Annotated in this window: 72 protein-coding genes (1 of these 72 only partly in view); 58 read left to right on the top strand and 14 right to left on the bottom strand. The window is 55.3% G+C overall.

Annotation, left to right across the window (positions count from 1 at the left end):
- Positions 1-153, top strand: partial view of an Ig-like domain-containing protein gene (locus Q7C33_RS28115; RefSeq protein WP_407684544.1) — the 3' portion only. Its footprint begins 1,278 nt before the window's first position; 153 of the gene's 1,431 nt are visible here — the last part of the coding sequence; the start codon falls outside the window, past its left edge; it ends in the stop codon at positions 151-153.
- 112 nt (positions 154-265) lie between these two features.
- Here Q7C33_RS28115 and Q7C33_RS28110 read toward each other — a convergent pair whose 3' ends face one another.
- Positions 266-517 (bottom strand): hypothetical protein, encoded by a 252-nt coding sequence (locus Q7C33_RS28110; RefSeq protein ID WP_077507192.1) that lies wholly within the window; start codon positions 515-517, stop codon positions 266-268.
- 98 nt (positions 518-615) lie between these two features.
- Positions 616-945 carry a TrfB-related DNA-binding protein gene (locus Q7C33_RS28105; RefSeq protein WP_077507191.1) on the bottom strand — a complete coding sequence of 110 codons (330 nt, stop codon included), beginning with the start codon at positions 943-945 and terminating at the stop codon, positions 616-618.
- Positions 946-1,170: 225 nt separating this feature from the next.
- Here Q7C33_RS28105 and Q7C33_RS28100 point away from each other — a divergent pair, with 225 nt between their 5' ends.
- The 3 genes from Q7C33_RS28100 to Q7C33_RS28090 all read left to right on the top strand — a co-directional run bounded on the left by Q7C33_RS28100 (position 1,171) and on the right by Q7C33_RS28090 (position 4,280).
- Positions 1,171-2,523 carry an OprD family porin gene (locus Q7C33_RS28100; protein ID WP_077507190.1) on the top strand — a complete coding sequence of 451 codons (1,353 nt, stop codon included), beginning with the start codon at positions 1,171-1,173 and terminating at the stop codon, positions 2,521-2,523.
- Positions 2,524-2,884: 361 nt separating this feature from the next.
- On the top strand, positions 2,885-3,106 hold the full coding sequence (locus Q7C33_RS28095; protein WP_077507189.1) for a ribbon-helix-helix domain-containing protein: 222 nt from the start codon (positions 2,885-2,887) through the stop codon (positions 3,104-3,106).
- Between the two features lie 412 nt (positions 3,107-3,518).
- Complete coding sequence (locus Q7C33_RS28090) at positions 3,519-4,280, top strand: hypothetical protein (protein ID WP_310521950.1); 762 nt, start codon at positions 3,519-3,521, stop codon at positions 4,278-4,280.
- A 673-nt stretch (positions 4,281-4,953) separates the two neighbouring features.
- Here the strand turns inward: Q7C33_RS28090 and Q7C33_RS28085 are convergent.
- The 4 genes from Q7C33_RS28085 to Q7C33_RS28070 all read right to left on the bottom strand — a co-directional run bounded on the left by Q7C33_RS28085 (position 4,954) and on the right by Q7C33_RS28070 (position 7,342).
- The gene (locus Q7C33_RS28085) at positions 4,954-5,931 is read right to left on the bottom strand and encodes a tyrosine-type recombinase/integrase (protein ID WP_407684541.1); all 978 of its coding nucleotides are present in this window, start codon (positions 5,929-5,931) and stop codon (positions 4,954-4,956) included.
- Positions 5,928-6,479, bottom strand: a complete 552-nt coding sequence (locus tag Q7C33_RS28080; RefSeq protein ID WP_407684540.1) for an N-acetyltransferase — start codon at positions 6,477-6,479, stop codon at positions 5,928-5,930. The genes Q7C33_RS28085 and Q7C33_RS28080 overlap by 4 nt, the downstream gene beginning before the upstream one ends.
- 270 nt (positions 6,480-6,749) lie before the next feature.
- Positions 6,750-7,046: an addiction module antidote protein gene (locus Q7C33_RS28075; RefSeq protein ID WP_407684539.1), complete on the bottom strand. Its 297-nt coding sequence runs from the start codon at positions 7,044-7,046 to the stop codon at positions 6,750-6,752.
- Positions 7,043-7,342, bottom strand: coding sequence for a type II toxin-antitoxin system RelE/ParE family toxin (locus Q7C33_RS28070; RefSeq protein ID WP_069078795.1), 300 nt, complete (start codon positions 7,340-7,342; stop codon positions 7,043-7,045). The genes Q7C33_RS28075 and Q7C33_RS28070 overlap by 4 nt, the downstream gene beginning before the upstream one ends.
- A 302-nt stretch (positions 7,343-7,644) precedes the next feature.
- Between Q7C33_RS28070 and Q7C33_RS28065 the strand changes: the two genes are divergently transcribed.
- The 5 genes from Q7C33_RS28065 (at position 7,645) to Q7C33_RS28045 (ending at position 10,348) form a co-directional block, all read left to right on the top strand.
- Complete coding sequence (locus Q7C33_RS28065; RefSeq protein ID WP_407684538.1) at positions 7,645-8,337, top strand: nucleotide-binding protein; 693 nt, start codon at positions 7,645-7,647, stop codon at positions 8,335-8,337.
- Entirely contained in the window at positions 8,337-8,672 is a 336-nt protein-coding gene (locus Q7C33_RS28060) for a stability/partitioning determinant (protein ID WP_407684537.1), read from the top strand. The genes Q7C33_RS28065 and Q7C33_RS28060 overlap by 1 nt, the downstream gene beginning before the upstream one ends.
- 144 nt (positions 8,673-8,816) lie before the next feature.
- Complete coding sequence (locus tag Q7C33_RS28055; protein WP_407684536.1) at positions 8,817-9,110, top strand: hypothetical protein; 294 nt, start codon at positions 8,817-8,819, stop codon at positions 9,108-9,110.
- A 17-nt stretch (positions 9,111-9,127) separates the two neighbouring features.
- Positions 9,128-9,373, top strand: a complete 246-nt coding sequence (locus Q7C33_RS28050; protein ID WP_407684535.1) for a hypothetical protein — start codon at positions 9,128-9,130, stop codon at positions 9,371-9,373.
- A 564-nt stretch (positions 9,374-9,937) separates the two neighbouring features.
- Complete coding sequence (locus Q7C33_RS28045; RefSeq protein WP_407684534.1) at positions 9,938-10,348, top strand: hypothetical protein; 411 nt, start codon at positions 9,938-9,940, stop codon at positions 10,346-10,348.
- Between the two features lie 163 nt (positions 10,349-10,511).
- Here Q7C33_RS28045 and Q7C33_RS28040 read toward each other — a convergent pair whose 3' ends face one another.
- Positions 10,512-10,721, bottom strand: a complete 210-nt coding sequence (locus Q7C33_RS28040; RefSeq protein WP_407684533.1) for a DUF1360 domain-containing protein — start codon at positions 10,719-10,721, stop codon at positions 10,512-10,514.
- Between Q7C33_RS28040 and Q7C33_RS28035 the strand changes: the two genes are divergently transcribed.
- From Q7C33_RS28035 to Q7C33_RS27940, 20 genes are all read left to right on the top strand, one after another.
- Positions 10,638-10,841 (top strand): hypothetical protein, encoded by a 204-nt coding sequence (locus Q7C33_RS28035; RefSeq protein ID WP_407684545.1) that lies wholly within the window; start codon positions 10,638-10,640, stop codon positions 10,839-10,841. The two genes, Q7C33_RS28040 and Q7C33_RS28035, sit on opposite strands and share 84 nt — an antisense overlap.
- Before the next feature lie 49 nt (positions 10,842-10,890).
- On the top strand, positions 10,891-12,540 hold the full coding sequence (locus Q7C33_RS28030) for a KlcB family protein (protein ID WP_407684532.1): 1,650 nt from the start codon (positions 10,891-10,893) through the stop codon (positions 12,538-12,540).
- Between the two features lie 193 nt (positions 12,541-12,733).
- Positions 12,734-12,901: a hypothetical protein gene (locus Q7C33_RS28025; protein ID WP_407684531.1), complete on the top strand. Its 168-nt coding sequence runs from the start codon at positions 12,734-12,736 to the stop codon at positions 12,899-12,901.
- A 135-nt stretch (positions 12,902-13,036) separates the two neighbouring features.
- On the top strand, positions 13,037-13,561 hold the full coding sequence (locus Q7C33_RS28020; protein ID WP_407684530.1) for a hypothetical protein: 525 nt from the start codon (positions 13,037-13,039) through the stop codon (positions 13,559-13,561).
- Positions 13,562-13,570: 9 nt separating this feature from the next.
- Positions 13,571-13,777, top strand: a complete 207-nt coding sequence (locus Q7C33_RS28015; protein WP_407684529.1) for a hypothetical protein — start codon at positions 13,571-13,573, stop codon at positions 13,775-13,777.
- Positions 13,778-13,788: 11 nt separating this feature from the next.
- Complete coding sequence (locus Q7C33_RS28010; RefSeq protein ID WP_407684528.1) at positions 13,789-14,469, top strand: hypothetical protein; 681 nt, start codon at positions 13,789-13,791, stop codon at positions 14,467-14,469.
- On the top strand, positions 14,466-14,798 hold the full coding sequence (locus tag Q7C33_RS28005; RefSeq protein ID WP_407684527.1) for a PapB/FocB family fimbrial expression transcriptional regulator: 333 nt from the start codon (positions 14,466-14,468) through the stop codon (positions 14,796-14,798). The genes Q7C33_RS28010 and Q7C33_RS28005 overlap by 4 nt, the downstream gene beginning before the upstream one ends.
- Positions 14,799-14,868: 70 nt before the next feature.
- Positions 14,869-15,048, top strand: a complete 180-nt coding sequence (locus Q7C33_RS28000; RefSeq protein ID WP_407684526.1) for a hypothetical protein — start codon at positions 14,869-14,871, stop codon at positions 15,046-15,048.
- A 28-nt stretch (positions 15,049-15,076) separates the two neighbouring features.
- Positions 15,077-15,316, top strand: a complete 240-nt coding sequence (locus Q7C33_RS27995; protein WP_407684525.1) for a hypothetical protein — start codon at positions 15,077-15,079, stop codon at positions 15,314-15,316.
- A gap of 137 nt (positions 15,317-15,453) precedes the next feature.
- On the top strand, positions 15,454-15,702 hold the full coding sequence (locus Q7C33_RS27990) for a hypothetical protein (protein ID WP_407684524.1): 249 nt from the start codon (positions 15,454-15,456) through the stop codon (positions 15,700-15,702).
- A 120-nt stretch (positions 15,703-15,822) separates the two neighbouring features.
- Positions 15,823-16,209, top strand: coding sequence for a hypothetical protein (locus Q7C33_RS27985; RefSeq protein ID WP_407684523.1), 387 nt, complete (start codon positions 15,823-15,825; stop codon positions 16,207-16,209).
- Between the two features lie 20 nt (positions 16,210-16,229).
- Complete coding sequence (locus Q7C33_RS27980) at positions 16,230-16,556, top strand: hypothetical protein (protein ID WP_407684522.1); 327 nt, start codon at positions 16,230-16,232, stop codon at positions 16,554-16,556.
- Positions 16,557-16,648: 92 nt separating this feature from the next.
- Positions 16,649-16,978 carry a hypothetical protein gene (locus Q7C33_RS27975; RefSeq protein ID WP_407684521.1) on the top strand — a complete coding sequence of 110 codons (330 nt, stop codon included), beginning with the start codon at positions 16,649-16,651 and terminating at the stop codon, positions 16,976-16,978.
- An 83-nt stretch (positions 16,979-17,061) separates the two neighbouring features.
- Entirely contained in the window at positions 17,062-17,223 is a 162-nt protein-coding gene (locus Q7C33_RS27970) for a DUF7706 family protein (protein ID WP_407684520.1), read from the top strand.
- A gap of 22 nt (positions 17,224-17,245) precedes the next feature.
- Positions 17,246-17,467, top strand: a complete 222-nt coding sequence (locus Q7C33_RS27965) for a hypothetical protein (RefSeq protein ID WP_407684519.1) — start codon at positions 17,246-17,248, stop codon at positions 17,465-17,467.
- A 45-nt stretch (positions 17,468-17,512) separates the two neighbouring features.
- Positions 17,513-17,752 (top strand): hypothetical protein, encoded by a 240-nt coding sequence (locus Q7C33_RS27960; RefSeq protein ID WP_407684518.1) that lies wholly within the window; start codon positions 17,513-17,515, stop codon positions 17,750-17,752.
- Between the two features lie 175 nt (positions 17,753-17,927).
- Positions 17,928-18,215: a hypothetical protein gene (locus Q7C33_RS27955; protein ID WP_259244968.1), complete on the top strand. Its 288-nt coding sequence runs from the start codon at positions 17,928-17,930 to the stop codon at positions 18,213-18,215.
- On the top strand, positions 18,212-18,457 hold the full coding sequence (locus tag Q7C33_RS27950) for a hypothetical protein (RefSeq protein WP_407684517.1): 246 nt from the start codon (positions 18,212-18,214) through the stop codon (positions 18,455-18,457). Before Q7C33_RS27955 ends, Q7C33_RS27950 begins: the two co-directional genes overlap by 4 nt.
- Positions 18,454-18,699, top strand: coding sequence for a hypothetical protein (locus tag Q7C33_RS27945; protein ID WP_407684516.1), 246 nt, complete (start codon positions 18,454-18,456; stop codon positions 18,697-18,699). Before Q7C33_RS27950 ends, Q7C33_RS27945 begins: the two co-directional genes overlap by 4 nt.
- Positions 18,696-18,947 carry a hypothetical protein gene (locus Q7C33_RS27940; protein WP_259244970.1) on the top strand — a complete coding sequence of 84 codons (252 nt, stop codon included), beginning with the start codon at positions 18,696-18,698 and terminating at the stop codon, positions 18,945-18,947. Before Q7C33_RS27945 ends, Q7C33_RS27940 begins: the two co-directional genes overlap by 4 nt.
- A gap of 9 nt (positions 18,948-18,956) precedes the next feature.
- On the opposite strand, the gene Q7C33_RS27935 is transcribed toward Q7C33_RS27940, so the two are convergent.
- Together Q7C33_RS27935 and Q7C33_RS27930 are read right to left on the bottom strand one after the other, a co-directional pair.
- On the bottom strand, positions 18,957-19,151 hold the full coding sequence (locus Q7C33_RS27935; RefSeq protein ID WP_145133461.1) for a hypothetical protein: 195 nt from the start codon (positions 19,149-19,151) through the stop codon (positions 18,957-18,959).
- 16 nt (positions 19,152-19,167) lie between these two features.
- Complete coding sequence (locus tag Q7C33_RS27930; protein ID WP_407684515.1) at positions 19,168-19,371, bottom strand: hypothetical protein; 204 nt, start codon at positions 19,369-19,371, stop codon at positions 19,168-19,170.
- Between the two features lie 391 nt (positions 19,372-19,762).
- On the opposite strand from Q7C33_RS27930, the gene Q7C33_RS27925 reads away from it, so the two are divergent.
- Positions 19,763-19,888, top strand: a complete 126-nt coding sequence (locus Q7C33_RS27925; RefSeq protein WP_256578331.1) for a hypothetical protein — start codon at positions 19,763-19,765, stop codon at positions 19,886-19,888.
- Between the two features lie 703 nt (positions 19,889-20,591).
- On the opposite strand, the gene umuC is transcribed toward Q7C33_RS27925, so the two are convergent.
- A complete protein-coding gene (gene umuC / locus Q7C33_RS27920) occupies positions 20,592-21,866 on the bottom strand; it encodes a translesion error-prone DNA polymerase V subunit UmuC (RefSeq protein WP_407684514.1) in 1,275 nt (424 codons plus the stop codon).
- The gene (locus tag Q7C33_RS27915; protein ID WP_077507162.1) at positions 21,859-22,284 is read right to left on the bottom strand and encodes a LexA family protein; all 426 of its coding nucleotides are present in this window, start codon (positions 22,282-22,284) and stop codon (positions 21,859-21,861) included. The genes umuC and Q7C33_RS27915 overlap by 8 nt, the downstream gene beginning before the upstream one ends.
- Positions 22,285-22,414: 130 nt before the next feature.
- Between Q7C33_RS27915 and Q7C33_RS27910 the strand changes: the two genes are divergently transcribed.
- A complete protein-coding gene (locus tag Q7C33_RS27910; protein WP_259244975.1) occupies positions 22,415-23,056 on the top strand; it encodes an SOS response-associated peptidase in 642 nt (213 codons plus the stop codon).
- A 225-nt stretch (positions 23,057-23,281) separates the two neighbouring features.
- On the top strand, positions 23,282-23,617 hold the full coding sequence (locus Q7C33_RS27905) for an adhesin biosynthesis transcription regulatory family protein (protein WP_259245000.1): 336 nt from the start codon (positions 23,282-23,284) through the stop codon (positions 23,615-23,617).
- 424 nt (positions 23,618-24,041) lie between these two features.
- Here the strand turns inward: Q7C33_RS27905 and Q7C33_RS27900 are convergent, their stop codons facing one another.
- Positions 24,042-24,497, bottom strand: coding sequence for a DUF6392 family protein (locus tag Q7C33_RS27900; RefSeq protein ID WP_256578330.1), 456 nt, complete (start codon positions 24,495-24,497; stop codon positions 24,042-24,044).
- Positions 24,498-24,660: 163 nt separating this feature from the next.
- A complete protein-coding gene (locus Q7C33_RS27895; RefSeq protein ID WP_259244976.1) occupies positions 24,661-25,008 on the bottom strand; it encodes a helix-turn-helix domain-containing protein in 348 nt (115 codons plus the stop codon).
- A 260-nt stretch (positions 25,009-25,268) separates the two neighbouring features.
- On the opposite strand from Q7C33_RS27895, the gene Q7C33_RS27890 reads away from it, so the two are divergent.
- The 21 genes from Q7C33_RS27890 (at position 25,269) to Q7C33_RS27790 (ending at position 43,237) form a co-directional block, all read left to right on the top strand.
- On the top strand, positions 25,269-25,802 hold the full coding sequence (locus Q7C33_RS27890) for a transcription termination/antitermination NusG family protein (protein ID WP_077507157.1): 534 nt from the start codon (positions 25,269-25,271) through the stop codon (positions 25,800-25,802).
- A gap of 85 nt (positions 25,803-25,887) precedes the next feature.
- On the top strand, positions 25,888-26,100 hold the full coding sequence (locus tag Q7C33_RS27885; protein ID WP_077507156.1) for a hypothetical protein: 213 nt from the start codon (positions 25,888-25,890) through the stop codon (positions 26,098-26,100).
- A 15-nt stretch (positions 26,101-26,115) separates the two neighbouring features.
- Positions 26,116-26,787: a lytic transglycosylase domain-containing protein gene (locus Q7C33_RS27880; protein WP_407684542.1), complete on the top strand. Its 672-nt coding sequence runs from the start codon at positions 26,116-26,118 to the stop codon at positions 26,785-26,787.
- Positions 26,780-27,133, top strand: a complete 354-nt coding sequence (locus Q7C33_RS27875; RefSeq protein ID WP_259244979.1) for a type IV secretion system protein VirB2 — start codon at positions 26,780-26,782, stop codon at positions 27,131-27,133. The genes Q7C33_RS27880 and Q7C33_RS27875 overlap by 8 nt, the downstream gene beginning before the upstream one ends.
- Before the next feature lie 24 nt (positions 27,134-27,157).
- Positions 27,158-27,595, top strand: a complete 438-nt coding sequence (locus tag Q7C33_RS27870; RefSeq protein WP_407684513.1) for a VirB3 family type IV secretion system protein — start codon at positions 27,158-27,160, stop codon at positions 27,593-27,595.
- Positions 27,573-29,933, top strand: a complete 2,361-nt coding sequence (locus tag Q7C33_RS27865; RefSeq protein WP_407684512.1) for a VirB4 family type IV secretion system protein — start codon at positions 27,573-27,575, stop codon at positions 29,931-29,933. The genes Q7C33_RS27870 and Q7C33_RS27865 overlap by 23 nt, the downstream gene beginning before the upstream one ends.
- Positions 29,930-30,589 (top strand): P-type DNA transfer protein VirB5, encoded by a 660-nt coding sequence (gene virB5, locus Q7C33_RS27860; protein ID WP_259244982.1) that lies wholly within the window; start codon positions 29,930-29,932, stop codon positions 30,587-30,589. The genes Q7C33_RS27865 and virB5 overlap by 4 nt, the downstream gene beginning before the upstream one ends.
- Before the next feature lie 21 nt (positions 30,590-30,610).
- Entirely contained in the window at positions 30,611-31,552 is a 942-nt protein-coding gene (locus tag Q7C33_RS27855; protein WP_407684511.1) for a type IV secretion system protein, read from the top strand.
- A 197-nt stretch (positions 31,553-31,749) separates the two neighbouring features.
- Positions 31,750-32,526: a virB8 family protein gene (locus Q7C33_RS27850; protein ID WP_407684510.1), complete on the top strand. Its 777-nt coding sequence runs from the start codon at positions 31,750-31,752 to the stop codon at positions 32,524-32,526.
- A complete protein-coding gene (locus tag Q7C33_RS27845) occupies positions 32,523-33,344 on the top strand; it encodes a TrbG/VirB9 family P-type conjugative transfer protein (protein ID WP_407684509.1) in 822 nt (273 codons plus the stop codon). Before Q7C33_RS27850 ends, Q7C33_RS27845 begins: the two co-directional genes overlap by 4 nt.
- Positions 33,331-34,620, top strand: a complete 1,290-nt coding sequence (locus tag Q7C33_RS27840; protein ID WP_407684508.1) for a TrbI/VirB10 family protein — start codon at positions 33,331-33,333, stop codon at positions 34,618-34,620. Before Q7C33_RS27845 ends, Q7C33_RS27840 begins: the two co-directional genes overlap by 14 nt.
- Before the next feature lie 18 nt (positions 34,621-34,638).
- Entirely contained in the window at positions 34,639-35,700 is a 1,062-nt protein-coding gene (virB11, locus tag Q7C33_RS27835; protein WP_259245002.1) for a P-type DNA transfer ATPase VirB11, read from the top strand.
- An 8-nt stretch (positions 35,701-35,708) separates the two neighbouring features.
- Positions 35,709-36,059, top strand: a complete 351-nt coding sequence (locus tag Q7C33_RS27830; RefSeq protein WP_077507147.1) for a hypothetical protein — start codon at positions 35,709-35,711, stop codon at positions 36,057-36,059.
- 136 nt (positions 36,060-36,195) lie between these two features.
- Entirely contained in the window at positions 36,196-36,432 is a 237-nt protein-coding gene (locus tag Q7C33_RS27825) for a hypothetical protein (protein ID WP_407684507.1), read from the top strand.
- Positions 36,429-36,755, top strand: a complete 327-nt coding sequence (locus Q7C33_RS27820) for a hypothetical protein (protein WP_407684506.1) — start codon at positions 36,429-36,431, stop codon at positions 36,753-36,755. The genes Q7C33_RS27825 and Q7C33_RS27820 overlap by 4 nt, the downstream gene beginning before the upstream one ends.
- An 88-nt stretch (positions 36,756-36,843) precedes the next feature.
- The gene (locus Q7C33_RS27815; RefSeq protein ID WP_407684505.1) at positions 36,844-38,379 is read left to right on the top strand and encodes a type IV secretory system conjugative DNA transfer family protein; all 1,536 of its coding nucleotides are present in this window, start codon (positions 36,844-36,846) and stop codon (positions 38,377-38,379) included.
- A gap of 48 nt (positions 38,380-38,427) precedes the next feature.
- A complete protein-coding gene (locus tag Q7C33_RS27810) occupies positions 38,428-38,799 on the top strand; it encodes a killer protein (protein ID WP_407684504.1) in 372 nt (123 codons plus the stop codon).
- Positions 38,800-38,823: 24 nt separating this feature from the next.
- Positions 38,824-40,998, top strand: coding sequence for a type IA DNA topoisomerase (locus Q7C33_RS27805; protein WP_407684503.1), 2,175 nt, complete (start codon positions 38,824-38,826; stop codon positions 40,996-40,998).
- A gap of 44 nt (positions 40,999-41,042) precedes the next feature.
- Positions 41,043-41,558, top strand: coding sequence for a single-stranded DNA-binding protein (locus Q7C33_RS27800; RefSeq protein WP_407684502.1), 516 nt, complete (start codon positions 41,043-41,045; stop codon positions 41,556-41,558).
- A gap of 243 nt (positions 41,559-41,801) precedes the next feature.
- Complete coding sequence (locus Q7C33_RS27795) at positions 41,802-42,599, top strand: conjugal transfer protein, TraL family (RefSeq protein ID WP_259244993.1); 798 nt, start codon at positions 41,802-41,804, stop codon at positions 42,597-42,599.
- Between the two features lie 5 nt (positions 42,600-42,604).
- Positions 42,605-43,237, top strand: a complete 633-nt coding sequence (locus tag Q7C33_RS27790; RefSeq protein WP_259244994.1) for a hypothetical protein — start codon at positions 42,605-42,607, stop codon at positions 43,235-43,237.
- Positions 43,238-43,286: 49 nt separating this feature from the next.
- Here Q7C33_RS27790 and Q7C33_RS27785 read toward each other — a convergent pair whose 3' ends face one another.
- Positions 43,287-43,640, bottom strand: a complete 354-nt coding sequence (locus Q7C33_RS27785) for a TraK family protein (RefSeq protein WP_407684501.1) — start codon at positions 43,638-43,640, stop codon at positions 43,287-43,289.
- Between the two features lie 288 nt (positions 43,641-43,928).
- On the opposite strand from Q7C33_RS27785, the gene Q7C33_RS27780 reads away from it, so the two are divergent.
- The 5 genes from Q7C33_RS27780 to Q7C33_RS27760 all read left to right on the top strand — a co-directional run.
- Positions 43,929-44,276, top strand: coding sequence for a plasmid mobilization protein (locus tag Q7C33_RS27780; protein ID WP_077507139.1), 348 nt, complete (start codon positions 43,929-43,931; stop codon positions 44,274-44,276).
- Entirely contained in the window at positions 44,266-47,514 is a 3,249-nt protein-coding gene (locus tag Q7C33_RS27775) for an LPD7 domain-containing protein (protein WP_407684500.1), read from the top strand. Before Q7C33_RS27780 ends, Q7C33_RS27775 begins: the two co-directional genes overlap by 11 nt.
- 141 nt (positions 47,515-47,655) lie before the next feature.
- Positions 47,656-49,395 carry an LPD7 domain-containing protein gene (locus Q7C33_RS27770; RefSeq protein ID WP_407684499.1) on the top strand — a complete coding sequence of 580 codons (1,740 nt, stop codon included), beginning with the start codon at positions 47,656-47,658 and terminating at the stop codon, positions 49,393-49,395.
- Between the two features lie 51 nt (positions 49,396-49,446).
- On the top strand, positions 49,447-49,938 hold the full coding sequence (locus Q7C33_RS27765) for a hypothetical protein (protein WP_407684498.1): 492 nt from the start codon (positions 49,447-49,449) through the stop codon (positions 49,936-49,938).
- A 129-nt stretch (positions 49,939-50,067) separates the two neighbouring features.
- Positions 50,068-52,485: inverse autotransporter beta domain-containing protein (locus Q7C33_RS27760; protein WP_407684497.1), on the top strand; the 2,418-nt coding region annotated here is incomplete at its 3' end.

The following is a 52,485-nucleotide window of genomic DNA, read 5'->3' as shown; positions in this document are numbered from 1 at the left end:
GGACAGTTCGGCTCCGATCTTTATTTGAAAACGAATGACGGTGACGTACGCTCCTACACGTTGAAGGCATTCAATGGTGATGCAATGTCAACTCGCGCCCTTCCACTAACAATTAAGTGGTACAGCTGTGGAGGGGGCTGTAGCGGGACCTAAAAATCTCATCGTGCTGTTAGTTTGTAGTTAGAAATGCCCCGCTATGCGGGGCGTTTTCTAGGTGAGACACAAAAAAACCCGCTTCGGCGGGGTTTTGTTTGGATCGCTGGGTTTAGAAGTTACGGGTGAGTTCAGGCACACCGTCCGGGCAACCCCAGGCGCAGGATGGCTGGTACGGCGCACCGTCTTGGCCAGCTGAGTACTGAGCCTGCGCAACTTCTGGAATCTCGGTGTACTTCTCTGGATTCGCAGCGCGCTCAGCAGCAGCGGCGGCATGCAGGTTGTCGAGGGTAGTGCAACCGGTGCTGAACAGAGCGCCCATTGCAACCAGGCCGAACGCTGCGATTTTGATAGATGCTTTCATGGTGACACTCCTTGGTTTGGGGTTCAGCGCCGTGTTTGTCGCTGATGGCCCCATGCTATGTACTTGAGTAAACCCTGTCAACCATTAGTTTACCGGGTTTACTCATTTTTTATTTTTTCGACCTCTTTTTTTAATTTTTCGCGTGTTTCTGCCGCTAACCAATCTGGCATCCATTCCGCTTCCATAAGCACCCAGTTGGCTGGCAACCCGTGTAGGAGAGCCCTAACGCGTTTCATATGCTTGTAAGCATTCTGCTTGGTCATACCCACCGCCGCTGCGGCTTCCGTTGGGGGTAACCCCTCAACAAGAATCAAGCGGGCCAGGTTATTTACCTCAGCAGACAGTTTTATCAGCTTTGCTTGGCTTGCTTCAAAATCCGCAAGGGTCATTCGTATCGGCTCTGTCATCGGATCAATACCAGTCTTCATTGCGACCTGGTTCGAAACGCGATCCAGGTGTACGGAATAGTAAACACTGATGCCTTACGGTTTACTAGGTTTACTTCTATCTAGAAGGTATTTGGCATTTTCGTAGATGCGCTCATAGCCAAAATGCATAAGCAAAAACCGTAACGATCATGGACGTAACAAATAATTACGTTTAGCGTGGCGGCCTTTCAGCATCACCAAAAAAAGACACACCAGGAGCTATCTATGTACAACCGTTCTTTGCCTATAGCTGTCGCGCTTGCCAGCTTTTCTTTAGGTGCAAACGCCGCCGAATCCCAGCAACATGGTTTCGTTGAAGACAGCAAATTGAGCGTTACGGCCCGTAACTTCTACATCAACACGGACAACCGAGACGGCACCGCCAATCCTTCGAAGCAAGAAGAGTGGGGCCAAGGCTTCATCTTCAACTTCATATCGGGCTACACCGAGGGAACTGTTGGTTTCGGTTTGGATGCTATCGGCTTGTATGGCGTTCGTCTTGACTCCGGCAAAGGCACTGCTTACAACGCCAATAGCGTGGGCAAGGGTGGTACTGTTTTCCCGAGTGACAGTGACGGACGCGCCGTTGGCGACTTCGGTAGCCTGGGCGTTACCGGCAAGGTGAAAATTTCCAAGACAGAATTGCGCTTGGGTACTTTGCAGCCAAAGCTTCCTGTTGTTCAAACCAATGATGGCCGCCTGCTTCCGCAGACTTTCGAGGGTGGCCAGATCACCAGTAATGACATTGAAAACCTGACATTGGTGGGTGGCAAGCTCGAGCACGCCAAGGGTCGGAACTCGACCAATATGGACTCGCTGACCATTGCGGGCTCGAATGGCAATCCAGTAACCACCCGATCCAACCAGCGCAGCAATGCGTTCTACTACGGCGGGGGTGATTACAAGATCACCAAGGACCTGACCGCTCAGTATTACTACGGCAACCTGGATGACTTCTACAAACAACACTTCTTCGGTTTGCTGCATAACTGGGCGCTACCAGTTGGCAATCTGAAAACCGATCTCCGCTACTTCTACAGCGACTCTGATGGCAAGAATGCCAGCCAAGAAGGTCGGATTGCGGGTTATCGCTCGTCGGGCTTCAACAACAACGGTGGTGAAGTTGATAACCGCACCTGGAGCGCAAAATTCACATACAGCCTGCAAGGCCATGCACTGACCGCCGGCTATCAACGTGTGAATGGAACCAGTGATTTCCCATTCTTGAACCAAGGTGATGGTTCCAGCAGCTACCTGATTACCGATGTACAGATTGGCAAGTTCCAACGTGCCGGCGAACGCACCTGGTTGGCAGGTTATGCCTACGACTTTGCAACGATTGGTGTGCCTGGTCTGACGACATCGGTCATGTATTTGAAGGGCGACAACATTGCTGCCGCTGGCTATGACCGTAGCGAATGGGAGCGTGATTTCTCCCTGGGCTACGTCGTTCCGGCCGGTACGCTGAAAGGCCTTGGCTTGACCTGGCGTAATGCCTCGCTTCGCTCCGATGCGGCCAACCAGCGCGATCAGGACGAGAATCGATTGATCGTGAGTTACACCTACAATTTCTTCTGATAATATCTTTTCCGGGCCGGCTCCTCTCAGAAATGGCCTAATTCTTGTTTAACCCGGTGATCAAAAACCGGGTTTTTTTATGCCTTCGTCTTAGTGATTCTCGCTATTGGCGCACCTCCTCGATCCGCCTACGGCGCTGGCCATCCACTGCCGTTACCGCATCAAAGCCCAAGCCTCCACCAGTACCTACCCGGTAAAGCCACGTGGTCCCCGATTGGCCATGTCTGGTACAGAGGCTGAGATTTCTACGCTAAGTCCTTCACTAGCCAAGCATTACCATCTAGGCCAGCGCTTGACGTACTACCGTAGAACTTCTAACCTCACATAAGCGTGTATTACCGTATTACTTTGGTATCTGCCTATGACCGCCGAACACAAACCCACTGTCGTCAGCTTCAAGCTCGATGAGCAAGCCAAAAGACGATTTGATGCTGCCATGCGTTTGGAAGGTACAACGGTGTCCGAGACCATGCGCAATGCGGTGTTGAGGTATTTGAAGGAGCTGGACGAGGGGGTAAAGCACCCACAGTTCCGTCTGGATCTAGGAAATGAAGGTTCGGATAACAAGGCCGAGCAGCACTGAGGCAGCCCTTTACAGAGAGTTCAATCGTGTAGAAAACCAAAAAGCAGAAACCAAAAAGCCCGGCTGGTAACCGGGCTTTTTGGAAAATCTAGAACAGGCCTTTCTCTTTCGACGGTTAGAGGCCTGCTCAACACATCAATTGGTGAGCTGATTATGGCTGGCACTACGGGTTCTTGCAACCCTGAAAATGTCAACCGATTTAGCTTGCCGTCGAACGGCGTATAAAAATGGAATTCGTATTCGCAGCGGCTGTGTGCGTCCAATATGGCAACGGCCCGTACCTCATAGTAGACAAAGGCTTTTCTCCGAACGGTTATTGCAACCGAGGGGGGCAGGCGTAATGGCAAAGCTAAAGGCCGTACGACTTGACCCCTCTAATCCGCACTCCGCCTTACGGCGCCCCGCGCGGCCGATGCCACCGTCTTACGCAGCCCCCCGGCATTTATCCGAGCAGCAGCTGAAAAACCCCCTGATCCGATCTGCATACGAGCGACTGAGCAACATAACGGCTCATCGAGGTCGTTACCTTCGTCGACTTGATCGCGTGAATGGCGATCGCCGCACACGCATTGAGAAGTTCGTAGCCATCGAGAAAGTGGCAGAGCAGATCCTGGTTCGATTGGACCTGGCCACGGGGGTGCTGGGCTTCCTGGATGAAGATAACGGTCACTATGTATTGAATACGCAGCGGCGAATCGCTGAGGACTCGCCCATTTCAGCTCCGGTCCTGTGCCGGTTATTTCAGACCCTTGATGCTGCCGGCTATGTATACCGCCGTATCGAGCGTGTTCGCCTGGATGAAAAGGACGACAACGGCTTGCACCTGGTACGCACCCGCGTGTTAGTTCGCCTCACAAAACTGTTCTGGAAAGACCTCGGCCTGTTGCACGTCTTTGAGCGTGTGCAGAACTCAGCGCGCAAGCGTCGCCAGGTCCAGTTGGCCACGATTGCACAGCGGCGGTTGGATGACATAGCGCGTTACTCCCAAGAGCTGCACAGACGTGAAGTATCTCGGGCACGCTGGCAGGCCAAGGAGAATCAGGGCAATCCGTCAATGCGTGAGCCATCGCAGCCACCTGGTAGCTCACCAGGCAGAAGTCAATCGACAACCAGCGTTCAGGATAGGTTAAGTCAGCTGCTGGACAACGTGGCAAAGGCGGGAAAGCGCTCTTAACTATCCTTCCTAGTACCCCCTTCCCCTTTGGTTATCCGCTCACGCGGAGGCCCTGTCACGCCCGCATTTTGTGTCTTCCGAGCGTGTATGTATGGCCGGCGCCGACTGTTGCTAAAATGCCCCTTGTCCAAGCTGAATTAGGCCTGGTTTTAGTACCTTGGCCTGGCCAGGCTCTGAGCTTTAGAAATAAATGGAATTTTATACCCTCTTCAGTTATCCCCTCCGGGAAAAACAGGGCTTTACGAGGTGTAAACACCTCTTAGATAACGCCCGTGCAAAGTCGTGCCTACGGCACGGCACGGTGTAGAGCAAACCCTACTACCGCGTCAACGCCAGCCTAAGCGGCCCAGGCCGATAAAGCCGGCCTGCCCTGGCCTTCGGCCACCCTGCGGGCGCTAAGGCCCGGATTAATCGCCCCCAGGGGGCTACGCCCCCTGCCGGCTCGACCGGGCGCGTGTGCGCGCTGGCTGGCTTGGGAAATGTGAACAAGGAAGACCGCTAGGTGCCTTCGGTGAAGGCATGCATTTTGAAATCGCGCTCAAGGCCGAATCGGCGTGGCCAGCGAGTGGCCTTTTTGCACGCTGCAGCATGAAATGTGCAGGAGGATAGGCGTGCCGGTGGCACAAATTTCACGCTGCAACGCCTGGTTGTGTAGCGAGTTCGCCGAAGGCGATCAGTAACGCACCTTGTAAGTCGGGGAATCCTCCGGCCGCTGGCCGCGCCGATCGTACAGCCGGGTTGTGCTGATATTCGCGTGGCCCAGCCACTCCTGGACCTTGGCGATATCGGCGTCATGTTCCAGCGCATTGGTCGCGGCCGTGGCCCGGAGTCCGTGCACACCCAGGCCGTCGACGTGGATGCCCGCCGCCCTGGCCCATTGGGCCACCACCTTGTAGATCCCGTTACCCGTAACGGCCCCGCCAGTCGTGCGACCGCGCATTGAGCGAAACAGCGGCCCATGGCCTGGTTCACGCTCGCAGTCTCGTTCCAGGTAGGCATGGATGCGTTCGGCGGCGACCGGGTGTAGTGGCAAATAGCGGGTTTTGCCGCCCTTCCCTCTCACCTGCAGATGCTTGATGCCGCGCCGGTCCTGCAGGTCGCCGGTCATCAACTGCGCGGCTTCCTCACGGCGTAGGCCGTGGTACAGCAGCACTGCCAGAATCGCGCGGTCGCGGATCCCCTTCAACGTCCAGCCGTCCGGCGCCGTCAGCAGCAATTTAGCCTGGTCGTCACCGAGGGCCGGTGTCTTGCCTTCGTTGGATTCTACCCGGGGCCGTTTGACGCCGTGCACGGGGTTGCCGCCGGCGACGGCGTTGTTCTCCAGAAGGTGGTCGAACAGGCTGGCCAGCGCGGCGAGTTTGCGCCGGATCGTGGCCCCGGCCAGGCCCCGGGTTTCCAACTGGGCGCGCCAGGCCAGCACGTGCGCGCGGGTAACGGCGCGAAATTCCTCGGCGCCGGTGAGGCCGACAAAGCTGCAGAAGTCTTCCAGGTCGTTTTGATAGGCGCGTCGGGTGCGTGGGTTGTCGATATTGGCGAACCATTCGACGGCGGCCGGCACGCTGGCCAACTGCTGGAACTCCTGGGCGCTCAAGCGGCGTTCGCCGGCCGGCATCAGCGTGGCGGTGGACGGGGGGGGATTCAGGTCTTTCATCTAATGCCCGGCCCAGCAGGTCGACCTGCAGCGTGTTCAGCGGCCACCCATTCCCAGTATTCACGGATCAGGCGTTTGTCCTCAGCCTCGGGCACCAGGTGCTGCCAACGCAGTTGTTCCAGCTCCAGATCCTCGACGCCGCGCAGCTCGGCCGCGAGTACGGCACCGGCCGCTGCAAAGCGTCGGCGTGCCCGGTCCCAGAACCCATCCGATGCCGTGTACTGATACAGCGGCACGATCGGCACCTGGTGCGCGAGCCACAGCTGCCACAGCACGCCCAGGCCGATGCCCTGCCCCTGCAGCGCGGGTTCGATTTCGATCATGTTGATGTACAGCCGATCGCCCAGCGGGTTAATGCCGTAATCGATCTGGCCAACGCGCTGGCCAGCGACCTCTATGTCGTCCAGGTAGTCGGTACCGGGAAACACAAAGTTGCCCCGGGGCGATTCTTGCCGGCGATTGACCAGGTGCACGCGTGCCGACGCGTCATTCAGGGTTTTTGCCGCACGTCTATGGAAAAAGTCGCGCAGCGGCTCAAAAAACGACATACGGCGCTCCCTGCTAAAAGTGGTGATAACGTATTTTATCACTACTTATGTGGCAGGCGATCAAAACGATCTGTTTTGTCGTTAAGTGACCATAAAGCGTACTTTGTTCGCGATACGAGCAAGGCGGGTTGATAAGTATTGGTGGCGTTTTTGAGGCCGGCGTCAGCCAGATCGATCAACGCGGGCCGATCAGGTGAAGGTGTGTTGCGAGGGATTGCCCCGACCGGAAGTGGCCGAGGCAATTATCGGGTGCTTGAGGCGCTGCGTGGTTCAAATAGGTGCCACATGCGCGCGAGTGGTCAGGTCTATTCCCAAAGCTTGGGTTACAGCCAGCAGGGTCTTCAGTGTGGGGTTGCCGTCCGTGCTGAATGAGCGATACAGCTGCTTACGGTCCAATCCCGTTTCTTTAGCCAGTTCACTCATGCCTTTGGCCTTGGCGACCACGCCCAGGGCTTGGGCAATGTAATCAGCGTTGCCAGTCTCAAAGGCGTCAGCCATGAAGATGGCAATGGCCTCGGGGCCGTCCAGTGCTTCTGCTGGGTCATAGTCGTAAATTACTTCTTTCATTCTTGCCTCCACTGGATCGCGAGTTTTTTTGCCGCTTCGATATCGCGGCTTTGTGTGGACTTATCACCGCCGCACAACAACAAAACAAACTCCTCACCGCGCTGTGCGAAATAGACCCGGTAGCCTGGGCCGTAATGGATACGCAACTCACTGACACCCTGCCCTACTGGTGACACATCACCCGGTAGTCCGTTCGCCAGGCGGAAGATCCGTGCGGCAATAGCAGCTTTGGCACGTTGGTCCTTGAGTTTGCGTTCCCACGTCATGTAGGTCGCTGTTTGTTTTATCGTCTTCATGAGCGCAATTGTCGTCTATAGACGACAACCTGTCAACACCTGGATATCTTTAAGATACCTTGGGGTTGCCTATGAGATATCCTTGGGTTACCTTTGGATATCGAATAGATATCGAATAGATATCGATGAGATACCTATTTGATATCCCTATCGTATCGTATTGGTATCTTTTGGATATCCTTTTGATATGTTTAGGTATCTTAGGGATATCTTTTAGATATCTTTCTGTGTATGATGGGCGCCTACCGTGATGGATTGCTATAGATATCCATCGCTATCTGATGAAATCCGGAGCTACCAGAATGCCTACAATCCCGTTTGTCAGTCCGAAAGGTGGTGTTGGAAAGACCACGTCCGCTCTAGCGGCAGCGACGCAGTTAGCCTCCAAAGGTGTTGGAGTAACGATCATTGATGCTGATCCCAACTATCCGATCGAAAAATGGGCTGAAGGTGGTCATTGTCCTCAGAACCTGCACGTAATTTCAGGCGTAACCGAAAACAACATTGCCAGCAAAATCCGCGAAGCAGCAATGATTGACCCCTTTGTGATCGTTGACCTGGAGGGTACTGCAGCGAAGATCGTCGTCCTTGCGCTACAAGAGGCGGATTTTGTGGTTGTTCCAATGCAGGGTTCCTTGCTCGATGCTGAGCAAGCGGGTAGGGCGGTGTCGCTGATTCATGACCAGGAATTGGCAATGAGAAGGCATGTTCCGAACTATAAGCTGCCGTACTCCATCCTTCTGACTCGTACACCTCCCGCGTACCAGACAAGAACCATGGCGAACCTTCGAAAAAGTCTTACCGAAAAACAGATACCAGTTTTTGAGACGGTAATGACTGAACGCGAGGCATTCAAAGCCATGTTCTCATTTCAGCAGCCCCTGGAGAGTCTGGATCCTTCTGAAGTTCCGGGCATCGAAAAAGCTGTTGCTAACGCGTCCGCGTTCGCTGCTGAGCTGATCTCTAAACTTCATCCGTCGCAGGAGGGTGAATAATGACGGAAAAAAGAGTTGACCCTTTCTCCAACCTCGGTGCGTTCAAGCCAAAAGGTGAGAGTCAGCGTCCAGCTGAGCCATCAGTTATCGAAAAGATATCTAAAGATAACAATTTTCCATCGCGTGTTGCGCAAGAGGCGCAACCGGCTAAGCGTGCGCGATTCAGCGCCCGGGAGCCAAGGACTCAGTTCAACATCAAAGTTACCGTCGAGTGTAAAGACCGTTTCTATCAGATGGCCGAGAGACGTGGAATCAAGGTTCTTGGTGATCTGCTGGAGCAGGCCTTGGATGCACTGGAAGCTGCAGAGCATTTGGAAGCCTCCAAACGCCAGTAGGGGGCTTTGAAAAAGTAAGCCTGACGATCGCATTACCAAACCATACAAAATGGTTCTGGCGCGATTTTGGAAGGCCGAATTTTTGCAATTTCGGCTTAACCCTGGGCCCTGACGAGCCTTAACCACTGAAAGGAAGCCTTAGAAATGATGATGACCCGCGAATATAATCCCCTGGCCCAACTGTCCGGCGCACTGCCGGTCAAGGTCACGGTAGCTATCAATTTCGTCCAGTTCGACGTGCGCAATCCCGACATCAGCCTGCGTGCGCCGTTTGACCGGATACGTATCGAGTCCGCCACCTTTGCCGGGGCTCCGGTGTGCAAGGTGATCGCCGAGGCGAGCGAGAATCAATGGTGGCAGTTGACGCTGAACATCGAGGACGGTGCCGAACTAGGGGGACTGATTGCCCAGGCCATCACGGCGGCGCGTAGCCTGTAGAAAGGAACCCCCACGCTATGACCAGTAAAGAAACCCCCCGCAGCCGTGATCGGGATAATGCCGCGACCATCGAGCGCGCACGTCAGCGCATTGAGGCGGTCGCGAAGGCCGGTAGCCTGGATGACATGGAGCAGGATTTAGCTGTGGCCCAGGGCTGGCTCGGCGCGCTGCACGTCGAAGCCCTGTTGAGCAAAGAGCAATACGAAGTGCTGGACGCCGAGCTGGACAAGGCCAAAGACGCCTGGCTCGATGCGCAAGGGTAGGACGCGTTACCAATAACGCCGACTATGTGAAAAGGCCCCCCACCGAAGCCAGGTGCGGGGCCTTTTCTATTCACTGAAAAGATCCCAATCTTGTGTATGTGTAGGCTGAATTAGCCTAAATATTTCTTTCCAATTAGGCGAATTTAGCCTATCATTGTTTCTGTTGGTGGCATGCAGAGAGCCACTCGACTCTTGAGGGGGCTAGTCATGCCGCTGACGGAGAACGAGATGAGACTTTCAGATGTGGCGACCATTAGGACGAATCTTCCAGAAGCACATTTCTGGTTGGTTCGGAGGGGGGCAGAGGATCGATGCGGAGAGCCTGTTCGGGAGTTTAATCCAGAACACATCGGCATTCGGATTGAGCGTTTTGACCTCCTGTTACCGGATTACCTTTTCTATGTCCTGGTTCACTTTCACCAGGTCGGATACTGGAAAACGTTAGTCACGGGAACCCTAAGTTTGGTCAACATCCGTGTTTCAGACGTTCGACGTATCGAGCTGTTACCACGGTAGGGCAGGGGGCGAAAGCCCCCGGTTCTGAGCATCACAAGGAACCGCATCATGATTATCGAGTTGCCAGGCATAGCAGAACAACAGGCATTGGTTTTTCAGGAGGGAACGAAAGCTGCGATTAAACAGCTCAAGGCCAACCTCAATGCACCACGGCTGATGCCGCAAAGTGAAATCGATGAGAGCAAGTATCCGCGTACTCACTTGCTACGGGAACACGAAGGATGGGAGCCCCCCAACCCTGACGTAGTAAGCGCTTACTTTCGTCATTTTCAGTCGAACTTTGATGAGTACAACACCGATGCAAAGCTTGCTGCTCTGCTGGGGTTGTCGAGTGATCGACGGATAAGAACTTTCAAGGAGGGGAGTACTTCGGTGCCTTATGGCGTGTGGCGCCGATTTCTGGTGATTACAGGACGAGTGCCGCAAGACATCATTCCTGTACTTGCTTTCATGGCATAAAAAAGTGCCGGGGCATGGCTGCAACCATCCCCAGCGTGGAACACAACAAACCGGTAAGGTGATTTATGTTCGGATCAAAATATATCACGAATGACAGCACTCTTTGGGCCTTGTTATGGATCATGGAAATCCCCTTAGTGGAGCTGATGGATCAGAAATACCGTCAATTTTTGCTTGAGTTCGCAGGAAAATTCGCGGCGCCGTGTATCGCAGAGGCGCTTATGAACATCCTGGATCCAGCCAGAAAAGGTGCTATTGCAAGCTCTAAGGTCACCGCTGGAGCAGACCAATGACAACAGCACAGCTTGCAGCTCAAATGCAGAAAGTGGCCGACCAACTTCCTGCTTGGCGTCTTCTTGAAGCTATCCGTCACATTGGTGGTGCTGTCCTGCCGCCTGCCGAGAACATGACCCGCGCTGCGCTACTTACGGCTTACCAGAACCGTAATGGCGACCATGCTCTGGACGCGCTCATGGACGAAATTGGGCTTTGACGGATACCGCCCCGGCCGTCAGCCGGGGTGCTTAGAAGGAAGCGACGCAATGGCTAGGAAAAAAACCGCCAAGGTTGTACCCCTTGAGGAACAGCCGCTGTTCATCAAAACCCTTGAGTTCCTGCCCGCCGGTCGTGATCAGTTGGAGCAGTTGGCCGGGCAAATGCTGGAACTGTTCGATGATGCGATGCGTGCAGGTAACGTTCGGGAAATCGAGACTTCGACGCTGCGCTATGAGGCCGTGCTCTACCGCCTTAACAACAATACGTTTTTTGGCAGTGGTGTAAAAGACGGCCCAGGCGATCGGCTTAAGCAGCGCTTTGCGGCGCCTGCCGGCAAGGTGCCGGGCTGGGGACAAGTGGGGGAGTATTTGCTTGAGGTGGACGGCATGCAGCTACGGGTCAAGGTCGATCCATGGCGAAGCTTCAACGGTCTGCACAGCCTGAGTTTTTACGCGGTCGATGCTTCGGCGCCGTTCATCAGTGAGAGCGGTTATCTGAGTCATTTTCTGCACGCGGATAAGTTTGTGGGCCAGGAGTTCGGCCGGGCTGTGCGTAGCGCCGTGGAGCAACTGCTGCGCGGCGACCACAAGCCGAAAGCTATTCGTGAGAAGGATCGCGCCAAGGTGGAGCTTCCAGCGTGGCTTGCGCCAGCCTTGCAAGGCGTTACTCGTAACGGTCAACTCGCTATGCCGCTGTCTGGGGCGGTGCCGGCCATAGCTGCTGTCGAGAAGGCGGCGCCGCTGAGCAATGCGGAGCGGCAGCGTCGCCACCGGAAGCGGCTCAAGGAGCTTAAGGAAACCAAAGGGCTCCAGGCCATTCAGCTGACCCATACCGACCGTTGTGTGTTGAGCCTGGGGCTGCTGGCACACGAGGATCTTGACCACCGGCAGAAGGATTGGGCGGCCAGCAAGAAGCCAGGATTTGACGCCTTGTTGCGCAAGTTGTGGCCCGAAGGCGACAACGGCCGCTATCTGGCCGAACCGAATCGCAGCACATATCGCCCGGCAGCGTTTCTGCGCGATGAGATCGAGCGCCAGAAAGCCATAGTCAGTCGCTTGCAGGAGTACAACAAAGAGTTACGCGAGGCCCAGGTCGCGGCCTCTACGACTCCGACGGAGGTCGTAGTGGATACCACCGACCCGAGTAACTGGACGCGCACGGTGCAACTGAGCCGCGATGAAGACGCGATGATGTTTTGGGCCTTCAGCGTGTTTTTTACCGCTCGCGCAGATCTGGAACATCTTTCTAAACCGTATGTGCTGAGCAGGCTGGAGCGCATTTTCCATGACTGCCCACTGTGGAACGAACAGACCAAGGCCACGCTCGATCAGGATCTTGGGATTATCAACGGCAACAAAAACCGCGATAAACAAGCCAGGCGCGGCTGGGACAGCTATGAAAAGGAGCGCAAACGCACCGACGAGCAGGCCAAGGAGCTGGTCCACCTGCGCGCGGAGAATCAGCGGCTGCACGAAGCCTTTCAAGCAATCTCTCAGGAGGTCAGCGGCGATGCGGTGGTGGCCCCGGTCTCGAGTAAGGTCGAGGCGCAGTTGCGCGAGAGAATCGCCGGTCTTGAGCAGAACAACGCCATTGAAATTGCCGACCGGGCTCGGGCCTTTGAAGCGGTCGCGGTGTTGCAGGCGCGACTAAAGAAAGCCGGCCTGCCGTCCGACTACCGCCGGCAGCCTGGTGAATAGCCCGTAAAGGCTATCCAGGACGAAAACGGAATAGTCGTTAATCTGTTAAAATTTTACGGTATACCGTAATAGTGCTATGCAAATTATACGCTATACCGTAAAATAACCTCATTGAAGCGAATCACTGAGGAAGCGGAAAATGCCTAGCTATCAAGTAACTTGGACCGTTGATGTGGAGTGTGAAGGGGACCACATGGCTGCTGCGCAGCTGGTAGCAGACCGCTACTTCGCGACCCACATCGCAGCCGGCGAGCAGGACAGCGCTTGTTCGTTCGTGGTGGTCGATGATGCTGACCTGGTGAAGGTCGATATCGACCTGGCCGACAGCCTGTCGGACCTTGAAGGCGACGACACACTTTGACCCTGCCGCCCAGCTTAGGCTGGGCGCCTTCACCAAGGAATTGAGCACCAGGTACGCCCAAGCCCCGGCCTAGAAACCGGGGCTGAGCCAGTAGAAGCGTTGGGCTGGCCGGCGCATTGTGAGGCAATATCAATAATGAACATCCGCATCACCTTAGCCGCTTCGATGGCTGTGCTGTCACTCCCTTGCTTAACGCTCGTTTCGACCGCAACAAGTGCGTCCGGTCTCCCTAGTGGAGTCACTGATTTAAGCGTTGCCGCTGACCGCTACGTGCAGACAGAAGTGAGCTGCTACGGTGGTCGAGCTGCCGCTGCTATTCGCACTCGCGACAGCGGCATCGAACAAGTTTCCTTAGCGCCTATCCAGGCCCGTTCGGGCACTGACTCGAAGCTATTGCCGGTCACTTGTAGCGATGGCGAATTTCGGTTGGGCGGCAATAAGTTGACGAACATTGAAGTCGCTAATTATGCGATTGCGAACCGTGCTTACGCTGCTGATAGCAAGGATTGGGTGCTGATCCTAACTCCGATCAATCAGCCAGCAACGCATGTGCCGGGGTTCAGCTCTGAGGTGGCTTGCGTGCAGGCCGTCAACATCTGGCAAGGCCGGGATCGCGCGAAGGATGATCGGCCGGGCCATGCCGTTTGCGTTCAGCGATAGGAAATGACGATGCCCACCAAAGCCCTTGTAACGTCGCTGGCTGAACGAGCGCTGGAGGCAGAGGCAAAGGCAAGCCAGTGGCTTGCCGATGGCAACCAAGCTCAAGAGGCGGGCCGTACAGTAAAAGCTGAGCGTTGCTTTCAGAAAGCACAGTTCTGGTTGGATCGAGCGAACCTTCTTTCCGGCCAGGCCGAGCGCCAAGGCCCTGCACAATAGGAAAATTTCTGATGAAAAATCGTACTACCTTGGTCCTCGCTGCAACGGCCGTAGCTTTCGCCATTCCGGTATGGGCGGTACTGATTCCCACCGTGGATCTGACAGAGGTTTGCCCATCCTATCTGCACGGTGCGATTAGCGCTGAAGCTGAGAGCGAGCTTCGGCAAGGGGGGGTCAACCTTCCTGAAGTCTGCGCTCGACTTGATTACGGTTATGTCTATAAATCAGACAGCGGAATTAAGCCTTTGTGGATGCCAGAGAGCATCGCAACTGACGGCAACAGAACGTATGTTCGTTTCCCCAAAGATGTTCTGAAGCCTCTCAGTTCGTCCGCCTTGGTGACGCTGTTCAATTCCGAAACAGCCCGCCAGTGGGTCTACACCATTAAGGGCGACTTGATCGAGGTTGATGGTGCTCTTGAGAATTTTCCGTCCCCGGAGGGAATGACAGACCGCTTAACCGTGGGGAATAAAACGTTTCTTCGCTTTCGTCCGGGCGTGCTCCGGCAATTCGACACCCCGTCTTTGGTGAAGAATGGCACTGGTACTTGGCGCTACAGTATCCAGGGCGATTTGATGGTGGTGAATGAGGTTTTGCAGGACGCGATTTTGATCAGTCCTGACGGGCATGAGCGTGTATTTATCAAGCACCAGAACACCGCCTCGGTAAGCCCACAGCCAACGGTAAAATGATCGAGGAAATTGGAAGCGGTCAAGAAGCTCTGTGCGGGCGATCCAGCTCGTTTAGGCGACATAGTTCGGAGAATCATTTGATGGGTGTTTATGACTTGGTGCCGGGTAACGTCCCTGCCGAGCAATTTGATTTGCTGCTGGCTGGCACTGACATACGAGGGCCGAAGGTTCGCGAAGCTCTACGGCAGCACCTTGTACACGGTTTAACGCCAAAGGAAGCATGCGAGCAGACAGGGGCCAATCGAGGGCAGTTCTCTTTACGTTTCAAGGCCATCCAGGACGAAAACAGCAGAGTCATTAATTTGTTAAAATTTTACGGTATACCGTAAATAAATCTATGCTAATTATACGCTATACCGTAAAATAGCCTCATTGAAGCGAATCACTGAGGAAGCGGAAATGAACACAGCGCTGGGTCAGATCGAAGTCCACAAATCATTGAGCAGTTTTGTAGTTTACGGCCGGTTTGGTGCTGTGATGCGGGCCGACAAGAGCAAGAAAGTTATCTACAGCAACCTCAAGGAAACGGCGCCCGAGTATGTGTGCATGCTGGAAGCCCTGAAAGAAGCCCAGGCGTGACCCACGCCGTTACCAAGGAAGCAGAAACATGCGCGATATCTCGGTTTCAGGCCACATCCCAAAGTCAGTCGCAATGGAATACATCGCCGCCGCTGCAATGGGTAATGCCGATTTTGAGGCTCGTTCCATTTGCGGTTTTGACGTTGATTTTGTTGACGTTCAGAGCGTCCACAAGGAACACCACGGCGAGCGACTGGCCCGCGTAGTGTCTTGCAATCAAGAGCGCACTATTGTGGCCGTGGGATTCGTCAGCTCCGCTGACAATTGATCGGAAAGCCCGGTTCGCCGGGCGACCCCACCAGTTCAAGGAAAACGCAACAGGTACACGCCATGCCCAGCCATCGAGCTGGGCAGCGGCAGTAGAGAGGGATGCTTTTCGCTCCCCAGGATTGAGCAGGAAAATCTATGACAGAACCGCAAGAGTCATCGCCAGCGCTTACAGAGTTTGAGCATGGCTTTCTCTTTGGAATGGCAGAACTGCTTAAAGAGGGCGGTGAGTCATACCTGATTGCCAAAACCCTGTTGGCCAACGGGTTCGATGGCAAAAACTGCGCTCAGCTCAGCGACTACAAGAAGATGCTTTTGCGAAGGGTGAATGGGATTGCCGGGCTTACATTGGTTGGCTTGGAAGGCGTTCATCAGTTCAAGGATTAATCGCGGAAAACGCGGCGGATCTGCCGCCCAGGTACACCACAAGCCCAGCCGTCAAACGTTGGGCTAAACAAGTAGAAGGATGCCCCTCTAGCGTCCACAACAACGAAGGAATGACCGGATATGACCACAAAACCGGATACCACCAAAGAACAACCCAACACCTGGACTCTGGGCGGTCAAGCAAAGTCCTCGGACGCAGCTGCGGCAATGCCCAAGTTCCTCGATTCCGAAGTGTCGACATCTGTTTCACTCATTACCGGCGGCGGAGCGCGCTCGACGTTGGAGCCATTTTTGCGCCTCGACGGCAGCATTTACGCAATGCTAAGCCCCCATGAAAAAGACCTAGTTAAGTCGTTAGTCCGCACCGGGCGAAAGCTGGGTATCGCCGTGTCTGTCCTCACCAGCGAAGAAGACCGGCGAGAGTTGGCCATCGCCTCACCGGAGCAAGCAGAGCAGATCCTGTCACGCGGAAACAACGTGGTATCAGTGAAACTGTCAGCAGTCTGAGTTGTGGAAGGAACAATCGTATGAACCACAATTGCCATGGTGAATTTTTCACCACAAACGGAGTGCGCCAATACCGTTGCTTTGCGGATAGTTCGGTGGTTTCTTCCGCCGTCTGTAACGGTGACCAGTGCCCTAGCTGCGGCAGAACCATAGTTGCGGTGACGGTGGAAGCCGATCACGAGGTACTCGACCTCAAGGCGGTTTTGGAGCAGCGCTTTGTAGCGGGCCAAGGCGTTGTCACTCTGTCGGCCAGTATGACCGATGAGCAGATCCTGACTTTGATCAAAGGCGCCTGTACTTGGAGCAAGGGCAAGGCGTTCCAGGTCATCCCACCCCGAGCCAAATAAGCAGGAAAAATCCCGGTCCCAAAGCCCCTTGATTGGGGCTAGACCCGTAGGAGAAGCGAGGTTTTCGCGTCCAAAAAAGTCTGGAGAAAATGGTGAAAAATACTCTTGCGGTTTTGGTTATTGCACTGGCCGGGCTGTTGAACGCTGGCTGTGAAGCAGAGAGTGGCAGTGCGTTGTTAGGTCGCTGGGTCGAGAAGACGCAAGACCATAGCAAGCATCCTCGTGTCCTAACTATCGCTAGAGAAGAAGGGACGTATCGCATTGACGAGGAAATTTATCTTAATGGCCAATACAAGACTCAACGCGAAATAGGTCAGCCCGTCTCGAAAACCGTTATCGCGGTGAAAAATGGGATGCGCAACATCCGCCTTGAAGATGGCGTGATTTTCTATCGCAATCTTGAGTTTGTGAAAGCTGGATAATCTAGTCGTTTTCACCTGGTCGCGCTTGAGGAATAACCCTGCACGTTACCCGTACCGCCGGCGAGCACACCGGTTACGACGAATTGAGCAGCGCGCAGACCCTGGCCCTGGCCCAGTTCGTCAAACGCCTGACCTGGTCGGACATGCGCGGCTGTGCGAAGGACGATGACGAGGCCTACGAGATCCGCGACGCCGTGGGCAAACTGCAAAACGCCCTGGCCCTAGCCGGCTACGCGCCGCGTTGAACCTAAAGGAACGCCCACCATTATGAGTACGACCGAAACCCGCATTGCCCACGCCCTGGGACTGATCGATGCCGCCGAAGAATCGCTTGAGGTGCGCTTTGCCACGGCCTACGCCACTGGTTATGTCGACGCCCTGTATGACGCGCAACTGGTGCAGGCCGCTGCGGTGCAACGGCACCGTGACGACGCGCAAGCGCGGCGGGCGCGCCGCTTGACCGAGCTGGGTGCCGGCGATCAGGTGTGACCTGACCGTTACCCGTAACGAAACCCGCTGAAAGGAACCCCCACCATGCCGACCTTTACCGCCGAAGACCGGGATACCCTCCGCGCTCGGGTGCAGGCGCAAATCACCGATATTGAAAGTGCCGTATCCCTGGAAGACGTCGAGCGGAACAAGGTCTATGCCGCCGGCTATGTTGACGCCCTGGTCGCGGCTGGGGCCATTGATCAGGCCGAAGCCACGGAATGGCGGCGCAAGGCGGAGTGGGTCGAAGAAAAAGCGGCGCTGCGCCTGGAGCGCGAAGGGTAGCCCGCCGCGTTACTCGTAACGCCGCTTATGTTCAAACAGGCCCCCACATCCGGCCCAGGTGTGGGGGCCTTTTTTTAGGCCCACGGTGACCAGAACCCCCTACACTGGATAACCAAACCCCCAGGGTCTGGTTTTACGCACTGGGGGCCCCTCACTCGAAAAGGACGCCCAACCCATGCCCGCCTTTAAAGTACCGCCCATGTCCACCGATCCCGACTGTTTCCAGCGGCCCGCCCTGGAAGGTCGCATGCAGGCCTTCGGCCAACGCTGGATGCTCGACTTGGGCCTGATGTTCTGCAAGGAGTGCCACGAATGCCAGGCCGCCGTCGACGCCGCGAAGGCGTTCGAGCATGACGGCGATTGCGTGTACTGGCAGGCCACGCCGTCCACGCCGTGGCTGGAGCTGTTCGGCGACCTGGCGCGCTATCGCAAGCTGTTCGACCCGAAAGGGGCCGGCAAATGAGCGCCCGTGACCGTAACGCGGCCCGGTACCGGCGCGACGACGGCCTGAATGCCTGGTCCCAGCGCTGGGTGCTGGACGGCAATATGTTGTTGTGCGCCCTGTGCAGCGTCGGCCAGTTCGCCCGGGACGCCGGGGAGCCGTTCCAGCACGGCGCCGGTTGCGCGATTGACAGTGAGTTTGCCAAACACCCCTGGCACGCGCTGGCCGCGCTGCTGGGCGACTTGCCGGCGGTGCCGGCATGAGCGACCTCGAAGCGCCGTTGGCACGCTTGAACCTGCCGACCCACGTCCACGCCCAGGCGGTCAAATTGCTGCGGGCCATCGCCCAGGCGCGCACGCCGGGCGACTGCACGCGCGCGGCCGACCGCGCCGAAGGTTTTGTGCTGGGCCTGGAAACGCTCCGGGGGTTGAACGCGGCGAGCCTGGAGGGGCTTTACCTGGCCTTTGAGCAGGCGGCCACCGTGCGCCAGGTGATGCTGTCGTGATCGGCGAAGCGATCCACGACGACACGTTGAAGGCCCTGGTCAGCCAGCACGTGGTGCGTGAAGTAGTGGTGGGCCGCCTCGAGGGCGACAACCACCGCTGGACCTTGTCGGTGCGCCTGGGCGCACCCACGGCGCGGCTGATCCCGGTGCGCTCGCGACGTGAGCCGCTGCGCATCTGGACCAGCGCCAAGGCGGTGATCAAGTACGCCGACGCCGTGGGGCTGCGCGGCTTTGTCGTCGAGCTGTAGCGCGCCGGCCTAAATCCCCTGGTCCTTGGCCGCCTGGTCCACCGCTTCGGCCAGGATGATGGCCGTGGTGCTCAAGCTGCTGTAGATCCGTTGCAATTCCAGCATGGGCGCGCTGGCTGGCGTGCGCCGGTTGAGCGCGTGCTGTTCGCGGAACTGGCGCAACAGGTCGAGCTGGTGTTCGCTCAAATCGAGGGTGATTTTCACGGCGTTTCCTATCGTGTCATTCGGGGGAGCGTTTTCCGACGCAAACGGCGGGCACAAAAAAACCGCCGTTGGAGGGGCGGTTGATTTGTGCCATTCGAATTGGAGGTTCGTTTGGCGGTTCGCTGAAGGTATCGACGAATCGATCATAAATTACGGTCTGTTTGTTGCGCAATAGTCGCCGCAACACGTTCACGGATAATAATCGCGCTTCATCGGCCATCTTTTTGCTTCATTGGCACTCATGACGAAATGGCGAAACGTCGCTAACTACCGGGAAATGTCACTATATCAAGGCGATAGAGGCAGAACGCGCCGGCTACGCGTCAACCTAGATCGTCACGACAGGGCGCCGTCAAGGGTTTTCGTCGCTTTGAAAAATAAACTTCAAAAAAGCGTCAAAGTGCTTTTTTCTGTCAGGGGTTTTGGAGTATCAAGTAACCCAACGGTCACGATGTTGTGCCCGGGGGCCCTTCGCCACGTCTGGAAAACGTGCCGGAACTGAAGGGCTGATAAACACCTGGCTCGCTGAAGGTATCGACAACTTTCAGCAAACCCATTGCTCTGACCGTTCTAGGGCAGCGGGTGTCAGGCTCCTATCAGGAGACTGCTATATGCAATGGAAAAAATGGGTTCGCCGTGCTTTACGGGCGTTCGGCGCCGTGCTGAGAGTGATTCAGCTTGGCCATGCCTTCACCTGGCTACGCGACCGGCTGGACGATCTAGACCGGCTGAACTGATACAAGCCCCGCCTCGGCGGGGTTACTTCTTTTTCTATCCGGGTGCGCGTGACGGGTCACGAGTAAACGGCAGGCGAAAAAAAACCGCCTTTGAGGGGGCGGTTTTGGTTGCAGGCTTCGGTGAGGCCAAGGCCTGCACATCCTCAGTGGATGCACTCGCATGGGCTTACTTTATTCGCCTTTGCTCCTACAGACAAGCATAAATAACGCCTATCCCCTGGTGCCCGTCCGCAAATTGACCGGCATTTAGCCATTATTGGTAGCGGAAACCGTGCGCAAATCGGCTACTATGCGAGGTGACGAGTTCCTTGCATGTGAGTCGTCCACGAGGTCTGGCCAGGTACGTAACAGTTTCCCATGCCCTTAAAACGGGGTGAGAGCCGTGCCGGTGCAGCATGAGGGCCCACACCCGGCCGCCTTAGTGGATGCACTCGCAATGTATTCCCGAAGATGGGCGGTAAGCCGGACAAGCCCGTCGGAGGTTGGCCTCATTGTAGGAGGCCAAAGTATGTTTAAGAAATTTAAGCGTGCGTGGGACCTCGTTAGAAACGGATTAGGGGCTTATCACCTCTATGAGTTTCTGCGGGACCATTGGAACGATCTGCTCGACCTGCTGTAAGGATTGAACCCGTGGGAAAAGCCACTCTAGCTTCGGTTAGGGTGGTTTTTTTTCGCCTGCAAAAACTCCTGGCGCCCAGTATGTCTACCGGCAATGGATCTGCCACAGCTGGTCGAGCCGAGTGGTGTAGCTTTGGCTCAGCAAGTCGCGGCGCATGGCCCATTCCGGCGTGGCGGGTACACTGGCCACCCGCAACGTACCTCGACCCCACCGGCCATTGATGGCATCGAGCACCGACATGACCTTGCTTGCTTCCCCGGGTTGGGAGCGGGCAAACAGATCCTCGGTGAACTCGCCTGGCTGGCACAGGTTCAGCAACATGACCTCGGCCTTGCTGTACTGATACCCCGGTCGAAAGATCCGCTCCACGGCGTCTGTGGCTGCGCGGGTGAGCACACGCACGTCGTCGGTGGGGTAGGGCAGGTCCACCACCAGGCCATTGGCATACTGCGCTTCTGCCGGGTTAAACATGCCGGTGCGAATGCTGACCCGGATCTTCTTGCACAACGACTGCTGGGCCCGCAGCTTTTCCGAAGCGCGCATCATGTAGGTGGCCACCGCCTCCTGGATCGCCGGCAGCGCCTGCAGGCGTTTACCAAACATTCGACTGCAGCAGATCTCCTGCTTCGGCGGATCCGGCTCATCGAGCGCCAGGCACGAGGTGCCGCCCAGTTCCCGGGCGGTTTTCTCGATGACCACGCTGAACTTCTTGCGCAGCGTCCAGGGATCGGCCCGGGCCAGGTCCATGGCCGTTCTGATGCCCATCTCTTCCAGGTGCGCTTTCATCCGCCGGCCGACTCCCCAGACTTCGGCCACGTCGGTGTTGCGCAGCACCCAATCACGCTTGAAGGGGTCGCAGATGTCGACCACCCCACCGGTTTGTGCCTGCAGGCGCTTGGCCGTGTGGTTGGCCAGCTTGGCCAGGGTTTTGGTGGGAGCTATGCCCACCCCGACCGGAATGCCGGTGCAGCGCAGCACCTGGTGGCGAATCTGCCGGCCCAGGACCTCGGGCCCGCGGATCCCGCTCATGTCGGCAAATGCTTCGTCGATGGAGTAAACCTCCACGGCCGGTACTAGCGATTCAATCACGCTCATCACCCGCTGGCTCATGTCGCCGTACAAGGCATAATTCGACGAGAAGGCCACGATACCCAGGCGCTGCAGCTTGTGCTTGATCTGGAAGTAGGGCTCGCCCATTTTGACAAAGGGCTTGGCGTCGTAACTGCGCGCCACCACGCAACCGTCGTTGTTGGACAGGACCACCACCGGCACCTTGGCCAAGTCCGGTCGGAACACGCGCTCGCAGCTTGCATAGAAGCTGTTGCAGTCAATCAAGGCAAACACAGGCGCCTCAGACATGGCTGCGAACCGTGCTGGTGATGACACCCCAAATCACCAGCTCGTCGCCTTCCAGGACGTAGCGCGGTGGGTACTTGGGATTCTCCGAAAGCAAAATCATTTGGCGATCGCGCACGCATAACCGCTTGCAGACCGGTTCGTTGTTGAGCAGGGCCACCACGATGTGGCCGTGAGCTGGCTCCATTGACCGATCGACCACGGCCAGGTCCCCGTCGAAGATGCCGGCCCCCTGCATGCTGTCGCCGCTGATCGAGGCCAGGTAGACATGCGGCGCCCGGATATTGAGCACCTCATCGAGTGAGATCTGTTGTTCGATGTGATCGGCCGCCGGCGACGGGAACCCGGCCGGGATCTTGAACAGGCACAAGGGCAGCCGAATGCCGCCTTCGGCCAATGGGCCATGAATGGAAAAACTCATAACGCACGACTTCCGAAAACTGTACAGATATACAGTTAACTTTGCTGAATGCCTGCGGTCAATTTTATTGTACGTTCCACCAGACCAGCGGATCGCCACCAGGGCCCGCCCGTGACAGGAGCAACCAGCCATGTGCAGCCATTACGAGCCGCCGACGCCGAGCCAGCTTGCCCAGGCCTTCGGCGTCGAGCTTTACCCACAAGGCGAGCTGGAGCTATGGCCTGGCTACGTCGGGCCGTTTGTCCGCCGTCCGGCCAACGCCGACGCCCAGGACGAGGGAAGCCCCAGCCTGGAACTGCTAACCGGCGCGTTCGGCCTGATTCCTGGGTGGAGTAAGGAGCGAAAAAAGATCGTTCGAAGGACCTACAACGCCAGATCGGAGACGGTGGCCGAAAAACCTTCCTACCGTAACGCCTGGCGCAAGGCCCAGCACTGCATCATTCCGGCAGCAGCCATCTATGAACCCGATTACCGCAAGGGTAAACCGTTTCCGGCGCGCATCATTCGGGCTGATGGGAGAATTATGGGCATCGCCGGCTTGTGGGAGCGCTGGCACGATCCGTCTACCGGCCAGGTCCTGCACAGCTACACGATGATGACCGTCAATGCAGACGCCCACGCCTTTATGCGCAACTACCACAAACCGGAAGACGAAAAACGCATGGTCGTTATCCTGCCGCAAGGGCTCTACAACGACTGGCTCGACGCTCCGGTCCACGATAGCGCGGAGTTCATGCGTCAATATCCAGCGGATCGAATGGCGGTTGGATAAACCGCCAACGTCTTAAGACTAAACCGGTTTAACTCAGGTCAAGGGACGCGACCCCGGCTCGTCGCGACCGCTTCTCCGTCGCGATGAACGGAGTCCCGTGCGAAGCGAACCCTTGAACAGCCCCCAATGAAACAAGGCTCCCTCGTGAGTGGGGGGTAGAGCTTCACCACCCCGCGCTCCCGAGGTCAACGCGGCCGTTGCGAGATGACAAGGGCCGCGCCCTTGGTGTTTCTTGCCGACAACTTGGGCACAATGCCAGACTTCGCCGCCGCGAACGAAGGCTGGATGAGGGATGTGATGGCAGATTTAAAACGTGACCTGGAACCGGGCAAGGTCGATCCGGAGCAGTTACGGCGCTTGATCGGGTTTACTGGAATCACAGGAGAAAAGGTAATCGAGGCGCTGCACAGCTATTTTGTCGACGGGGTGAAACAAGCGGATATCTGCCGTGTATACGGGTTTAGGAAGGCATTCATATCGCGGAAGATCGGCGACATAAACAGCGTCAGCGTCGCGGTTCGAGAGATAGCGCCGTTCTACAGAGAGCACTCAAAAAGTTAACCGATATCGGTAAACTTTTATTGTGAAGGTTAACCGATATCGGTAAACTCTCCCTCGTTGCCACTGCTGACGAGGGACGTAAGCATGACCACTTACCGCTTGAGCGGAGTTGTGATCGATAGCGAAGGACGGCAAACCGCCGTGAATGAATTCACATGCAATGCTCATCGCAACGTAAGGAATATAGATTTTTTTCGGAATAATGGCTTCAAGGGTTCGCTGATTCAGGTTAGAACTGAACTAAACGGCACGAGAACTCAGGAAACCATTGATCTTGAACTTTGCGTTTTTGCATACGATGCGGTTAGCGCATAGTAGGGTAGGGAGGCACTGGAGAGCGCCTTGCTGGTCAATAACCCCAGGGAGACAGTTGCGACCGGTAAGACGCTCTACCAGTGCAACCCTACTCAGTTTTGGCTTGGACCTACACGTTTCTGTCGATTAATGAGAACAGTATTTTACTGGTCTGCATGTGTTTGACATATTGGAACTCAACCAGCGCAGCAGGATGCCAATGAGACTCAAGCTGGTAGGTGTCCCACCCGCTTAAATCGGTGCCTTGAAGCTCCATTGCGCCTTTCGAGAACATCGGCTCACCCAAGGCTTTATGCACCTGTGACTGATCCGAAAGAGAACCAAAAGGTTCAGGTAACTGCCCTGTGAATAGCGGCACATTGCTGTTTTGATCATCTTTCAAAGTGATGTATATAACCTCGAAACGTAAGGTTTCGGGCCAGAATATCAACTCAATTCCAGGAACCGGCTCGATCTCTAGCGATTCACCATCTTCATACAAGTCTTGTAGTGGAAGGTTATCTATTACTTTATTAGCAATTAGAGCATCGTACGAACAGCCCAGGTTCTTGATTAAACGTTCCATATTTACGGAGTTCATCTGCGCCTCAGACCTGTTGAAAATACCCCCGTACGCCTCTTGCGGACGGTGGGGGTCGATAAGATGCCGTGAAGCCGCATTTTTTACCAGAGTTGACGTGGCATTGTGCTAGCTCCGACCGAATAGGATCCAGTTAGAGCCGTTCGGTTCAACGCAGATTAGCTGTTTTTGTTGCGCGGGCGGCAATGATTAAGCGCTGCAATTCGGCCGGATCCTGGATGCGATAAACGAGATCGATCAGCACTGAGCGTAACTCGCAGACGGTTTGCCAACGGATGTCGATCTCGGCCGGTAGGAACTCGATGGGAGAGACGTTGAAAAAGTTCGCAAGCTTCACCAGTTGTTCACCATCGGGAGAGTGGTCGCCGCGCTCATAACGGCCGATGGTTGTTACCTCGCAATCGAGGGCTTCGGCTAGCGCCGCTTGGGTGATCTGCCTAGCTTTTCGGTGCGATCTGATCCGTGAGCCGATGAGCGTGCGAATCGGAGAAGTCATTTTCCCGCCTGAAATGCGTCAGTTTCGGGCGTCCCATGCGTTTTTAAAGGGCAAAATTGCACAATATGCATTTATGATTGATTACTTTGTGGTAAGTGAATAAAATTACGTACTGGCACGGTGCCATTGCAATTTTGCGCACTGTACATATAATCAGCCGCCGTCGATACGACGGAAAGCACCCTCCATGGAGCGGTCGCTAAAAGGGATGGGCTACGGCGCGTTTGTGGCGGCGCGTGCCCGCATACAGGGGTATAGGGATGTTTCGATGGCATTTGATTACACATAATCTGCATGCGCTTCAGTTGGTTACGGACAAAGCAAGGCTGTTGGGTGTCGAGATTTACTGCCCAATGAAACTGGAAGTGAAAAAGCGGCGTGACTGCAACGGCACCCGCACCACCTCTACGCCGCTTTTCCCCGGATACCTGTTCGTCCGCCTCGATCCTGAGGTGGTGCATCACTCGGTCATTGCCGACATTCCAGGCGTCAAGGAATTCGTACGGTTCGGTGGCGACATCAGCACCGTGTCCAACGCGCTGATCGAGGCGTTGAAGCAATCGTTGATCCTCATGGCCGACGAAAAAGTTAAACGCCTTGAATGTCACAATGTGCCCCAGGCTGTTTTAGCCAAGCTGGCTGAGATTGCTTTAATGAAGTCTAAGATTGAGCGCCAGACGGCGTTTTTTAATCTGCTGCAAAATGATTCGAAACTGATCGCGATGGGCAATCAGCCTTACTCGCGTATTAGTTCGGTCATTGAAACACCGAAAGTCGACGAAAAAGTCTGGTAACACGTCAGCTGTAAACACACCAATACATTTTTAACACACTGCATGCATGCGCATGGCGGTGTGTTTTTGTTTGCCTGGAGGAAATATGCAGCCAAAAGAACCCAGCAAAACTGGGGAAGTGAAATACCCACGTACGATTCACGTCGGTGCTGACAGGGTTAAAGCTCTCACCGACTGTGCGATTGATGTCAGTTACAACTGTGGTCGGCTCTACACGGCTGGTCAGTTCATTATGTATCTGATCGACAACTACGCGGAAGCTGCTACAGCGAAGTTGAAGGAACAATCAAAAACCTAGGTGATCATTATGGCAATATTGACTGCAAGCGCAGTTATGACCTTGGCGCTGCAATGTGCTCCCGCCGTCCACCCTCAAACTACTATCACTATCGTCAAAACTGAATCTGGATTTAACCCTTGGGCGATTGGTGTGGTAGGTAAGGTTTTACCGCAGCAACCGCAAACGCTGGATGAGGCCGTGGCGAAAGTAAAAGAGCTGGTCGCTGAAGGGGCAAACTTTAGTATTGGGCTGGGTCAAATTAATCGTTACAACTTCGACGTTAACAAGCCGGAGCTGGTCTTTGACCCGTGTACTAATTTGCGCATGGCAGCTGCCAATCTGGAGGCTTGCTACGAGCGCGTAGGATCGAAAGGAGATACGCCCCAGGAGAAAACACTAAAAGCAATTTCCTGCTACTACAGCGGCAACGAGACCACCGGCTTCGAGGCAGAGCCCCAGTTTGGCGGAACTAGCCACGTCCAGCGCATCGTCGCCAATGCAGAGTCTTACAAAGTCGGGCCGATCACAGCGGATGGCGGCGATCCGGCACAGCCCTTGGCACAACCCGCAGTGCCTCAACCTCCACCTACCTATGAAAGTTGGGACGTGTTGCGTCAGTACCCGCGCTACAGCCCAGCACCCGCTCCACAACCTAAATCAGTACCAACACCCGAAGAAGTTCCACAGGAGAACAATGATGTTTAACGTTAAGCAAAAAATCACCGGTTTTTTCATCCAGCAAAAGGAGTTCATTAAGTTATTGGTGGTAGCAATTGCTTGCGTGCCGTTGTTCGCAATGGCCGATTGGGATCAAACCGTTCTGGATCAAACTCGAAAAATCCGAATCGGTATGTATGCAGCCGGTGGTTCGGCTGCATTGATTTCGTTGTTGTGGTGCGGCATTAAATGGCTGCTTGCGCGGGCTAACGGTGACCATTCCACGACCTTCAAGGATTACCTCGAACAAATCTGGGTAATTATTGCCGTTGGTGGTGCATTGGTATTGGCGGCGGGTGCTTGGCAGATATTCGGTACAGGCACGTTTGACTGACATCAGTAAGTCAGGGAGTTTCCAATGTCGCAAGAAGAAGAAAAAGTCCTGCTTTACCCGAGTTATAACGCCATGAGCCGCCCCGCTATGTTTTGGGGAATTCCGATCATGCCGCTTGTCGGGTTGTTTCTTGCTGCAGTGATTGTCTTCGTTATTACGTTCACGTTGTTGTCGTTCGTTTGGGCGCTGGTTGCACTACTGCCATTCGTTATTGCGGTGTGCGGTCTGCGAATCATGACGTCTATCGATGATCGTTACATACGCCGTGTTCGTTTTTCAGTTCATCGTTTGTGGTTGAACCTAAAACACGGAAAACAATTGCTGCTCACCCCCTATAGTCCTCTCTGGAGCCAATATTATGGGAAGAGATTTTCACAACAGCGCTTTATCGCCGGAGCAGTTAAAAGTCCCGTTGATGTGCTATCCGGTCCACGAACACATGGTGACTCTGAGCGGGTATAGGCTGTTTAGCCTGATTCGACTCAAAGGCATTTCTCACGAAACGGTCAGTAAAAAAGAACTCGACCGGCTGTTCCTGCAGATCAATACCTACTTTCTTGCACTGGGTAAGAAAGAAGGCAAAAACCTGATGTTGCAGACCTACATCACCAAAACAAAAGTCGAGCTGGACACCGAGTATGTGTTCGACCTGCAGCCACTGCAGGAGTTTGCCGACGCGTACACAGCGCCATTTCGCAACGGGACCTATCGGCAGACGGGTTATGCCCTGGGCTTGGTTCTCAAATACCGCGACCAGGACGACGGCATTCGCCGGATGAAGGAGCTGTTGACGATATCGGAAACCATGCTCGCCGATTACGATCCCTCCTTCATGGGGATGGAATCGAACCGTTACGGCGCGCTTTTCTCCCAAGCCGGTCGCTATTTCAGCCTGCTGATCAACGGGCATGAAAAAGACATATTGCACAGCGATACGCGCCTGGGTGACGCGATGATCGACAGCGTGACCAATTTCGGCGAATACGATTTCCTCGAGAATCGCCCCAATCGGGGCGGCGTTCGCTTTGGCACCACCTACGATCTGCGCGACTACCCGAGCGCCGGTTCCTACCCTGGTATGTGGGATGAGGCGATTGAACAGCCGTTCGACTTTACGTTGGTGCAGACCTTCATCTTCGATGATCGCAACACGGCCAAACGGACCTTTACTAAGCACGTTTCCGATCTGAGTTCGGTAGAGGGGGAGTCCAAACAGACCAACGAATTGTTGGCCGCTGTGCAGGAAATCACCCAAGGCGAATTGGCGATGGGTCGATATCACGCATCAATGATCGTGTTCGGCAATACGCCGGACGAGGCGATCACCAACGGCTCCAAGATGGAATCGGTGTTTACCGTTCGCGATGCCACGTTCGTACGCTCCACCATGACGAACTACACAACCTGGTACACGCAGTTTCCTGGCGAAACCCGTTCGCTATACCCCTTGTCGAAGTCGACCGAAAACCTTGCCTGCGGCTTTTCGTTGCATGCCACGCCGGCCGGCAAGGCGAAGGGCAACCCCATTGGCGACGGAACGGCGTTGGTCCCGATGCAGACCGTCAAGAAAGGGCTGTTCATGCTCAGCGCGCACGATAGCCCTCCCGGTCAAAACAACCTGGGTGAAATGTTGCCAGGGCATATTTCTATCACGGGGCAAACGGGGGTCGGTAAGACCACGTTCGAGGCGATTTTGCTGATGTTCTTCAGTCGTTGGGATCCGATGTATTTCTGCATCGATTACAACAACTCGCTGGAGAACCTGCTGCGTGCGCTCAACACGCACTATTTCACCATCGCACCGGGGAAATTCACCGGTTTGAACCCGTTCCAGTTTCCGGATAACGAGGAATTGCGCCAGTTTTTGTTCGACATCGTGTTCTGCTGCGCCGGCGGTAAGGACCAGACTAACCAGGATGAAGAACGGGAGATTCAGAGCTCCATCGACGCGGTGATGCAGCATTCCAACGTCGACAATCGAGGCATGTCGTTGTTGCTGCAGAACATCACCAAGAAAGGCAACAACTGCCTGCATACCCGCTTGGCCAAGTGGTGTCGGGTGGCCGGTGGTCATGTCGGCCAATATGCCTGGGTACTGGATTCGCCGAAAAACCTGTTTGATCCCAAAGCGTTCAGGCGTCTGGCGTTTGATTGCACGAGGATTCTGAAAAAGGAATATGCCACCAAGCACCCCGATGTCATGGAAGTGTTGCTCAACACGCTGTTTTTCGTGAAACGCACCATGCACCAGGCTAAACCGGGCAGCCTGCTCATTAACGCGATCGCTGAGTATTGGGTGCCGTTGTCCTTCGAGAGTACAGCCGAGAAGATCAAGGAAATCCTCAAGAGCGGACGAACCCGTGGCGAAATCCTGATCATGGACACTCAGTCGCCAGAGGATGCATTAAGCACTGAGTACGCTCCGGCGGTTGTCCAGCAGGTCATTACGGCGATCTGGCTGCCCAATACCAAAGCGGATAAGGACGGTTATGCCAAGTTCGGCGTCAAGGGCAAAGTGTTCGATACCATCGCTGGTATGCATCCCCTCAGCCGCGAAATGGTGGTGGTGCAGGGGCATCAGGCGGTGCAGCTCAAGATGGAACTGCCCGATCACCTGAAATACTGGCTGCCGCTGCTGTCGTCGACGGAGAAGAACCTTGCGGTCGCGGCAGAGGTACGGCGGTCACTTGGCACCGATGACCCACATCTATGGGTTCCGGCGTTTCTGGAGCGAATGGCTGCAATAACCGCCGCCGAACGCCGAGCCAGAGAAGCCAATGCTGGTGGGGTGTCCGCATGAAACAAAGACTACTCGCATCCGCTTTGGCGTTAGCCATTGCCGTTACAGTGCCGTGCAGTTACGGATCAGGCATTCCAACCGTCGACGTCGCGTCCCTGGCACAGATGGCGATGGACGCGCAGCGCCAGGCTAAAGAAGCACTGGACCAGCTCAACGCGGCAAAAGAGGCAATCGAGCAGGCCAAGGCTCAGTTTGACCACTACAAGAGCCTGGTCACCGGGAATTCCAAACTCGGTGATTTTCTCGATAATCCTGAGCTGAACAAGACGCTGTCGCTCGATGGCTGGGAGGATATTTATCAGGACGCGCGTGACCTCGGTTCGTTGCGTGACCGCTACGGACTGGTTTCGGACGATATCAACGTCCAGAAGTCATTCGACAAGCTACTGGCGGTGACCGATGCCCTGGAGCGTAACTACGACGCGAGCACCCAGCGGGTCAAGAATGCCCAGGCCCTGCGCACCAAGCTCGATGAGGTCCAAACACCACAAGAGAAGGAGGATCTGCAACTGCGCTACCAGCAAGAACTGCTGGAGCTACAAAATCAGCAAATGAGGCTGCAACAGACTCAGATGCTGGTCGCGCAGAAAGAACGACTGGAAAGTAAGCAGCGTGCCCAGGCGTTCAAGGATCACCTCAACGGGAAGAAGTCTTAGCCCAGCAATTAAAGGTGACCTATGGATATTCAAATTGCGGAACCGTTATTTAAAGCAATTGAGACCGGTCTTAACAGTACGTTGATGTCCGGCACAGCGAAAGTGATGTTGGGTGTGGGTGCATCGTTCGGCTCAGTCTGGATGGTGCACTTTGCCTTGAAAAGTTTGCAATGGCTATTCACCGGAATTGACGTCATTTATCAAGATATTCTTTGGTCTATCTTCAAAATGGCGATCATCGTGTCCTTCGCGTTTAACGTGTCCTGGTACATCCAGAACGTGGTTCCGTTTGTCACGGATCTACCGACGTGGATGGGCGGCGTCCTATCAGGGCAACAGGGGAATCAGACTAACCAAGTTGATACCTTGATTAGTGCATTTGTTGATGCTGTGGTGAAGTTGGTAGAGGCAATGGATTTCGATCTGTTGGACAACTTTAACATCGTCATAATGGGCATTTGTGTGCTGATCTTCATGTTGCTTGGTGGGATTCCTTTCTTGTCGGTGTGCGTTGGAACGCTTATCACCTTGAAAGTTGCGACAACACTGATGTTAGTGGTAGGTCCGATATTCATTGCGTTTGCGCTGTTTGATCAAACCCGCCAATGGTTTTACGGATGGGTATCGCTGGTTGGGGGATTTATGCTCACCAGTGTGCTGTTCTCCATTGTGATCGCTTTGGAGATCGGCTTCATCAACACAGTGATAATGAAAAATGGCGCGATTGAAGCAACTTGGGCCGAAGCGTTCTCGATACTGTTCTACTTCGGTGCTTTTACGCTGCTCGCAACTGAGTTACCGAGCTACGCCGCTTCCGTGATGGGTGGGACGCCTTCCGGCGCAACGGGCGTGTCTGGGATTCTCGGCAAGGGCACGGGCGTCGGCACGGCCGGCCGCATGGCCGGCGCTGCTGGCAAAGCTATCGCCAGGCTAGTTATGAGACGCCGCAACACAGTCCAATAGCTGCCCCTTCGGGTAGCACTCGTACCAACACCTAAAGGTTATTGCGATGAAATATAGACTTGCCTTGAGCGGGTTGTTTTGCGTGGTTTTTATTTCTGCCTGTAGTTCGGCGCCCAAGTTGCCGGAGCCATCCGGTTCTTGGGAAGACTTTAATCCGCCGGTACTTCAAGCAAGTCAATTAAAAGGGGGGGCGCCCAATGCTGCGAAAAAGTAAAGATCAAATCATTGAACAGGAACGACTCTTAGCGTCACCGCCGCCAATGGACGCGCTCACGGCTCAAGAAATGAGCGCATACGAAAAGGCATATCAATGGGCCGCACGCTGGTTTGAAGATAACGTCGCGAAAGAGCATAAAGCCAAAGCTAACATGTGGCGTCGTATCGCGATGTTTAACAGTGTTTTGACTTTCATGGCTATCGGCGCTGTCATGGGGTTGACGCCCTTGAAAGAGTACGTCCCATTCGCGGTTCGCGTTAACGAAGTTACCGGTGCGACGGATGTGCTGCGCCCGGCCAGTGAAAAGAAGTCGCAGGAACAAATCGATGATGAGTTCATGCTGGCCACGTATGTGCGCGCCCGTGAGGGTTACACCTTCGCCGATCACGATGCGCAATATAAGTTGGTCGAATTGATGTCTCATGATGAGACGTTCACCGAATACCGAAACTTCCAACTGTCGAAAAAAGGCTACCTGGAGGTATTGGGCGACTCGCGGATGATTCGCACCGAAATCAACGACATCACCTTTCTGGATCGTAAGAATCGCACCGGTACCGCCCAGGTGTTGATGACCAAGGTAGTGCTTGACCGCAACGGTGAGCCGGACATGACGATCAAGCCGCTCAAGTACCGTGCAATGATCACCTACGACTACAAGAAGAAGCCGAAAACGCGCGGCGACGCTTGGCTGTCGCCGAGTGGCTTCGGAGCGGTCACTTACTCGAAAAACGAGGAAGTGGGGGGCAAGCTATGACCTTCAGAAAAAAGCTCGGCATCGCGGGACTTCTGTTCGTTGCCGGTGCGCTGTGCACCCTGGTATCGCGCTACGCCAATGCCGAAGTGATGGGCGCCGGCTCGTACATGGATCCTCGGGTACAGACGGCCGTTTACTCACCTGACAACGTGTATCGCATTCAGGCTGTGATCGGGCGTACGTCGCTGATTCAGTTCCCGGTCAACGAGACTGTCACCGAGGACTCCGGGCTTATGGTTGCAGGCGACCCGGATGCCTGGGAGTTGGGCACGAATCTGGCGGGCAACTTGGTCAGTATCAAGCCGAAAGTGCCCAAGGATCCGGACACCAACCTGATCATCAACACCAATCGACATACCTATATCTTCGAACTGGTGTTGGTAAAAGACGACGCGTTGAAGACGTACGCGCTGCGCTTCACATACCCGGAGCCGATTGGCGTTAAAAAACTGGTCGTGGAACGGGACCTCAATCCCAACCCGTGCAGCGGCGCGATGAACCGCGCCTATCAGCGTCGAGGGGATAAGGAAATTTCACCTTACGAGGCATGGGACAACGGTACGTTTACCTGTTTCCGCTTCCCGGCAAATACGCCGCGACCAGTGGTTTACCAAGTCTTGCCGGATGGAAGTGAAAGCCTGGTGAACACCCGTACGGTGCAAAACATCCTGGTCGTACATGGTGTGAGCCAAGCATTCCGCTTTCGTTTGAACATGATGGTCTTGGAAGTCAAAACGCGGCAGCGCCTGGGCGGCTTCTACAACTACAACGGCACCACGACTGGCGATATTCGGGTGGTGAAACATGCAGACCAATAACAACCCAACGCCTGACGGCGTAACAGAACCAGCATCCAGCAGTTCAGCCCAGGCACGCGGAGCGTTCGACCTCCGGTCGAGCGTTACGAAAAACCCGCAGAACATGAAGTATTGGGCGATTGCCGGCGTGGTGTTCGTGGTGTTGATCGCCGGACTGGTGGCGCTTTGGGCGGTGGCCTTCAATGTGATGAACGAAGGTAGCACTGACATCGACGAATCCAAGGTGCAGGCCGATACCATGCTGCGCAGTACTGAGGGCAACGATGACGCGATGAAAATCGCCAAGGAAGCAAAGGCACGCCGAATGGCCGAAGAGGAAGCGTTGAAGCGCAAACAGGAGCAACAAGCCAAGCCCGCCCCGGCTCCGGAGTCCAAGCCGGCGCCGCCGCCAAAGTCCACTGGGCAGGCACCGGCCCCATCCGGTCAAGGCAACAGCTCTGCCCCTGCTGAAAAAACACCGCTGCAACGCAAGTTAGGCGGTGGGGTGTACGTCAAACCAACGTCAGTCGCCGGTTCCAGTTACGGGCAATCAGCGACCGGCGCCCGCCAGTCGTCCGTCGGCAGTAGCGAGGCTGATGCGGGCGTGCTCGATGGCGGTGGCGGTGGCGGTTCTGGTTCGTCGCCTTATCGTGGAAGCCTATCAAGCCTCTCTGGCACTGGTTTTAAGCCGTCTAAAGCGGTCTTGGCACCGGATGGCAAGTACCTGCTGCGGCACAACACCTATGGGCGCTGTGCGCTGTACACCGAGATCATCACCGATCAACCAGGTCTGGTGGAGTGTCGGCTGACCGAACCGCTGTACTCGGCAGACGGATCGACAGTGATCGCTGAAGCAGGCGCACCACTCAGTGGCGAGCAGAAAGTTGAAGTTCGCCCAGGTCAGACCCGCGTGTTCACAACGTGGACTGAGCTTGAAACGAGTTCCGGGGTGGCGGGTGTGCCAGGTATTCGTGCCCGGTTGGATAGTTTGGGCGCCGGGCAAATGGGTGCAAGTGGAACCAAGGCGTGGATCGACAACCACAATTTTGACCGCTACGGCGGTGCTGTCGCGTTGTCGCTTTTCCAGGACGTGTTGTCGGCTGCATCCAACTCCACCCAGCAGAGCGGATCTGGTTACACGGTCAACAACAGTGAACAGAACGTCGAAAACATGGCCAGCAAGGCGCTGGACGCCAACATCAATATCAACCCGACGGGTTATCTGCTGCCAGGCACCATCCTGACGGTGATCATCGCCCGCGATATCGACTTTTCTTCGGTACTTGAAAACCGCTAGGAGGATCTGATGAACATGATGAGCCAGCCCGTCGAGGATCTGGAGGGATTCGAGGAACTGAATGATTCGACTCTGTTACGCGACTTCATGGAACAGGCGGGGTTGACTGAGCGATTGCAGCGTAAGGGCGTTACCGAGGTGTATTTCAACCGCCCGGGCGAACTGTGGACGGCGGCAGAAGGTCAGCTCGCTGACACGATGGAGCCTATGCCTCAGCTCACCCTGGACCTGTGCGAGAAGGTTGCGACCTCTCTGGCGGCGTTCAACCGAATAGCGCTGTCCGCCGACGAGCCCTTGCACACTGTGGATCTGCCCAACATTTTCCCGCAGGGCACGCGGGGCACGTTGGTCATGCCGCCAGCCTGCGAGAAAGGCACCATATCGCTGACGATTCGGAAGCCTTCGCTTGATCGGTTTTCGCTGCCCAACTACCAAGACTCAGGACGGTTTGAGAAGATCCGCGCGATATCGACGTCCAAGGTGGAATTGAAAGATTGGCAGCGCGACATGATGGACGCGCATGTGCGACTGGATTGGGATCGGTTCTTCCGACAGGCAATGCACCATCGGCAAAACATCATCATTTTTGGCGGACCTGGCTCGGGGAAAACGACGTTTGCCAAGGCATTGGTTGACCTCTATGACCCAAGCCGCCGCCTGATCACCATCGAAGCCGTCAACGAGCTGGTGTTGCCGAAACATCCAAACCGCGTTCACCTGCTGTACGGCCAGCGGGTGACCCCCAAGTCATTGGTGGCCATCACGATGCGGATGAAGCCCGACCACCTGCTGTTGGCCGAGCTGACCGGGGACGAGGCCTGGCATTTCATGGAAAGTCTCAACACCGGTTTGCCCGGCACCGTCACGACGGCGCACGCGAACGACAGCGTCGCGGGTGTTGCGCGGATCTGCAGCCTGGTGAAGCAATCGGAAGTCGGTAAAGGGCTTGATTACCCCTACATCGAACGGCTTGTGAGGACGTCGTTCGACATCATGATCTACATGGAAAAAACGTATTTGCATGAAGTGCATTACGACCCACAGCACAAGCTGGATCTGTTGAATGGCGTAGCGGCCTAGGAGGGGTTATGTGGTGGAAAGTGACGTTGATTGTCCTGATCCTGATGGCCGTGTGCTTCGTCCTGGGGCTGTATGTGGGAGGGGGAGTGTTCTTGCAGATTACAGCCGGCGATTACTCTGGCGTGACCTACCGGACATTGTTCGATGCCCGGCACCTTGCGCTTGATGATAGCCGTCTGGTGTACCTGCCCTGGGTGTGGTGCATCACCGCTGCACTGACTTTCCTCCCGGTCGGCCTGACGCTGCTGGCCCTGCTCGCACGGGTCAAACCGAAACGCTCGTTGCACGGTGATGCCCGTTTCGCCAATGACAAAGAGCTTCGGGCTTTTGAATACACGGGCGACTACCAAAAGCTGTAAGCCCGCCGGGATTTGCTCCCGGTTTCCATAAACTCAACATCGCTACCGCGCCAAAACTGGCTTGGTGGCCCGTGCGTGCCTGGGCAAATCGTCACCCCGGCGCGCATGGGTTCTATCGACATCAAAGGTAATCCCTATGAGTAACACAACGTTTAAAGTGCTGGTATTAGGCACGCTGATGCTGGGCGTGTTCATTCAAATCAAACAGTACGAATCGATCAGCTCTGGACTGACGACTATTGCCGCCAACCAGGTGAAGTCGGAGGCTAATCAAGCCCTGGGTAATGCAACTCTGTCGATGATTCACGCGACGGCTGAAAAAACGCTGGCCGTGCAACAAGCCGCAGATGCTGCGCGGGAGGCACGCCCATGAAGCTGCTCGCCTGTTGCACCGTTGCTGCAGCGCTCGCCTCGGGCAGTGCAGCGGCCATGTTGCCGATACCCCTTTACGACTTCTCCGTTTGGGCGGCGACGGTGCTGAAAAAGCATGGCATCGAAGACGCAACGGTGGTCGAGGCTGCATTCCCGATCAGTTTCAGCTACTGCCCGAAAGGCTCGACGGCACTCTGGCGCTACCAAGCCATCAGCCCCGCGCAATTGGAGGCGCTGAATCGCGGTGAGGGTGTGCCGGCGAGTGATTCGAATTTCGAAATGATCGAGCCTGCCAGCGCCGCGTGCGCTTCCGTCAAAACGTAAATCCGCCCTGTGTTGCTACCAAAGTGCCGATCGAGCGCGGGCGCCCGGGTGGTGTTTTGGTAACAGTTCGAAATGACCAGGAGGTTAAATGTACAGCCAACAGAATCTGCAGAAGCGGATAGAAGACTTCCCGCCGATCTTGATCGGCAAGCACCCAAAACGCGATTCGTTCTTGGCCACCTATGGCCAGTCGTTCGTCATGCTCGCCGCGCCGCCCGGCACCATGAAAGGCGTCAGTATGGTGATTCCCAACCTGCTGACTTTTCCGGATTCGGTGGTAGTCAACGATCCGAAATTTGAAAACTGGGACGCCACGGCCGGGTTTCGGGCTCTGACCGGGCAGAAGGTTCGACGTTTCTCCCCCGAGCGCATGGATACCCACCGCTGGAATCCGTTCTCTGCGCTACGCCGTGATCCGTTGTATCGGCTGGGTGATATCCGGACGCAGGCCGCTGCGCTCTACGTGTCTGACAACCCAAAGAACCAGGAGTGGTACAGCAAGGCGGCGTCGGTGTTCTCAGCCATTGTTCTTTACCTGATGGAAACGCCTGAGCTGCCTTTTACGTTACCTCAGGTGTACGAAGTCGCCTCGATGGGCGTCGGCATGGGCGCCTGGGCTGAGCAGGTGATGGCTGCACGCAGTGAAGGCGACAAAGCACTTAGCGCCGAGTGTTTGCGGGAAATCGGCAGCATCGTTGAACAGGCCAAAGCGAAAAGTGGCTGGTCGACCACGGCGGATATCGTGCGTAGCCAACTGACGTTGTACTCAGAGAAGACCGTCGCCTGGGCGCTGTCGGGCGATGACATCAAGTTCGACAAGATGCGTGAGGAAAAAACGAGCATCTATTTCTGTGTCACCGGCGAGAACGTCAAGAAGTTTGGCCCGCTGATGAACATGTTTTTTTCTCAGGCGATGATGCAGAACTCGAGAATCCTGCCAGATCAAGGCGGGCATTGTGAGGATGGAACGCTCCGGCTTAAGTATCAGATTCTGTTCGTGCTGGATGAGATCGCGGTAATGGGCCGGATGGAAGCAATGGAAACCGGGCCTGCGTTGTTGCGCGGTGCCGGCTTGCGTTACCTGATCATCTTCCAGAGCAAGGATCAGATGCGGGGTGAACGCACCTACGGCAAGGAAACAGGCGATGCCATTATGAAAGCCTTCCATATTGAAGTCGTGTTCGCGCCAGGTGACATCGATGTGGCCAAGACCTACAGCGAACGACTGGGCAATACAACCGTACGGGTCAGAAACGATTCGGTGAACTACGGCAAGGAGCGCACCCGGTCGTCGAGTTACAGCGATCAACCGCGCCCCTTGCTGCTGCCGCAGGAACTCAATGAGCTGCCCTTCGACGAGCAGATCATTTTTGTCCAGGGCACGAAGAAGACCAAGCCAGTCAATATTCGCTGCAGGAAGATCGTCTACTACGAGGAAGAGGTTTTCAAAGCACGTAAAGGCCTACCGACACCGGCACTGCCCATGGGCGATGCGTCTTTGGTGGACAGTTTGACGGTTCCGATGCGGGTGGTTGTGCCCACTGCCGCCATGGTGACCCCGCACGACCTAGTCATCCAGCAAGAGCAACAAAAGCGTCAGCCACCGGCCGACGTCCGCAAGTAATCACTGCCAGTCCCGGCGCCGTCAGGTGCCTTTTCAGGAAGACAACCAATGAAACAGACCGTTAAGTCGGCCGGCATGTTTTGCCTGGCCGCGAAGCGTTTCGCCCTGGGAAAGTGTTTTACGGCCGCGCTGATCGGCGCCGCGATACTGACCCCGCCGCCTGTGTACGCGAAAGACCCATGCAAGATGGTGCTGTGCATGTTCGGCAAATACTCCAAGGTCACCGGTTCAGGCGATGACGGCGGTAGTGAGTGCGATAAGGCCGAAGCCGAGTACTTCAGCATTCTGGTGAAGAAGAGGGGAAAAATCCGTTGGAGCGCCACAGCTAAAGAAAGGCTGAAGCAGCAGAACAGTTGCCCAACGGCGGACCGGGGTATCACCAAAAAAATCAACGACAAGTTTGGTAAAGCCCGCGGCTAACCAGCTCAGAACAAGGAAATGAATATGCGAGTGTTTATCGCAGAAAAGCCGGACTTGGCCAAGGTAATTGCCGAGGCCCTGGGGAACGGTCGCAGGAAGACGGGTTACATCGAGTGCGGTTCGGACATTGTGACCTGGTGCATTGGTCACTTACTGCAGCTTGCCCCGCCGGAGCATCACAACCCAAGGTACGCTGACTGGGTGGCAGCGGATCTGCCATTGAAGTTGCGGCCCGCGATCTACGTTCCCATCGAAAAAACCCAGGATCAACTGGCTGTGGTGTGCGCGCTGATCGAGCAGGCCTCGGAAATCGTGCATGCCGGTGACCCGGACGAGGAAGGCCAACTGCTGGTCGACGAGGTGCTGGAGTACGTCGGGAATACGCGGCCGGTGAAGCGGTTGCTGATCAACGACATGAACGCCAATGCCGCGCGCAAGGCAATGGCCAGCATGGTCGACAACAGCCAGTACTTCGGTCTGTCGCAAAAGGCCAAAGCGCGCAGCATCGGCGACCAGCTCTACGGCTTCAACATGACGCGGGCCTACACGCTCGCGGGTCAGGCGAAAGGCATCCGGGGGGTGCTCGCAGTAGGAAGGGTGCAAACCGTGATCCTGGCTCTGATCGTGGCGCGTTTTAAGGCCTACACCGGACACAGCGCCGCCTTTTTCTTTAGCGTGTTCGGCAAGTTCGACTTCGACGGCAAGTCGATCACCGCCAAGCTCCAGCCGCCGGCCGGTGCGCCGGTCGACAGCAAAAAGCGGATTGTTGACGAAGCGTTTACTGCCGACATCGTCAAGGCGTGTCAGCAACAAGTCGCGCAGGTTACTGGCGCCAAGGTCGAGGACAAACGAACGCCGCCGCCGTTGCCGTTCTCCTTGCTGGATCTGCAGGCGCAGATGAGCCATGACCACGGCATTAATGCGGAAAAAACCTTGGCCATCACGCAAGCGCTGCGTGAAAACCACAAGGCCATTTCCTACAACCGTTCCGATTGCAACTACTTGTCGGATGAGCAGTACGACGAGGCGCCGGAAACGCTAGCCGTTCTCGCCTCGGCGTTGCCGGATCTGGCCAGCACCTTTGCCTGTGTCGATTCCGAGCGCAAAAGCCGGGCGTTCGATGACACCAAGATATCGGCGCACACCGCGATCATCCCCACGGCGGTGCGGATCGATCTGGACAGCCTGACGGGCGAAGAACGTGCGGTTTACCTGGCCATCGTCAAACAGTACGTTGCCCAGTTCCTGCCTGATAAGCAGTACCGCTCGGCCAAAGTGCAGTTTGAGGTCGCCGGCAGCGAGTTTGTGGCGCGCGGCAAGAAAGTCACCGTGCCGGGCTGGATGGCCTTGATCAACGATGCTGGAGCGGCTGAGGACGGCGAGGATGGCGACGACAGCGATGTCTCTGAGTCGCCGTTCGATGTGCTGGAGTCGCTGGCCACCGGGGCTAGCGGTCAATGCGAAAGCTTGAGCGTGTCCAAGGAAAAAACCAAACCACTCCCGCTCTACACCGAATCAACCTTGCTCAAGGATCTGCGCCAGGTTTCCAAATACGTCACGGATCCGCGCATCAAAAAGCTGTTACTCAGCCGCGACGAAGGCAAGGACAAGAACGAGCGCGGCGGCATTGGCACGCCGGCCACACGCGGCGCGATGCTGGCCAAGTTGCTGGAGCGCAACTATTACGGCGTCGACAACAACAAGCTGATTCCGACCAAGCTCGGCCTGCAGTTCCACGACGCGTTGCCAGCCATTGCCACCAAGCCGGACATGACCGCGCTCTGGCATGAGCAACAACAACTGATCGAAAGCGGCGAGCTGACCTGCGATGCGTTCCTGGACGAGCTGGAAGCTTTCATTGTCGAGCAAATCAATGCCGTCGACCTTGGGGCTGTGCAGGGTTTCAACGTCACGGCCAAGTGCCCCATGTGCGGCGGCGTCATGGCCCCGCGCGGCAATGTCGTGGCCTGTGAAGCCGAAGTGTGTGAATTCAAGGTGTTCCGCGAGATTTGCGGCAAGGAACTCAGCGAAGAACAGATGCACCAGTTGCTGACGACCGCGCGCACCGGGGTGATCAAGGGTATGCGTGGCCACAAGGAAGGCAGCAAGCCATTCGACGCCTCGTTGAAGCTGACCGCCGAAGGCAACGTCGAGTTTGTGTTTCCAAAAACTAAAGCATCAGCGAAACAACGCGCCTAACCGATGGCGTGTGTTGGCTGAACCAATAATTGATGGAGTAGAAAATGGCCCGTGGAATTAACAAAGTCATCCTGGTCGGCACCTGCGGTCAGGATCCGGACGTGCGTTATCTGCCTAACGGCACCGCCGTGACCAACCTGAGCTTGGCCACCAGCGAGCACTGGACGGACAAACAGACCGGCCAGAAAGTTGAGAAAACCGAATGGCACCGTGTGGTGCTGTATAGCAAGGTGGCCGAGATTGCCGGCGAATACCTACGCAAAGGTTCCCAGGTGTACATCGAGGGCAAGCTGCAAACCCGCGAGTGGGAAAAGGACGGCATCAAGCGCTACACGACAGAAATCGTCGTCGACATGCAAGGCACCATGCAGCTCCTGGGAGGCCGTCCACAGGGTGACAGTGGCAGTACGGGGGCTCATGAGCCTTCGCCGAATCCTGCAGCCGCTCAAGCGCCTACAGCGGGTAACAAACCAGCCGGAAGACGTGGAGGAAGGGTCGCGAGCCCACCAAGTCCTGCAACGAATCCCGATGAACTTCCAGATCCCGACATCCCGTTCTGAACCGTCATGTGCCGCGCTCCCGGCTCGTCGGAACAGCTCCATCGTTCCGGCGAACGGAAGCACGGGCGAAGCGCACACTTGACGGCACACCGTCAAAACACAGGCTTCCTCGGGAGTGTGGGGGTAGAGCTTTACCGCCCCCGCGCTCCTGAGGTCAACGCGGCCGTTGCGAGATGACAAGGGCCGCGCCCTTGGTGTTTCTTGCCAACGCCTCCCATATCCCATTCAAAACCTGAGGTTTCCATGCCTAAAACGATGAAGCAGGAACAGACACTCAACGCGCTTGCTGCTTTCTTTGCCAATACCAGCCACTTCATCCTGCAGGGAAAAGGTGGTTGCGGAAAGTCGCTCAAAGCGTCCGTTCTGACCCAGTATTTCAAGTCCCGGGGCTGTGCCCCGATTTGTGGCGACACCGATCCGGTCAACAGCACCTTTCACCAGATTCGCGACCTGAATGTGCAACTGGTTCCGATCACCGACGGCGGGGCCGTTGTGCAGCGTTTGTTCGATCCCTTGTTTGAAACGTTGATGACAGTTGACCAGGTCACGGTGATCGACAACGGAGCATCAACGTTTCTTCCTATCGCCAAATACATCAGCACCAACTACGTGCTGGAGGCGCTGCAACAGGCCGGCAAGCAGGTGTTTATTCACTGTGTTGTGACCGGTGGACAGGCCAAGGACGACACGGTCACCGGGTTGCTGTCGATGATTGACTTGGTGAAGAAGTCCAAGTCCAACGCGAAGATTGTCGTTTGGGAAAACGAATTTTGGGGGATTCCTGAATTCAACGGTAAGCCGCTCGCCGAAATGCCGTGGTTCAAAGACAACTCAGATGTCATCCAGGGCCTGGTAAAGATCATTGACCGCAACAGCGACGCATTCAGCACCGATATTCGGATCATGACGGAGAAGCACCTTACGCTGCGCCAAGTAATGGAGTCCGAACAATTCGGGGTGATGTCTAAGTCGCGGTTGTATCGAGTGTTCAACGATATTTATTCCGATCTGGATCGAGCGTTCAACGTGCATAGCGAGTAACAGCCATGGATGAGGTATTCAAAGATGAAATTCGGTCTCGCCTGCTTTTAGAGCACGGGGTGAAACTATCGGGTGATGATCCAATATTTTCGTACTTCATCGGTCAGCAGGTTGTGTTGGACAGATTCACGCTACCCATTGTGGAGGCTATGCAACGTTTGCCTGGTGAACTTGAAAAGAGCCTTTCGAAAGTAGTGTTCGCAGTCGAAGAAGCAGAGCGAACCGCTGAAACCTTGATGCACGAGACGAAGGGAGCACTCTCTGCACTTGGAAAATTCGAAGTTGAAGCCGCTCAGGAACGTCTAAAAGGCAGCGTCGAAGCCAGCGTTTCGGAGTTGCTAACGACGGCGTTGCAACGCGCCAATAGCGACATCACGCAAGTGGAGCGCCAGGCTAAAGCGCTTTCGAACGGATTACGCGATACCAAAACGTCCAGGCTGAACATGGTTTTGGCTATTGCGCTTATAGGGCTGATGGGTTTGTTTTCGATAGGACTGTTTCTGCTTTATTCAGCAGGCTCTAAAAATCAGGAGGCTGCGAACTATTGGTTCGATCGGTACTCAGGCCAACAGGAGGCTTTAAAGTCATTGGCACCTGGTGTTAAAAAACTGCTGCCCAATAAACTGCTGGCCGAATAGCCAGCGCAGAAAGGCCGCATGTTTGTAGCGGCCATGATGTTTTCGGCATTTATTCTCCGTAAATTTTCTTTGGGTCAGGCACCGGATTGTGAATGTCCGCGTCCTGATTCCGCCGGTTTTCACGGTTGGCCGCCAAGTGCGCTAAAGGGTGTTCACCTGATGGATGCCTTGAAGGGACGCCAGGAATGATCGGCGTAGCAGGTTTCGCATTGGTGCTGATGTTCATCAGTTTGTTGATGTATTTAACAAACTGCTGATAGCCCAAGGTGATGTTTTCAGATTCAACCAGCGCATCGTGGATCTGTTTGTAGGTCTGGCCAAGATTCAGGCGCTGCTGAATCTCTGGCATCAGGGGGATGAACTGGCTTTTCCCGGTTCGGGGCAGGGTTCGCCAATTGGTCATGTGATGGCCTCGCTATAGAGCTACTTAGAGATAATCAGATCGATTATAGGCCACTGCCCTGGAAATAGAGAACATCAGATCGACTCTGATCGATCTAGAGCGACGTAAATCAATCTCCAGCCGTACAGATGATTCCAAGGCCAAAACCCAGGCACGTCACCGATTGTTTACAAAATAGCTTCGCATTTTCTAAACATCGTTCGTGCCAAAGGGGGATACCCCCTTTGAAACCCCGCAGAGCGGGAAAAGCCTGGTTGTCGTTGTTGTCGGTTGCTGTCGGGTGAAGCTATGGCAAAGCGAGAGCGAGTCAACAAAGGACGCGTCGTTTCCTTCCGCCTCACGGATGAGCAAATGGCGCCCTATGAAGAGAAAATCAAAGCAGCCGGACTCAGCCAGTCCGCATTCTTCCGGGAGACTTTTCTCCAGGCGAATCCGGTCTTTGAACAATCCTCACAAGAATATGAACGCCTTCTGTTTTATTACAGTAAAGCAAGTAATAACCTAAATCAGTTAGCTCATAGCGTTAACCGTGCCTGGAAAAGAGATATTATTTCTCAAGCATTATACGCTAAGTTTCTCAATGAGCTGATCAGTATCCGCGAACTAATAAGCGCCGGGGTGGACAATGCTGATTAGGCTTCGGGGTTATAACGATGGTGCTAAGGAGTATTTAGAAGAAGGGGTCAAGCAGGGACGTGAGCATACGCGGGATGAACTCGACGAGCGGGTCATTCTTCACGGTGATTTAGATGTGACTCAAAAGATTTATCAGTCCATCCCCGATAACGGACAGGAGCGCTATCTGTCCTACACCATGGCCTTCAAAGAAGATCATATTTCTTATGATACTTTGCTGGATGTGACCACGGAGTTTAAGCAGTTTCTGTTGCATGCCTACAAAGAACACGAAATAAACTTCTACGCCGAAGCGCATCTTCCAAAAATTAAGCAAATGAGGGATCGGAAAACGGGCGAAATGATCGACCGCAAACCGCATATCCACATCATTATTCCGCGTAAGAACATGTTCAACGGCAATGAGGCAAATCCGGCCGGGATGCACCAACGTACTGAGAAGTACATGGAAGCGTTTCAGGAGTACATCAACCAGAAGTACAACCTTGCCTCACCGCGTGACCATATCCGTTTTGATCCGAAGGATTCGGCCAGCGTGTTGTCGCGCTACAAGGGCGATGATTTCTATGGAAAGAATCGGGAGTTCAAGCAGGAGCTGGTCAAGGAAATCGTCAACCAGAACATTCTGTCGCGTTCGTCTTTTTACGAGCTGGTTGCTTCGCATGGCGAAACCCGTGTTCGCAATGAGGGCAAGGAAAACGAATACATCGCGGTAAAGCTGCCCGGTGACGCTAAGTTCACCAACCTTAAAGACACCATCTTCAAAGATGATTTTGTAGTGCGTCGGCAACTCAAACGCCCGCCTTTGGAAAAACATGTCATCCAGGAGCGGTTGAGCGAGTGGCCCACACGCGCCAGGGAAATGAAGTACGTCGATAAGGCCACGGCGTCTTTCCGGGAGCTTTATTACAAGCAGTCATCTGCTGAGCAGCAAGCCTCACTGCTCGTTCAGCGCGAACAGACCTTTTATCAAACCTATGGAGAACATCATGGCGGAATACATCCTCCCAAGCGGCCGCGAAGTAGTAAGCGAAGTGCTGTTAAAGCTGGAGCCGAGCGCACTAGCGAATCTCCCCGTGGCGTGCAAGACGTGCCAGGACGCGATCTGGCAGACCACGGGCAAATCGACGACCAAAGTCCAGGTGCGCTGCTTCTGCCCGGTGCTGCACAGCTTCACTTGGAGCGCCACGCAGCAGGAAGAGATTCTGGATTGCGAGCACCTGTACCAGACGGACGACGAAGAACCGAAAGAAGACGATCCGGCAGAACTGCCGCCGTTTCTTCGGGAACAACACGACGGGTAATACCGCCCTACGGCCGCGATCTGCACAGCGTACCCACCGTGGCAGACATCGAGGCGTTCAGCACCAAGCTACTGCAGCCGCACCGGCATGAAGATGCGCCGGATTCTGAGGTTGACCTCACCCCCCGGCCGCGCCGGCCGCGTAAGCCTCGCACCGGATCGATGTCGACAATCCCTCCCTATGCTCGCAACCCACATCGGGACGCGACTGTGCAGGACGTGGAGGCTTACAGCACGCAATTGCTTGGCCCGCTACGAGGCGAACCGGCTGCCGGGCCGGTCCGTAACCGGCCTAAGTCGCAACGCAAGACCAAGGCCCGGCGCTCAAGCATTCCGCCCTACGCACGAAACCCGCACCGGCCAGCAACCGTCGCGGATATCGAGACCTTCAGCGCCCGGCTCTTTGATCCGCTCAAGGAGCCTACAGAGGACGCCAATCAGCGGGCCGGTCCGGCCAGGAAGGCGGATGTTAAGGACGGACCTGTTCAAGGCCAAGCGCAGCCGCAACGGCGGCGCAAGGCTGGTTCGGTGCGAATCGTGGTTCCACCGTACGCGCGCAACCCGAACAAGGTTGCCACCGTTGCCGACATCGAGGCGCACTCGCGCCGGTTGTTTGCGGCGCTACAGGGCGACAAGCCCGCCCAGGTATTCAAGATCCAGACCGCAAAACCGGTTTCAACGGCAGCGACCCGCAGCGCTTCAACGGTCGCGGCATCGTTGAGTCGGTCGCTAGAACAGAACCAACTTTTGCCGGCGCAGCGCCATGCCATCCGCCGTGTCGACAGTCAGTTCTACGAGCTGCGCCGATTCGTTTTTGCGGATGTTCGATTGACGCGGCAAGACAAAGCTCAACTTTTTTCAGTCCTTACTTTTGAGCGACTGAAAGCGCAGGAAGCAATAAAACAACCGAAGTCAACTAGAGAGGTATCTTTAATGGGTAGTGCAAGCATTCGGCAATTGCTCACCGAGGAAGAGAGCTTTCCCGATTTTTCTATCAGTGGCCCTGGGAGTACGACACCGGTACGGGATCGTATTAAGAGTTTGGTAGAAAATTTCGGTAAAGAGGTCGATCAAAGTTTCAAGGAGAAAATTGAGCAGCTACTTGAAGCTGCTGGTTTGTATGCCAAGAAGTCGCTGTTCAGCTCGAATGTTCATTACGTCGATCAAAAAACTGATAAGACGTTGTTTGTCGACACTGGCAATTCGATTTCGCTTCGTCGTTCAGAAGTAAGCGCACCGGCTGTTGCATTCGCATTACAAATGGCACAGCAGCGTTTTGGCAATACACTGTCCATTAATGGAAATTCTGAGTTCAAGAAACTGGTTGTTGAAGCTGCTGTTGATAAGCAGTTGCCGATTCAATACACCGACTCAGGATTGAACCAGCAGGTAGCTTCACGGCTGAGTGAGTTGGACAGTCTTAAGCAGGAACAAAGCCGGGTTTCGGCCAACTTTACCCGCGAGTTCCTGGGCACTCTGCCAGCGGAAATGCCTGTGGAGCGGACCGTTGAGGCGCTTAAGGTCGAGGTGCAGACAGGACCGAAGCCCCTGGCCTTTACCAACAACGGCGAGCCGGTTTCGTTGGGGTTGCGGCCTGTTGACCCGATCGTTGGTAACGATCTGGACGCTACCCAGGCCCAGACCAAGGAGACTCCGCTACCTCTGGCCTTTACCTTCGAAGGGGAAACGGTATCGCTGGGGTTACGGCCGGTTCTGCCTGCTTCGCCCGTCCAGGTTGAGGCAAAACCGCTGCCCCTGAATTTTACGCTCAATGGGGAAGCGGTTTCGCTCGGGTTGCGCGCGATTGTACCGTCGACGGAACCGAGTTCTCCTGATGTCGAAGTGGAACAAAAATATGAAACGGATTTTAGCGATGTAGACCAAGATTGGTACGATCTGCACTATAACGATTGCGTTGATCGTGACGACGACTGATTAAGTTTTTGCCAACCCATAGCTATGGGTTTGGGTTAATACCTTACAACTCTGAATACACTACGTAGATACCTTCCTTCAGCTTTCATTGTTGAATGGCTGGCGTTCATGCGTCCCTAATATTTAATGGAGATACCTATTATGGGTAGTGAGAATATTCGACAAATAATAAAGGATGAGGATCCTATACCGGAATTTACAATAAGCGGTCCGGAGGGTGATAAAGAACTTCCAGTGAGGGAGAGGATCAAGCAGGTTTTCAAACGGCTTGATCAGGATACGGATGAAGAGTCGAAACAAGAACTGGAAAGGGTCTTGGAAGCGCATGACCTTTACACGAAAAAATCTCGATTTACTTCGACCGTTCATTACCTGGATAAAAAAACGGACAAAACAGTGTTTGTCGATACCGGCAAAGTCATTGCGTTGCGCCGTACGGGTATCACGGAATCAGGGGTGAAGCTTGCGTTGCAAATGGCCCAACAGCGGTTCGGTAGTACGTTGACGATTAATGGTACTGCTGAATTCAAGAGTTTAGTGATTGAAGCTGCTGCGAAAAATAACCTTGATATTCACTTCACGGACAGGGTGATGAATGAACGGCTCGCTGAAAGGCGTGCTGAATTGGAACTGGAGCGCGATAGCAACATGATTGCTTCCCCCGATGCACCTGTTCTTGATACGGCCGAACGCGAGGCCAGTACTGGACAATCCTCTGCCGAGGAAGTGGGACGTAGCGATGTGACGAAAGGTTCACTCGTCGACCACGGTAGTGCGCCGTACATGATGGATAAGAAAAACGATGAGAGCTATTACGTCGCCGTGAAAACCCCTAGCGGTGTTCGCACGCTATGGGGGGTGGGACTGGGTGAGCTGATGAAAGACGGCGGCTACCAGCAGGGCCAACCGATCCAGATAACGGACAAAGGGTCTTTGCCTGTAATGAAGATGGTTCTGAACAAGGAGACCGGTGTCAGGGAGTCGAAAGAGGTATTTCGTCGAGTCTGGGAGATCGATCCGGAGCCCGTACGCGATAAGGCTTCACCTGGCGCTGCAACAGCTCCGGTAGTTCCGTTGGCGGATAGCGAGCGAAAAACCACTCCATCTGGTGCGGTTCCAAGCCCCGCAATCGTGCCTCAGGCTTCAACTGCCGAAGCAGGCGTTTCCGCTGAGAAGTCGCAGCGGCTCCCCGGGTTGGCAAACGATGCAGAGGTTCGTCGAGTCAACATCGTGGACCAGCTGGATTACGTGCCCTCCTTGGTTACTGCTGAGAGCGCAGACAAGAGCTTCATCATTGCTCGCGAATTGACTTTCCGCGAGGCCATGGCCGGTATGACCGAAGCGGAGATCCGTTCTTCGTCGACAGTCATGGAGTGGCGCGCAGCGGATCATGCGCAATGGTTGGTGGCGTCCAGTGACAACAGCACCGAGGGCCGCGAGTTTCTGGCTTCCTATATGAGCGATGATTTTTATCGCGAAAGCTTCAAGGAGACGATTGACGCGATAGTGAGCGAGCCGGGTCTTTCAGACGAGGCGCTGGTTGCCCTGGAGCCCGCTCTTGAAATCGCGCAACGCCTCGTAAGCGTGGCTGAAAGCACTATTGAAGTTCCTGCAAGCGCAGCTTCAGTAGTGGTGCCGCAGGCCAAACCAGATGTGACAGCTGTGGCGAAGCCTGCCAAAGCTGCTAAGCCTGCCAAGTCCGCCAAAGCAGGTTCGGTCAAGCCATCCGCTCCGAAAACAACTGCAGGCAAAAAATCTGCAGGCGCAGGTCAGAAGGCCCCAGCAGCTGACGAAAAGCAGGCTCCTGGCGTAAACGTTGAGAGCCCTTCGGTTGTGACGACCCAACTCGAAGAAGTCCACGAGCTAGAAATAGAGAGCTGAGGATGATCCCCTCCAGGTGGAGGGGGTTTCTGTAATTCGGAGTGCGATTTGATGATAAAAAAGGCAACCAACCCCGGTAGCAAATTGGCGATCGCGCGCCGCCTGCCAGGCGCCAATTTGCTACCGAATGATTATGTTCGAAATGCTCTGATCGAGGCGGGTTACGGCGCGCTTCCGTTAGGTGACCGTCCGTTACTTTATGAAGCGTTAGAGCTGGTACTTAAGGATGATCCCGAGAGTTTTACGGATTTGGTCGAGCACCTGCGTGATGTATTGGTGCTTGCAGATGGTATAGATCGGCTTACTGAGCTGCGGCGTTTGGCGATTAAGTTTGGTTCAATCAAAGGATGTCCCGACTGTCGCTGCAAACCTGATATTGATGGAAGCCACACCGCTGATGGGCAACGAGCCGTCGTCTGTTTCAACCATGAGCAATTCGCAGTGGGACGTGCAGGACGGACGATAGACGATGCAATTTCAAGTTGGAACCGTGACGACTGGATCGCACCTGGCATAACGCGTTCGCAGTTCGCGTTCGATTAAAAACGTTCCACATCTTTTTATCGGCCAACCGATCCAGGTCAGATGCCGGTCAACTTAATTAGAAACAACTAACGGTGCTTCTGCGCCGCGAATAGCTGTTTCCGCTGTTCATCATCCAGGGAATTACCGATGATTACTGACACGCATAATTCATGGCGCGGAGGACCGCGCTCGCTCATCAAAAAACTGTTCATTGGCTATTTAGCCCTTGTCACTGGTTGCTCAACAACTGTTCAGCAGGTTGAGCACGCCGCCGCCATTGAGCAAAACCAAGCTTCCTACAGTTACCCTGGCGATGCCATTCCAGGCGAGCTGGTGGAAGAGTCCAGTGCTTCGAATCCGTACAACCTGCCGGAGCTGGCCAGCGACGCCGTGAAAGAAGAACCGCCATCTAGCAACGCGGATCCGCTGTCAGAATTCGTAGGTGGCTTGCCTGCTGCAGATCAGCAAGCGATTGCTAACCCTCGCAACAATGGCTATCAGGGCAGCGACGAGTTCGGCAGCATGGCCATGGGAATGCTGAACTCGGCGGCTGCCCAAGGTCTGAAAGATTGGTTCTCAGCCCGTAATGCTACGACTGAGGTTGCCTTCAATGTTGGCAGCAAGGGCGGCAAAACTGCCAGCTTCGACATGCTCTATCCGATTGTCGATGGCGAACAAGACCTGGTGTTTGCACAGGTGGGGGTGCGTCATTCAAATGCTCGCACTGAGGACTACCGCAGCACCATCAACTTGGGTGTCGGCTATCGTCGCAATTTTGATAACTGGCTCGCCGGCATTAACGGTTTCTACGATCGTGACATGACGGGCAAGAATGAGCGCTTGGGCATCGGCGCAGAGGCATTTACCGATAACATTCGTGCAAGCGCGAACGTTTATGTTCGGATGTCGGAATGGAAGAAATCGCCGGATCTGGATAATTACCTGGAGCGGCCGGCAAATGGTTATGACCTTCGCATTGAAGGCAACTTGCCTTCGCTGCCGAAAGTCACTGCCAAGGCCATGTATGAAAAATACTATGGCGATGAGGTTGGTCTGTTCGGTGCCGGCAATCGTCAGAAAGATCCGCAAGCAGTTACCTTGGGCTTGAGCTACGCGCCTGTTCCAATGATCAGCGGTGGCGTCGACTATCGCCAAGGACAAGACGGTCTTTCTGAAACGTCGGTAAAGCTGGCGATCAACTATCAGTTCGGGGTTCCACTGTCGAAACAGCTTTCGACGGCCTACAGCGTCAACCACAACCTGGCCAACTCGCGCTATGGCTTGGTTAACCGGAACAATGAAATTGTCCTGGACTACAAGAAAGCCGAACACGCGTTACTGATGCTGCCGCCTGAAATCAGCGGCACACCAACAGCTGTGGTTTCGTTTCCAGTGACTTTGACGGGCGGCCGCGCAAGCAATTTCACATGGACCGGTTCGGCAAGCAGCTTTGCCCGTCCGTACAACAGCTCCGGAGTCGGCGCTGTTGTTTTGCCTGCTTACAACCCTACCGGCCTGAATACCTATTCGCTGCAGGCCATAGGCACCGACGTGTACGGCGAGGTAGTTAAATCTAATGTCATGCAGGTGACTGTGACGCCGTTCCTCATTGCTCTGGACCGCTCGAAGGCCGAGGCGAAGGCGGACGGCGCCGATGAGGTGACTTTCACTGCTTCTCTGCAGGAGCCAAGCGGCTCGCCACGTTCCAACACGGCTATTACTTGGGCCGTCAGTGGATCGGCCACTGTCGTCGAAAAAGATTCAATGACAAACAAGCAAGGCAAAGCCAATTTGAAACTGGTTAGCCGATCGAGCAGCGTGGTACGGGTTTCAGCAAAAGAGCCTCAAGGCGCGGCTGCATCGGCGGATGCTGGTTTCCTTGGGGATCCTACCTCGGCAAAAGTGGTTGGCTTGGTGGCTACCCCTTCCTCTGTCCTTGCAGATGGCGTGTCCACAAGCACATTGGTAGCAACTGTTATCGACAAAAATGGCAACGAGCTGGGCGCTGGTGTTCCTGTGTCCTGGACGTCTACGAACGGAACTCTGTCCAGTGCGTCGACGGTGACCGATGAAGGAAGCAAGGCAACGGTAGTGCTGACCTCGCCGATACAAATCGGTGATGCAACAGTGACTGCACAAGCTGTTGCTGGCAGTGCTGACACCAAGGTGGATTTCGTTGCGGATATAGCCAATGCACGCGTTCTGTCCTTGGTGGCAGCTCCAGGCGTTATACCGGCGGATGGAACGACTACTAGCCTTCTGACCGCGACCATTGTCGATACGAACGGTAACCAAGTCGGGGCCGGTGTACCTGTCACCTGGTCTACAACAGATGGCACTCTTTCCATGGCTACTAGCGTTACCGACGCGAATAGCAAAGCGCTTGTTGCGCTCAAATCGTCGACCAAAATGGGGTCTGCCACGGTGACGGCGAAAGCCTCGGCAGGGGAGGAAACCGCAAAGGTCGAATTCAGTGCGAACAGTGCGACCGCCAAGGTCGTGGACCTGACCGCGACCCCGGCCAGCATCGTAGCCAACGGCACGGCGACCAGTAACCTGGTGGCC

Origin of the sequence: Pseudomonas sp. BP11-1-1, from assembly GCF_052112105.1 — a bacterium.
Taxonomy (GTDB): domain Bacteria; phylum Pseudomonadota; class Gammaproteobacteria; order Pseudomonadales; family Pseudomonadaceae; genus Aquipseudomonas; species Aquipseudomonas alvandae.
This window is presented reverse-complemented; position numbering and strand designations above follow the sequence as displayed.

Excerpts from the sequence above, each read along its gene's own strand:
- Q7C33_RS28005 (WP_407684527.1), top strand. The coding sequence starts at position 14,466 with ATGATCGAGGAAATTGGAAGCGGTCAAGAAGCTCTGTGCGGGCGATCC.
- Q7C33_RS28020 (WP_407684530.1), top strand. The coding sequence starts at position 13,037 with ATGAACATCCGCATCACCTTAGCCGCTTCGATGGCTGTGCTGTCACTC.
- Q7C33_RS28030 (WP_407684532.1), top strand. The coding sequence starts at position 10,891 with ATGGCTAGGAAAAAAACCGCCAAGGTTGTACCCCTTGAGGAACAGCCG.
- Q7C33_RS27915 (WP_077507162.1), bottom strand. The coding sequence starts at position 22,284 with ATGAGTTTTTCCATTCATGGCCCATTGGCCGAAGGCGGCATTCGGCTG.
- Q7C33_RS27885 (WP_077507156.1), top strand. The coding sequence starts at position 25,888 with ATGCAGCCAAAAGAACCCAGCAAAACTGGGGAAGTGAAATACCCACGT.
- Q7C33_RS28090 (WP_310521950.1), top strand. The coding sequence starts at position 3,519 with ATGCCACCGTCTTACGCAGCCCCCCGGCATTTATCCGAGCAGCAGCTG.
- Q7C33_RS27900 (WP_256578330.1), bottom strand. The coding sequence starts at position 24,497 with ATGGAACGTTTAATCAAGAACCTGGGCTGTTCGTACGATGCTCTAATT.
- Q7C33_RS28110 (WP_077507192.1), bottom strand. The coding sequence starts at position 517 with ATGAAAGCATCTATCAAAATCGCAGCGTTCGGCCTGGTTGCAATGGGC.
- Q7C33_RS27955 (WP_259244968.1), top strand. The coding sequence starts at position 17,928 with ATGCCCGCCTTTAAAGTACCGCCCATGTCCACCGATCCCGACTGTTTC.
- Q7C33_RS28095 (WP_077507189.1), top strand. The coding sequence starts at position 2,885 with ATGACCGCCGAACACAAACCCACTGTCGTCAGCTTCAAGCTCGATGAG.
- Q7C33_RS27855 (WP_407684511.1), top strand. The coding sequence starts at position 30,611 with ATGGATATTCAAATTGCGGAACCGTTATTTAAAGCAATTGAGACCGGT.
- Q7C33_RS27780 (WP_077507139.1), top strand. The coding sequence starts at position 43,929 with ATGGCAAAGCGAGAGCGAGTCAACAAAGGACGCGTCGTTTCCTTCCGC.
- Q7C33_RS28035 (WP_407684545.1), top strand. The coding sequence starts at position 10,638 with ATGACAACAGCACAGCTTGCAGCTCAAATGCAGAAAGTGGCCGACCAA.
- Q7C33_RS27775 (WP_407684500.1), top strand. The coding sequence starts at position 44,266 with ATGCTGATTAGGCTTCGGGGTTATAACGATGGTGCTAAGGAGTATTTA.
- Q7C33_RS27800 (WP_407684502.1), top strand. The coding sequence starts at position 41,043 with ATGGCCCGTGGAATTAACAAAGTCATCCTGGTCGGCACCTGCGGTCAG.
- Q7C33_RS28065 (WP_407684538.1), top strand. The coding sequence starts at position 7,645 with ATGCCTACAATCCCGTTTGTCAGTCCGAAAGGTGGTGTTGGAAAGACC.
- Q7C33_RS28015 (WP_407684529.1), top strand. The coding sequence starts at position 13,571 with ATGCCCACCAAAGCCCTTGTAACGTCGCTGGCTGAACGAGCGCTGGAG.
- Q7C33_RS27820 (WP_407684506.1), top strand. The coding sequence starts at position 36,429 with ATGAAGCTGCTCGCCTGTTGCACCGTTGCTGCAGCGCTCGCCTCGGGC.
- Q7C33_RS28100 (WP_077507190.1), top strand. The coding sequence starts at position 1,171 with ATGTACAACCGTTCTTTGCCTATAGCTGTCGCGCTTGCCAGCTTTTCT.
- Q7C33_RS27850 (WP_407684510.1), top strand. The coding sequence starts at position 31,750 with ATGCTGCGAAAAAGTAAAGATCAAATCATTGAACAGGAACGACTCTTA.
- Q7C33_RS27830 (WP_077507147.1), top strand. The coding sequence starts at position 35,709 with ATGTGGTGGAAAGTGACGTTGATTGTCCTGATCCTGATGGCCGTGTGC.
- Q7C33_RS27845 (WP_407684509.1), top strand. The coding sequence starts at position 32,523 with ATGACCTTCAGAAAAAAGCTCGGCATCGCGGGACTTCTGTTCGTTGCC.
- Q7C33_RS27990 (WP_407684524.1), top strand. The coding sequence starts at position 15,454 with ATGACAGAACCGCAAGAGTCATCGCCAGCGCTTACAGAGTTTGAGCAT.
- virB11 (WP_259245002.1), top strand. The coding sequence starts at position 34,639 with ATGAGCCAGCCCGTCGAGGATCTGGAGGGATTCGAGGAACTGAATGAT.
- Q7C33_RS27790 (WP_259244994.1), top strand. The coding sequence starts at position 42,605 with ATGGATGAGGTATTCAAAGATGAAATTCGGTCTCGCCTGCTTTTAGAG.
- Q7C33_RS28050 (WP_407684535.1), top strand. The coding sequence starts at position 9,128 with ATGACCAGTAAAGAAACCCCCCGCAGCCGTGATCGGGATAATGCCGCG.
- Q7C33_RS27840 (WP_407684508.1), top strand. The coding sequence starts at position 33,331 with ATGCAGACCAATAACAACCCAACGCCTGACGGCGTAACAGAACCAGCA.
- Q7C33_RS27870 (WP_407684513.1), top strand. The coding sequence starts at position 27,158 with ATGTCGCAAGAAGAAGAAAAAGTCCTGCTTTACCCGAGTTATAACGCC.
- Q7C33_RS28080 (WP_407684540.1), bottom strand. The coding sequence starts at position 6,479 with ATGTCGTTTTTTGAGCCGCTGCGCGACTTTTTCCATAGACGTGCGGCA.
- Q7C33_RS27950 (WP_407684517.1), top strand. The coding sequence starts at position 18,212 with ATGAGCGCCCGTGACCGTAACGCGGCCCGGTACCGGCGCGACGACGGC.
- Q7C33_RS28105 (WP_077507191.1), bottom strand. The coding sequence starts at position 945 with ATGAAGACTGGTATTGATCCGATGACAGAGCCGATACGAATGACCCTT.
- Q7C33_RS27930 (WP_407684515.1), bottom strand. The coding sequence starts at position 19,371 with ATGGCCGATGAAGCGCGATTATTATCCGTGAACGTGTTGCGGCGACTA.
- Q7C33_RS27960 (WP_407684518.1), top strand. The coding sequence starts at position 17,513 with ATGCCGACCTTTACCGCCGAAGACCGGGATACCCTCCGCGCTCGGGTG.
- Q7C33_RS27890 (WP_077507157.1), top strand. The coding sequence starts at position 25,269 with ATGTTTCGATGGCATTTGATTACACATAATCTGCATGCGCTTCAGTTG.
- Q7C33_RS27825 (WP_407684507.1), top strand. The coding sequence starts at position 36,196 with ATGAGTAACACAACGTTTAAAGTGCTGGTATTAGGCACGCTGATGCTG.
- Q7C33_RS28000 (WP_407684526.1), top strand. The coding sequence starts at position 14,869 with ATGAACACAGCGCTGGGTCAGATCGAAGTCCACAAATCATTGAGCAGT.
- Q7C33_RS27895 (WP_259244976.1), bottom strand. The coding sequence starts at position 25,008 with ATGACTTCTCCGATTCGCACGCTCATCGGCTCACGGATCAGATCGCAC.
- virB5 (WP_259244982.1), top strand. The coding sequence starts at position 29,930 with ATGAAACAAAGACTACTCGCATCCGCTTTGGCGTTAGCCATTGCCGTT.
- Q7C33_RS27805 (WP_407684503.1), top strand. The coding sequence starts at position 38,824 with ATGCGAGTGTTTATCGCAGAAAAGCCGGACTTGGCCAAGGTAATTGCC.
- Q7C33_RS28025 (WP_407684531.1), top strand. The coding sequence starts at position 12,734 with ATGGCTGCTGCGCAGCTGGTAGCAGACCGCTACTTCGCGACCCACATC.
- Q7C33_RS27980 (WP_407684522.1), top strand. The coding sequence starts at position 16,230 with ATGAACCACAATTGCCATGGTGAATTTTTCACCACAAACGGAGTGCGC.
- Q7C33_RS27810 (WP_407684504.1), top strand. The coding sequence starts at position 38,428 with ATGAAACAGACCGTTAAGTCGGCCGGCATGTTTTGCCTGGCCGCGAAG.
- Q7C33_RS28055 (WP_407684536.1), top strand. The coding sequence starts at position 8,817 with ATGATGATGACCCGCGAATATAATCCCCTGGCCCAACTGTCCGGCGCA.
- Q7C33_RS28070 (WP_069078795.1), bottom strand. The coding sequence starts at position 7,342 with ATGAAGACGATAAAACAAACAGCGACCTACATGACGTGGGAACGCAAA.
- Q7C33_RS28085 (WP_407684541.1), bottom strand. The coding sequence starts at position 5,931 with ATGAAAGACCTGAATCCCCCCCCGTCCACCGCCACGCTGATGCCGGCC.
- Q7C33_RS27965 (WP_407684519.1), top strand. The coding sequence starts at position 17,246 with ATGAGTACGACCGAAACCCGCATTGCCCACGCCCTGGGACTGATCGAT.
- Q7C33_RS27785 (WP_407684501.1), bottom strand. The coding sequence starts at position 43,640 with ATGACCAATTGGCGAACCCTGCCCCGAACCGGGAAAAGCCAGTTCATC.
- Q7C33_RS28045 (WP_407684534.1), top strand. The coding sequence starts at position 9,938 with ATGATTATCGAGTTGCCAGGCATAGCAGAACAACAGGCATTGGTTTTT.
- Q7C33_RS27945 (WP_407684516.1), top strand. The coding sequence starts at position 18,454 with ATGAGCGACCTCGAAGCGCCGTTGGCACGCTTGAACCTGCCGACCCAC.
- Q7C33_RS27815 (WP_407684505.1), top strand. The coding sequence starts at position 36,844 with ATGTACAGCCAACAGAATCTGCAGAAGCGGATAGAAGACTTCCCGCCG.
- Q7C33_RS27865 (WP_407684512.1), top strand. The coding sequence starts at position 27,573 with ATGGTGACTCTGAGCGGGTATAGGCTGTTTAGCCTGATTCGACTCAAA.
- Q7C33_RS27925 (WP_256578331.1), top strand. The coding sequence starts at position 19,763 with ATGCAATGGAAAAAATGGGTTCGCCGTGCTTTACGGGCGTTCGGCGCC.
- Q7C33_RS27985 (WP_407684523.1), top strand. The coding sequence starts at position 15,823 with ATGACCACAAAACCGGATACCACCAAAGAACAACCCAACACCTGGACT.
- Q7C33_RS28010 (WP_407684528.1), top strand. The coding sequence starts at position 13,789 with ATGAAAAATCGTACTACCTTGGTCCTCGCTGCAACGGCCGTAGCTTTC.
- Q7C33_RS27995 (WP_407684525.1), top strand. The coding sequence starts at position 15,077 with ATGCGCGATATCTCGGTTTCAGGCCACATCCCAAAGTCAGTCGCAATG.
- Q7C33_RS27795 (WP_259244993.1), top strand. The coding sequence starts at position 41,802 with ATGCCTAAAACGATGAAGCAGGAACAGACACTCAACGCGCTTGCTGCT.
- Q7C33_RS27910 (WP_259244975.1), top strand. The coding sequence starts at position 22,415 with ATGTGCAGCCATTACGAGCCGCCGACGCCGAGCCAGCTTGCCCAGGCC.
- Q7C33_RS27770 (WP_407684499.1), top strand. The coding sequence starts at position 47,656 with ATGGGTAGTGAGAATATTCGACAAATAATAAAGGATGAGGATCCTATA.
- umuC (WP_407684514.1), bottom strand. The coding sequence starts at position 21,866 with ATGTCTGAGGCGCCTGTGTTTGCCTTGATTGACTGCAACAGCTTCTAT.
- Q7C33_RS27875 (WP_259244979.1), top strand. The coding sequence starts at position 26,780 with ATGTTTAACGTTAAGCAAAAAATCACCGGTTTTTTCATCCAGCAAAAG.
- Q7C33_RS28060 (WP_407684537.1), top strand. The coding sequence starts at position 8,337 with ATGACGGAAAAAAGAGTTGACCCTTTCTCCAACCTCGGTGCGTTCAAG.
- Q7C33_RS27765 (WP_407684498.1), top strand. The coding sequence starts at position 49,447 with ATGATAAAAAAGGCAACCAACCCCGGTAGCAAATTGGCGATCGCGCGC.
- Q7C33_RS28075 (WP_407684539.1), bottom strand. The coding sequence starts at position 7,046 with ATGAAAGAAGTAATTTACGACTATGACCCAGCAGAAGCACTGGACGGC.